Source organism: Terrabacter lapilli (assembly GCF_039531305.1).
GTDB lineage: Bacteria > Actinomycetota > Actinomycetes > Actinomycetales > Dermatophilaceae > Terrabacter > Terrabacter lapilli.
The window spans coordinates 238,857-296,527 of the sequence record NZ_BAAAPU010000001.1 but is presented as its reverse complement, the minus strand read 5'-3'; the positions used below and the strand labels follow the sequence as shown (position 1 = coordinate 296,527).

The window sequence follows — 57,671 nt, the reverse complement described above, 5'->3', positions numbered from 1 at the left end:
GCCCTGCGCGGCGCCGGGCACGTCGTCACCGCGATGGACCGCGCCGACCTCGACATCACCGACGCCTCCCAGTGCGTGGCCGGTGTCGAGGGACACGACCTCGTCGTCAACTGCGCCGCCTGGACAGCCGTCGACGCGGCCGAGGCCGACGAGGCCGGCGCCTTCGCCGTCAACGCGGTCGGCGCCGCCAACCTGGCGGCGGCTGCCCGGCGAGCCGGTGCGCGGATGGTGCAGATCTCCACCGACTACGTCTTCGACGGGGACGCCACCGAGCCGTATGCCGTCGACCACCCCATCGCGCCCCGCTCGGCCTACGGCCGGACCAAGGCGGCCGGCGAGTGGGCCGTGCGGGCCCTGTGCCCGGAGTCGTGGGTGGTCCGCACCGCGTGGCTCTACGGCGCCGGCGGCGGCAACTTCGTCGCGACCATGCTGCGCCTCGCCGCCGAGCGGGAGACGCTCACCGTCGTCGACGACCAGGTGGGCCAGCCGACCTGGACCGCCGACGTCGCCGACCTGATCGTGCGCCTGGTCGCGGCCCCACCGGCCTACGGCGTGCACCACGGCAGCGCGTCCGGACGGACGACGTGGCGCGGCCTGGCCCAGGCGATCTTCGAGGAGCGGGGCCTGGACCCCGATCGGGTGCAGGCCACCACGAGTGAGGCGCTCGGCCTTCCTGCGCCGAGACCGTCGTGGAGCGTGCTCTCGCACGAGTCGCTCGAACGCGCCGGGGTCCCGCCCATCCGCGACTGGCGTGCCGCACTCGCGGCCTACCTGTCACACAGCGACCCCGCCTGATCCGCGCCGGCCTGGTCAGCTGACCGACGTCGCGGGCCCGTCGGGTTCGGGCACGCCCGTCTGCTCCCGGACGAACCGCCAGAACCGCTCGACCTGTTCGGGCGTCTCGACCCCGACGGGCGCGTAGTGCGTCGGTCGGCGTCGCCGGTCGTGCCAGAAGCCACCGGAGCCGATGGGCTCCGCGGTGGCGGTGAGCCAGACGGCGGTGTCGGCCCCCGAGTCCGCGTCGCGCAGCAGCGGCCCGGTGAGCGCGGCGAAACGCGGTAGCGAGTCCGTGACTCCCGGGGTGTCGGCCCAGCCCGGGTGCATCGAGTGCACGGTGATCCGGTCGCGGGCCAGGTCGCGGGCCCACAGCTGCGTCAGCACGAGCTGCATGCGCTTGGTGCGGGCGTATGCCGTGACGCCGGAGTAGTCGCCGCGCGCGTACTCGGCGTCGTCCACGGCGAGGCGCTGCCCGTATGCGCCGCCGGACGTGACGACGACGACGCGACCCCCGGCGAGCACGTCACGCAGCCCGTACGTCAGCACGTGTGGGCCGAGCACGTGGGTGGCCAGGGTGAGCTCGTGGCCCTCCGGCGTCGTCGTCCGCCGCGGCGGCATGACACCGGCGTTGTGCACGACGGCGTGCAGGGCGGGGACCTCGTCGACGAAGTGCCGGGCGAAGTGCGCGGTGGCGGCGAGGTCGCTGATGTCCGCGACGTGCACCCGCACGTGCGCGAGCGGCTGCTGCTGCAGCAGCTCGGACCGCGCCCGGTCGAGCCGCCCGGCGTCACGCCCGGTGAGGTGGACGACGGCGCCGAGGCGGGTCAGGCCCCGGGCGGCAGCCAGCCCCAGGCCGCCGCTCGCACCGGTGACGAGGACGTGGCGGCCGGCCAGCGCCCCCGGCTCCGGGTCGGCGGGCCACCACCTGCGGCGAAGGGCCGGGCCGATCTTGGAGTAGCCGAGGACGAGGGACTTGTCCATCGCCCAGTCGAGGGCCGCGGCCGCCGCGGGGAGCACCATGCCGCTCACCCTAGTGAGCGGCATGGTGTCGTTCCCTGGGCGGCTCGCAGACGCTTATGGCGTCAGCCGCGCGCGCCGACCGAACGCCAGTAGGCGTTGAGCGCGCCGTTCGTCTTGACGAACCAGACGATCGGACCGATCACGATGATCGCGCCGAGCAGTGTCCACAGACCCGTCACCGCCGAGACAGGCGCCTGCTGGCCGCGCCGTTCGTAGAGGCGGGCCACCTCTCCAGGGGTGAGGAACGAAAGCACGATGCCGAAGAAGAGGGCGATGACGAGGGCCAGGCCACCGCCGAGCCCCTCACCGGTGTGACGCTTCATCTCCTCGTGAGTCTGGTAGTACCAGACAAGGGGGTAGATGCCGAGAGTGACGATCGAGAGGAGGATGCACGATCCCGTGGATCGCACCTTCCCCACCGGACCGCTCGGGACCGGGGCGAAGGGGCCCGGCTGCTGCCACTGCGTCACCGCCGACGCTGGTGCGGGTGCCGCTAAAGCGACTGGAGGCGGCATGGTCTCTGCCGTCTGGGGGTTGGTGAAGTCTTCGGTCACGATCGTTGATCTCCCTGCGCTCGACGGGGCTCCCTGCCCCGCGTCCGCCCGAAGGCTAGGGGTCACTGATCAGGCGTGTCCGACTTTTCACGATTTCCCGCTGGTCACTCCCGCGGCGGCGCCTCCTAGGGCTCAGCCGGCGGCTGGGATCCTGGACGGCGGCCGCACTCGGTTACGGCCCGCCGCCACCCGGCGTACGTGTTGGTGTCGAGGGTTGCTGTTGACATTGTCACAAGCGGCCTCATACCAGCGGGTAGGAATTTGGGTGCGGAAACCGCAGGGATAAAGTGCGCAGGTGGCCACCAACACTCTCCCAGCGACGGGAACTCCTCGACCCGCGTCGGCACGCCGCACCACCGTGTTCATGAAGCTGCTCATGGCCCTTTCGGGTGCGCTCTTCGTGCTCTACGTGCTGCTGCACATGTACGGCAACCTCAAGATCTTCGGCGGCGTCGCGGCGTTCGACGAGTACGCCCTGCACCTGCGCACCATCCTGATGCCGATCCTGCCCTTCGGCGGGTTCCTCTGGATCTTCCGCGCGGTGCTCGTCGTGTCGCTCGTCGCCCACGCGTACGCCGCCTTCTGGCTGTGGAGCCGCGCCAACGGCGCGCGCACGACCCGCTACGTGGCCAAGCAGGCCGCCAAGGCGACCCTGCGCAGCCGGATGATGCGCTGGGGCGGCATCGCGCTGCTGCTCTTCCTCGTGTGGCACCTGCTGCAGTTCACGATCCTCAAGATCAACGTCGGCAGCGAGGCCGCGGGCGACAGCGCCGGCAAGCTCGTCATCTCGAGCTTCCAGGTCTGGTGGGTCGTCGTCATCTACCTGCTCGCCCTCGTCGCCCTCGGCATGCACCTGTGGCACGGCGTCTGGAGCGCCGCCCAGACCCTCGGCTGGACGAGCAGCACCAAGGCGCGCCGCGCCGCCAGGACGACCGGGCTGGTCATCGCGCTGGTGACCGCCATCGGCTTCGCGCTCCCGCCGCTCGCCATCCTCTTCGGAATCGTCAAGGGAAGCTGATCCATGACCGACACCCACGCAGCCCCCGCCGCGACCCTCGCTCCCGAGGCCCCCGCCGCGCCCGCCGCCCCTGAGGCGCCCGGCGTCGTGCACGGCCTGTACACGGAGGGTTCGCCCCTCGTCGACGCGAAGGCCCCGAGCGGCCCGATCGAGTCGCGCTGGGACAAGCGCAAGTTCGAGGCGGCCCTCGTCAACCCGGCCAACCGTCGCAAGCTCACGGTGATCATCGTCGGCACCGGCCTGGCCGGTGGCGCGGCCGCCGCGACGCTCGGCGAGGCCGGCTACCACGTGAAGTCCTTCTGCTACCAGGACTCCCCGCGCCGCGCCCACTCGATCGCCGCGCAGGGCGGCATCAACGCCGCCAAGAACTACAAGGAGGACGGCGACTCCGTCTACCGCCTCTTCTACGACACCGTGAAGGGCGGCGACTACCGCTCGCGCGAGTCGAACGTCTACCGCCTGGCCGAGGTCAGCGCCAACATCATCGACCAGTGCGTGGCGCAGGGCGTGCCCTTCGCCCGCGAGTACGGCGGCCTGCTCGACAACCGCTCCTTCGGCGGTGTGCAGGTCTCGCGCACCTTCTACGCCCGCGGCCAGACGGGCCAGCAGCTGCTCATCGGCGCCTACCAGGCGCTCGAGCGCCAGGTCGCCGCCGGCACGGTCGAGACCTTCACGCGCCACGAGATGCTCGAGCTCATCGTCGTCGACGGCAAGGCCCGCGGCATCATCGCCCGCGACCTCGTCACCGGCGAGATCGAGACGCACCTCGCCGACGCGGTCGTGCTGGCGAGTGGCGGCTACGGCAACGTCTTCTTCCTGTCGACCAACGCGATGGGCAGCAACGTCACGGCCACCTGGCGCGCGCACCGCAAGGGCGCCTACTTCGCCAACCCGTGCTACACGCAGATCCACCCGACCTGCATCCCGGTCGCCGGCGAGCACCAGAGCAAGCTGACGCTGATGTCGGAGTCGCTGCGCAACGATGGGCGCATCTGGGTGCCCAAGAACGCCGCCGACTGCGACAAGGACCCACGCGACATCCCCGAGGAGGACCGCGACTACTACCTCGAGCGGATCTACCCCTCCTTCGGCAACCTCGTGCCCCGTGACATCGCCAGCCGCCAGGCCAAGAACGTCTGCGACGAGGGCCGCGGCGTCGGCCCGAAGGTCGGCGACTTCCGCCGCGGCGTCTACCTCGACTTCACCGACGCCCTGCAGCGCATGAGCGCCGAGGCCGTCGCCGAGAAGTACGGCAACCTGCTCGACATGTACCAGCGCATCACGGGCGAGAACCCCTACGAGGTGCCGATGCGCATCTACCCCGCCGTGCACTACACGATGGGTGGCCTGTGGGTCGACTACGACCTGCAGTCGACGATCCCGGGCCTGTTCGTGGCCGGTGAGGCGAACTTCTCCGACCACGGCGCCAACCGCCTCGGCGCGAGCGCGCTCATGCAGGGCCTCGCGGACGGCTACTTCGTCCTGCCCAACACGATCCGCGACTACCTCGCCAAGGGCCCGTTCCCGAAGATCGACGAGTCGCACGAGGCCGTCGCCGAGGCCCGCGCCTCGGTCGACGCGCGCGTGGAGAAGCTGCTGTCGATCAACGGCGACCGCTCGGTCGACTCCTTCCACCGCGAGCTCGGCAACATCATGTGGGAGTACTGCGGCATGGAGCGCTCCGAGGAGGGGCTGCTCAAGGCGATCGACCTCATCCGCGGCCTGCGCGACGAGTTCTGGCGCAACGTCCGGGTGCTCGGTGCCGCCGACACGCTCAACCAGAGCCTCGAGAAGGCCAGCCGCGTGGCGGACTTCCTCGAGCTGGGTGAGCTGATGTGCATCGACGCCCTCCACCGCCGCGAGTCCTGCGGTGGCCACTTCCGCGCCGAGTCCCAGACCGAGGACGGCGAGGCGCTGCGTCAGGACGACGAGTTCGCCTACGTCGCCGCCTGGGAGTGGAGCGGGCAGGACGGCACGCCGGTCCTGCACAAGGAAGACCTCGTCTACGAATTCGTCGAGCTGAAGCAGCGGAGCTACAAGTGAACCTAACCCTCAAGATCTGGCGCCAGGCCGGCCCCAAGGCCAAGGGCGACATGGTCACCTACTCGGTCACCGACATCTCCGAGGACATGTCGTTCCTCGAGATGCTCGACGTCCTCAACGAGCAGCTCAACGCTCGCGGTGAGGAGCCGATCGCCTTCGACTCCGACTGCCGCGAGGGCATCTGCGGCATGTGCGGCCTGATGATCTCCGGACAGGCCCACGGCCCCGAGGTGACCACGACGTGCCAGCTGCACATGCGCAGTTTCACGGACGGCGACGAGATCACCGTCGAGCCGTGGCGCGCCGACGCGTTCCCCGTGATCAAGGACCTCGTCGTCGACCGCTCGGCGTTCGATCGGATCATCCAGGCCGGCGGCTTCATCAGCGCCAACACGGGCGCGGCCCCCGAGGCGCACTCGGTGCCGGTGCCCAAGCCCAACGCCGACCGCTCCTTCATGGCAGCGGCCTGCATCGGCTGCGGCGCCTGCGTCGCCGCGTGCCCGAACGCCTCGGCGATGCTCTTCACGGGCGCGAAGCTCACGCACCTCGGCGAGCTCCCCCAGGGCCAGCCGGAGCGCGAGGCGCGCGTGGTCAGCATGCTCAACCAGCACGACCACGAGGGCTTCGGCGGCTGCACCAACGTCGGCGCCTGCTCCGAGGCATGCCCCAAGGAGATCCCGCTCGACGTGATCAGCCAGCTCAACCGGGACCTGCGCACGGCGCTCATGCACGGCGAGTGACCCTGCCGCCCGGACCGTAGAACGACGAACCCGCCCTGGTCTTCCAGGGCGGGTTCGTCGGTCCTGCAGGCCTCCCGCAGGCCTCGGCTCAGTCGCGCCCGTAGATGTCGCGCGTGTAGACCTTGTGCCGGACGCCCTCGAGCTCGTCGGCGTGCCGGTTGGCGACGATGACGTCCGAGACCGACAGGAACTCGTCGAGGTCCCGGATGACGCGCGAGTGGAAGAAGTCCTCGTCCTCCAGGGACGGCTCGAAGACGACGACGTCGATGCCCTTGGCCTTGATGCGCTTCATGATCCCCTGGATGCTCGAGGACCGGAAGTTGTCGGAGCCGGACTTCATGACGAGGCGGTACATCCCGACGACCTTCGGGTCGCGCGCGAGGATGTCGGTGGCGATGAAGTCCTTGCGCGTCGTGTTGGACTCGACGATGGCGTGGATGAGGTTCTGCGGCACCTGGTCGTAGTTCGCGAGCAGCTGGCGCGTGTCCTTCGGCAGGCAGTAGCCGCCGTAGCCGAACGACGGGTTGTTGTAGTGCGAGCCGATCCGCGGGTCGAGGCCCACGCCCTCGATGATGGAGCGCGTCTCCAGGCCGTGGGTCGCGGCGTAGGTGTCGAGCTCGTTGAAGTAGGCGACCCTCATGGCGAGGTAGGTGTTGGCGAAGAGCTTGATCGCCTCGGCCTCGGTGGGCTCGGTGAAGAGCACCGGAATGTCCTCGTCCTCGGCCCCCTCCACGAGCAGCGACGCGAACTCCTTGGCCTCCGGGCCGGTGTCGCCCACGACGATGCGGCTCGGGTGCAGGTTGTCCCACAGCGCCCTGCCCTCGCGGAGGAACTCCGGGGAGAAGATGATGCGCAGGTCGGGCTGCCGCTCTCGCATCCGCTGGGTGAAGCCGACGGGCACCGTCGACTTGATGATGACCGTCGACTGCGGCGCGTGCGCCACGACGTCGTCGATGACCTGCTCGACCGACGCGGTGTTGAAGTGCATGGTGTCGGGGTCGTAGTCGGTCGGGGTCGCGATGACGACGAACGACGTGTCTGCATACGCCTCCTGCGGGTTCGTCGTCGCCCGCAGGTCGAGGTCACCGCGCTCGAGGAACGACTCGAGGTCGGTGTCGATGATCGGCGACCGGCCGGCGTTGACGAGCTCTGCCCGGTCGGCGTCCACCTCGAGGGCGACGACCTCGTTGTGCTGGGCGAGGATGGCGGCGTTGGACAGGCCCACGTAGCCGAGGCCGACGACAGTGATCTTCACATCCTCACCCTAACGGCGCGATCCGCGCCTTTCGGACACCCGTCAGGACGGCGGGTTACCCTGTCCCCGCGATGACGCCCCCGGTTCCCTCCCGACGGCGCCCGCGGGCGACTGTGGCCGCGGGCGCTGCCAGTGCGCTCGTGCTGGCCCTCACGATGGCGTATGCCGTCTCGCCGGCCTCGGCGGCCGACGCGCACACCGCCCTGCCGCAGGTTGCACCGGTCGCCGGCCCCTCGTGCAAGCCGTGGCAGGCACCGGCGACCGTGCCCGTCGGAAAGCCGCTGCCGCCGAGGGTCTTCCCCACGAGCGCGACCCCCGCGCCGACCCCGACGGCTGCTCCCACAACCAGACCGGTCACGCCAGCACCCGGCTCCAGCGGAACCCAGCGGGCGCCGAAGCCGGGCGCGATGCATGCGGCGCCGAAGGAACGGGTCGTCTGCCTCAGCGTCGCCCCCACGCCCTTCCCCCAGCCGAGCTGGGACCCGGCTACCGTCGTGGGTGGCCCGGAGCTGGCCGCCACCGGCGTGGTCACGGACCGACCGGCCTCCGTGCCGGCTCCCCCGGCGGTCTACGACGTCTCCTACGTCATCGCCGACCTGGAGACCGGTGAGATCCTCGCTGCCAAGTCACCCCATGCGTGGCTCCGGCCGGCGAGCACCCTCAAGGCCCTCACGGCGCTGACCCTGATGCCGCGTCTGAACCCCAAGCGCGTTGTGGTCGCGGGCCAGGATGCCCAAGCAGCCGCGGGGTCGCGGGTCGGCATCCTCGCGGGCAACCGCTACCCGGTTGCGAGCCTGTTCGACGCCATGCTGATGTTCTCGGCCAACGACGCCGTCTACGCGCTCGCCGACGCTGCCGGCGGCTACGCGAAGACGGTGACGCTCATGAACGAGGAGGCGGCCCGCGTCGGCGCCCACGACACCCTGACGGTGGACCCCAGCGGCCTGGACGAGGGCGCGCAGCGCTCCAGCGCCTACGACCTCGCGCTGATCGGCCGCGACGCCATGCGCCTGCCGGCCTTCCGCGCCACCATCGTCAAGCGCGACGCGGTCTTCCCGGGCGGCAAGGACAAGCGGGGCAAGACGTGGCCGGCCTTCCACATCCTCAACATCAACGAGCTGCTGACGCACTATCCCGGCGCCATCGGGATCAAGCCCGGCCGCACCGACCGCGCCCAGCACACCTTCATCGGTGCCGCTACGAGAGGCGGCCGCACCCTCGTGGTCAGCGAGATGGGCAGCATCACCGGCTCCTGGAAACCGACGGCCGCCCTCCTCGACTGGGGATTCAAGTACGCCGCCCGCGTCCAGCCGGTGGGGCGGCTCGTCGAGCCGGGTGAGGCGGCGGCGCCCACCGCCGCAGCGCCGGCGTCGACAGAGGAACTCGACGCGGCCGGCTCTGGCCCGGCCGCGCTGGCCCAGCAACCCGGCACGGTGAGGCCTGCTCGGAGCGGGCTGGCTGCCGAGCTGGCACGCTACGGCGTCACACCGTCACTGCTCGCGCCGGCTGCGGGCCTGTCGGCCGCTGTGCTCGGTGTCGCGCTCCTGGCCGTCCGCCGGCGCCGGCGCCGCCGTCGGGCCTGACCCGGTCCCGGTCAGTCCAACCAGCGGCCGCTCAGCGGCGGCGCAGCCGATGCAGGCCCGCCACGGCCGCCACCCCAGCAGCACCCACGACCGCGCCCGCCGCGAGGCTGACGCGGTCGACCGCGCGGGTCGCCGGGCGCCGACCCGGGGCGGTGCGGTGCGCAGAGACGGGGGCTGCGGCATACGGCACGAGGGTCGTGTCGGCGGTCGCCGGCAGCGGTGCGACGAACGCGGGACGCAGGGCCCGCGCGAGCGCCGAGCGCTTCGTGTTGTCGCCGAGCCGGCGCAGGTCGACGTCGCCCACGACCCACGCCGCGGACAGCAGGATCACCTTCGACATGAGGTTGAGCCAGAAGAGGAGGCCCACTGCCACGGCGACGGCTCCGAGCAGCGGGTTGCCGCTGACGTGGCCGATGAGGAAGCCGGCGAAGAGCTTGAGCACGGTGAGGACGGTCGCCCCGAGGACGGCGCCCTGGCGCACCTCGCGCATCGGCAGCGGGGCGCCGGAGAGCATCCGGAGCAGCACGACGAGGATCAGGGTGTCGAAGACGATGCCGACGACGAGGCCCACCAGGCCGACGAGCGGGCCGTTGCCGGCCAGTCCCACCCAGCCGGCGACCCGCTGGGCCAGTCCGCCGACGACGCTCGTCAGGATCGCCGACACGGCGATGGCCAGGCCCATGGTCACGAGGACGAAGAGGTCCCGGGCCTTCGTGTGCAGCAGGTTGCCGGTGGAGGCCTCGAGGCCGAAGATGCCACGGATGCCGGTGCGAAGGGCCCCGACCCAGCCCAGCCCGGCGAGCAGCAGCGTGACGAACGAGATGATGCCGGTCAGGGTGAGCGTGAGGCTCGTCGGCGCCTGGACGCTGATGATGCCCTGCGGGTGGTCCGGGGTCTTGACCATGCCGGGCAGCGTCGTGTTGAGGTAGTCGGCGATGGTCGTGACGAGGTCCGGGCGGCCTTGGAGCACGAAGCCGAAGATCGCGAAGGCGAGGGCCAGCGCGGGGAAGATCGAGAAGAAGGCGAAGTAGCCGACGCCGGCTGCGAGGAGGTCACCGTTCGACTCGCCGTAGCGCGTCCACGCCCGGTAGGGGCGGGTCCCCTTGAGCCGCTCGAGCAGGGGCTGCAGCGAGGGCACCCGTCAGTTCCCGGCGAGCGCGAACTCGTGCACCGGACGCCAGACGCCGTCCTCGCCCTGCTCGTAGAGGTGGTACGCGTTCACCTCGAACGCCACGGAGTAGTCGGCGAGGTCTTCGAAGGCCTTGTCGAGCGCGTCCGCGGGGACGTTGTGCGCCACCGTCACGTGCGGGTGGTAGTAGAAGTCGAGGTCGCGGCGGATCGGTCCGGACCGCAGCGCCACCTCGAGCGCCTCGCAGTTGGAGACGCCCTGCGCCACTTGGATGAAGACGACGTCGGACAGCGGGCGGAAGGTGCCGGTGCCGCGGAGCACGACCCGGAACGACGTGTGGGTGGCCGCGACGTGCGCGCAGTGGGCCCGGAAGGCGGCGTACGCGTCGCCGTCCACCTCGGTGGGCGGCAGCAGCGTGATGTGCGCGGGGATCTGCCAGGCCGCCGGGTCACCGAAGTCGTCGCGGCGCTGCTGCAGGTAGTCACCGTGCGGGGCCGGGATGGGGATCGAGACGCCGATCGTGGTCGGGCGCGCAACACTCACACCCCCGACGGTACCGAACGGGCCGGGTGCCGCCCCCTCCGGGCCAGTCACGAGCTCAGGAGCGCCGGACCGAGCTGAGCAGGCCCACCTTGTCGTAGACGCGGCGGACGGTTGCCTCGGCGACGGCACGGGCGCGCTCGGCACCGTCCTGGAGGATGCGGTCGAGCTCGGCCGGGTCGTCCATGAGCTCGAGCGTGCGCGTGCGGAACGGGGTGACCGCCTCGACGACGACCTCAGCGACGTCCTTCTTGAGGTCGCCGTAGCCCTTCCCTGCGTACTGCTCCTCGAGGAGCGCGACGGGCGTGCCGGACAGCGCCGAGTGGATCGAGAGGAGGTTGGAAACGCCCGGCTTGTTGTCCTCGTCGTAGCGGATCTCGCGCTCGGTGTCGGTGACGGCCGAGCGGATCTTCTTGGCGATGCGCGACGGCTCGTCGAGCAGGCTCACCAGGCCGGCGTCGGAGGCGGCCGACTTGCTCATCTTGGCGGTCGGCTCCTGCAGGTCCTGGATCTTGGCCGTGGCCTTCATGATGTGCGGCTCGGGCACGACGAGCGTGTCGCCGAAGCGCTGGTTGAAGCGGCCGGCGAGGTCACGGGAGAGCTCGAGGTGCTGGCGCTGGTCCTCCCCCACCGGCACGACGTTGGCGTCGTAGATGAGGATGTCGGCGGCCTGCAGCACTGGGTAGGTGAAGAGGCCGACGTTGGTGTTGGTGCCCTTGGCGGACTTGTCCTTGAACTGCGTCATGCGGCTGGCCTCGCCGAAGCCGGTCAGCGTGCCGAGCACCCAGTAGAGCTCGGTGTGCTGGGCGATGTGGCTCTGCACGAAGAGCGTCGAGCGCGTCGGGTCGACGCCGCCGGCTATGTACTGGGCGGCGGTGATCCGGGTGCGCTGGCGCAGCACGTCCGGGTCGGGCGCGACGGTCAGGGCGTGCAGGTCGGCGACGAAGTAGAAGGCGTCGTGCGTCTCCTGCAGCCGCACCCACTCGACCAGCGCACCGATGTAGTTGCCGAGGTGCAGCGAGTCGCTCGTCGGCTGCATGCCGGACAGGCTCCGGGGCGCGTGGTTCGAAGGCATGGGTGCATTCTGGCCCATCGCGACCGCGCTCCCCCAACCCGGGGCATTCGTGGCCGCAGCGTCGTGCTCAGGGCGTCAGCGCCTGCTCCACGGCCGGCAGAAGGTTCTCGACCGCGTCAGCCATGACGGCAAATGCCTCGGGGCCCTGCCGGTAGGGGTCAGGGATGTCCGACTCGGACAGCGGCAAGGGCGGAACGAGGCCGCGACGGGACGCGGCGAGGGCGGCGACGCGGGCCACCCACGACGCGCCCGGGTCTGTCTCGTCGAGCTCGTCCATCTCGTCGGCACTGGCATCCGCGACGAGGTGCGCGAAGTCGGCGAGAGTGAAGCATCTGGCCATGGCGCGAGGGCTCAGCCGAACCACCTCGGCGCGGTGCGCGCGGGTTGCTGTGAGAACGAGGTCCGAGTGGGCAATCATCTCGGCCGTGAGCTGCCGGGCCTTGAATCCCTCGGTCTCGGCGTCCCGCTGCCGCAGCTGAGCGACCGAGCCAGGGTCGATCGGTGAGCCGACGAGCGCGCCGGTGCCGCCACTCGACACCTCGATACCGGTCCCATGGAGCAGCTGGGCAAGTCGACGCTCGATGTAGGGCGAGCGGCAGACGTTGCCCGTGCACACGACGAGCACCCGCCCTGCCCGGCCCCTCGCACCGCTGCTGTCAGTCACGTTCCACCTTCAGTTGTCTCGGCTGGTCGTTCCTCGCGCGCAGCATCTCACCGCGTCTTGGTGCCGCACGACGCGGGCCTGACCTTCGTGGTCTGAGGCAGCACCAGGGGCTGGACCCACGTCGTCACCGGCCCTCGAGCAGCGGGGGGCTCCTCCACGTGCAGCACCAGCGTGCGGGTGACGCCGGGCGGGAGATCCACCGTCGCGGTGAAGACCGGCCGACCGCGCTCGGTGTCGGACGACAGGAGGGTCGGCTTGCCGTCGAGGGTGGGGCTGTTGAAGTGGGCGCCCTTGGTGGCGTAGTAGCCGACCAGAAGACGGCTCGTGCCCAAGGGCTGCCCGGCCTGGGCCGGGTCTGCGGTGCCTGCGGCATACGAGCCCAGCCCGGTCGCGGGTGCGGTGTTCGTCAGCTTGATGGTGACCGTGGCTGTGGGATCAGGGCCCGGGCACGCAGATGTGTAGGTGACGTTGCGCGCCAAGTAGTAGTCGAGCTTGTTGCCGCCGGCGTTGTTGATCACCACCCCGGAGAAGAGTCCAGCGGTGTCGTCGAGCTGTCCGGCCACCGGGTATTTCGCCAGCAGACGCTGCTCCTGCGGTGCCGTGCTGTAGACCACGAGGCGGCGCTCATCGATGGCATTCCCGAGGGCCTTGATCAGACCGCTGGCGTTCGACGGTCCCCGACTCAGCACGTGGTCGCCCACGGCCTTGGACAGGTCCACCAGGAAGCGCTTGCGCTCGACTTGGTCATCGAACCGCGCGTAGGTGTCCCGCTCCGACAGTGCGACCACGTTGTCAGCGGTGACCACGGTGCCGTCCGCCATGCGGGCAGGCCCGGTCGCCTTGAGCAGCATGGCGAGCGCCGAGGGGTCGGTCGCGATGACGCCATCGAGTCGCTCCCCCGCCTTGGCCTGCCAGAAGCGGAGCAACAGCTCTGCCGCATACGGGAAGTGCGGGCTCACCGTGACGTTGCCGAAGAAGTGCCCGACATCGGAGCCCTCATAGTGCGACAGGAAGTCGGCGTCGAATCCCGTCGTCGGCACGTCCAGTCCGGCGAAGTCGCTGTCGATGCCGAAGCGCTCGAACGAGACCTTGCCGTGGTCTGCCCGCAGAATGGCGTAGCCGCCGGGCAGGCCACCGAGTCCCCTGGCCTCCGCGTTGTTCTGGAAGGCCATGAGGTAGCGCCGGGTGCCCTGAGCCCCAAGCATCGGCGGGAGCAGGTCGACCGTGTCGCGGGTCGTGCGCAGCTGCCCGGCTAGATCGGTGACCTGGGAGAGCAGGGTCGATCGAGCAGAGTCGACAGTTCCCAACCCGGTCGTCGGCAGGGCGCGCACGCTGCCAAGGATCGTGTCGGTGGCCGTCGACGCGTGCTCCAGCGGCTGTTGGGCTGCGATGAGCGGGGTGAGGTCGATGCTGCCGTGACCGGTCGCGAGCTTGTCGCCGAGGACGTCGTGGCGCACGGCGCGAAGGTCGGGCAGCACCTCGGTCGCAAGCTCGTCGACCGCACCCGCCGCCCCTCGCACGGTCACGAAGGGGGGCCCCATCCACGGGAGCCGGGCCGGCATGCCCCACACGGGGCCGTCGGTCAGGGAACGGGCCGCCGCCGACTCCCGCTGCACCGTCGCGAGATGGTCGCTCACCTGCGTGGCCGGCGCGTGCGGAGCAACGAGATCGGCCCGGAGCATGGCAACCGCCACCTGCGCGTCGCGCAGGTGGCGGTTGACCTGGTATGCCGTGTAGGCCAGGACGATGCCGTAGCCCACGACCAGTGCGGCAACGGTCACGAGCACCACGCGCCAAGGGCGGCGCGGCCGACCGTGCCTCACTGATCAGACAGCAGGGTTGACGTGCTTGCGACGCCGGGATGCGACCATGAGCGCGCCGCCGGCCAGCATCAGGGCAGCGCCGCCACCGATGATCCCGGCCACGTTGGCGCCGGTCATCGCGAGGCCGCCTCCGTCGCCGGCAGTCGTGCCGCCGGTGGTCGTGCCGCCGGTGGTCATGCTGCCGCTGCTCGCGCCGCCGCCGCCCGCGGGAGCGGGCGTGACAGTCAAGCTGGCGCTCTTCACGACGCCCGAGCTGATGCCGCTCAGGGTGAAGGTGTGATTGCCGTTGGGAAAGTTGTCCGGAATGACGAACGAGCCGCTGATCACGCCCTGTGCGTTGGCGACATAGGTGCCGGTGCGGACCGTGGTCGAGTGCAGCTCGCCTTGGGCGCTCTCGCCGGGCTTGAAACCGTCGCCCTCGAAACGGAACCTCTCGCCGCGGTGGCCCTTGTCGTGGTCGAGCTTGAGCTTGCACTCCTTCGGCGGGTAAGCGCGTCGGTCATCGTCGCGCTTGCAGTGCCCGTTGCCATTGCCGTTGCCGTTGGCGGCGGTCGCCGTCGTGGCCCCTGCGATGACGCCACCGGCGAGGACGGCCGACAGGCCGAGGACGGCGATAGATGCCTTGGTAGCGCGCATTGAAGATTCCCCTAAGTGTGATGGCCAAGTCTGGCGAGCTCGATACTAGCGGCAAATCGCAGCAATTGCCCCTTTTCACTCGGTCCGGCTCAGCTGCGCCGGATTCGGCCGCTCACGCAGCGGGCGACCAAGCCGCCAGATCAGCGGCGGAGCGCCACGTCTGGCCAGCGACGAGGAGCCAGCCGCCGGTATCGACGACACTCAACGAGATCCGTCCCTCAGCGCCCTGGAGAGGGGCCTTCACGCAAGCGACTCGCGTCATCGAACCCTCGGCCGCTTGCGACACCTCGATACCGTGACACCCGTCGGCGATGCGCGCGACATAAGTGCTGGTCGCGCCGCTGTCTTCGCGGACGGAGAGGGCCATGCCTCCCGTGGCAGTTGTGTACTGCGTCCAGCGCAAGCCACCGTCAGTCGATCGGACGATTCGGCCGTCGACGCATAACGCAACGGCTTGAACGGCGCTGACGCGTGCGAAGTCGATGATCGATGCGCTCCCACAGGGACGTGCGTCGGCGAGCTTCGGGGTAATGAGGAGCCCGGGCTGCTTCCCCCCGGGAACGCGCGACCAACCACCCTGCACGGCCACTGGAGAGCTCCAAGTCTTGGCGTCGTCCTCAGTGGCGCGTTCATGAGCCGTACAGTCGTCGCGTGCGCCGATGATGAATCCGCGCAAGCCCTCAAGCGGTTGAATCCGGCCAAGCGCGTGGGCGGGAGCGGGGCGCTCCGTCCACGTTCGGCCGCCGTCCACGGTGACGTTCAAGCGTGCACCCGGGCCGCTGCAAGTACCGACGTCGGCACGCCAAGCTCGCTCATCATCAACCGCGGTGATGACCTCCCTAACCGGCAAGACGCGCACGCGATGCGAGGATGCCAAGGTCGGCGTCGCGAGACTGGTGGCGACGACGCGGGTAGGGACATGGGCCGGTGGAGCCGCCACCGGCTGAAATGCCAGGACGACGAGAACCCCGTCTAGGAGGAAGAGAGCTATCAGCGCCCCGAGGGCAAGGCGACCCCCCGGGCCGCCTGTCGTCCACCGCATCACGAGGCCCACCTTACGGAGCGGCCCGACCCGAGCGGCGCATCTCGACCGGTCGGCATAAGGTAGCCATGTGTCGGGAATGTCCGACAGGGAGCTGCGCGATCAGGGCGCGGCCTGCCGAGAGAGACGACGACTGTGGAACTGCAGGACTACTTGAACGTCATCCGCAAGCGATGGATGATCATCGTCGCGATGACGCTCGTGACCGTTGGTCTTTCAGCCGCATACTCGGTGCTTGCACCACGAACCTACGGAGCAACCACTCAGTTCTTCGTGTCGACATCCGGCGACGACTCCGCTACTGCCTTGCAACAAGGCAACACGTTTACGCAGGCGCGAGTGAAGTCCTACTCCCAACTTCTGGACTCGCCCAAGGTGCTCGACCCCGTCATTAAGCAGGTCGGTCTCAGTACCACGGCGGATAAACTTTCGGAAGAGGTCACCGCCACAGTCCCGCTCGACACAGTGATCATCGACGTCAACGTCACGAGCGACTCAACTGTCACTGCACAGCGCATCGCCGCGGCGATTGGACTCGTCTTCCCCCAGACCATTCAGGAACTCGAGCGCAAACCCGGTCAAGCAAGTCCTGTTAAGGTCACCGTTGTTAAGGATGCCACCGCGGACCCGGTTCCAGTCAGCCCCAGGCCGCTGCGCAACCTGGCGCTCGCTCTCGCGCTTGGTCTGATGCTCGGCTTCGGGGCAGCCGTGCTGCGTGACCTTCTCGACAAGTCGATCAAGTCCCAGCGCGATCTGGAGGAGGTGACTGACGGAACCATCCTCGGCGCTATCGCCTTCGACACTGATGCGTCGGCTCACCCCCTCATCGTCCAGGTGGATCCACACTCCAAGCGTGCCGAGGCGTTCCGCTCGCTGCGAACCAATCTGCAATTCGTCGACGTCGCGAACCCCCCAAAGTCGATTGTCGTCACCTCCTCTCTCCCCGGCGAGGGCAAGTCCACAACGACGGCTAATCTCGCGCTGAGCCTCGCCGAGACGGGCCTCAAAGTGGTCGTGATCGAGGGCGACCTACGGCGTCCACGGCTTCTGGACTATCTCGGCTTCGAGGGCTCCGTCGGGCTCACGGACGTGCTCGTGGGGCGAGCCGAGGTGGACGACGTCTTGCAACAGTTCGGGCGCACGGGTCTTCGACTGCTCGGCGCTGGCCCGATCCCGCCCAATCCCAGCGAACTTCTGGGGTCGGCTAACATGGAGCAACTGGTCGCCGACCTGACCAATCGCTTCGACTATGTCCTCATCGACGCCCCGCCGCTACTGCCGGTCACAGACGCCGCCGTACTCAGCACGATTGTTGACGGCGCACTTGTGGTTGTCGGGGCTGGTATAGCCGAGCGCGAACAGGCGCGTCGCGCGCTCGAATCTTTGGAGCAGGTCAACGGTTCGCTCCTCGGCCTCATTCTCAACCGAGTCAAGGCCCAGGAGTTAGGCGCGGGCTACGGAACCTACGAGTACGATTATCGGCCCGAAAGTGAGCGGCAGCGTGCCAAGGGCCGCTCTCGGCGAAAGCGTCAGCGGCCGACGCTCGCCCCTGAGCAGCCCGTGCCCTTGAGCCCTCGTCCCCCTGCGGGAGTCAGCCCCCACGAGTCCCAGACTAGACCTGCCCACCGCCCCTCATCTGCACCTGCCGCGGCTGCACCACCGGCCCCGAAGACTAAAGACCCTGAAGCTGACTTTCCCGTAGCGGACTCGATCTTCAAGTGACACGCAGGGTGTCGACGACGGTCGAGAAAGAGGCCACCCAGACAGATTGGATCGGCGAGCTTAGTAGAGGATTGGTCAAGTCCGGATGCGTGGTGTATCACGGTGATCCGTTGGGGTTGTTCGGTTAAGCGTTGATGTCGCCGGCGATCATGTCGGTGTTCACCTCCTCAGGATCGGTGTCGGACTCGCGGTCGGTCACGACAGCGCTGGCACTCTTGAGGGCTCGGCGCCGAGGTAGCGGCGTTGCTCGGCCCACTCGTCGAGCTGCTCGGCCAGGACTGCGCCGACGAGCCCGGATGATCGCCTCGCGGTCGGGAAAGACCCACGACGTCGGTGCCGCGCCGGGTCTCACGGTTGAGGCGCTCGTTCGGTTTGTTGCTCTAGATCTGGCGCCAGATCTCCTTCGGAAACACGATGAAGCAGGATGTCCGCGCGGGCCAGCTCAACGTGCTCAGCGACCGCTGGGAACTTCTCGTACAGGCCTTCGAGGACCCGGTCGAACGGGGCCTTCACGGACTCACGTCGGGCTGGTCGTACACCGAATAAAGCAGCGCCTTGACCCAGCCCAACCCGATTTCGGGGTGACGCTCATGAGGATCGCGGAGTAGTGGGTGCGGCAGCGCTGCCACGACGCGGCGGGCAGCGTCGGTCCGATCGCCTCCACGAGGCCAGCGTGCGCATCGGAGGTCACCAGCGCCACGTCCTGGAGGCCGCGGGCGGTCAGGTCTCGGCAGAAGCCGCCAGCCAGCCGCAGATTCGTTTGTCGCGATGTGGATCCCGAGGACTTCGCGGTAGCCGTCGGCGTCGACATCGGTAGCCACCATGACAGCCACGTTCACGACCCGGCCGGGTTCGCGGACCTTCATCGTCAACACGTCCGCCGCGACGAACGTGTACGAACCTTCGTGCAGCGGTCGGGTGCGGAACCGCCGACCTGCTCGTCGAGGTCGCGGGACAACACCGAGACCCGCGAGACCGACAGACCGGTGATCCCGAGCGTCTTGACGAGCTCGTCCATCCGCGGGTGCTAACCCCAAGCAAGTCGCAGGTCGCCCCCACCGTCGTCAGCGCCGCCTCCGCGCGGCGGTGCCGTTCCAGGATCCAGTCGGGAAAAGGTCCCTCGCGCAGCTTCGGTATTGCCACATCGAGGGTGCTTGCGCGGGTGTCCAAATCGGCGCAGTGAGCTAGAGCCTTCTCGCAATTGGTGGCCTATGCAATTTCTGCAGACAGGTTATTCGCGCTGCTCTAGCGAGCGAACGACCGGTACTCGCTGGCTCCCTGAGACGGATCCGTATCCCGAGACCCGGCCATCACATTAAGGAGCGCCGCGGGCAGGAATACGACCCAAAGGGAGTCAAACTTGTCAAGATACGGGTTCGTTGCATTTGCGACCAAGAAAGCCACCCAACCTGCAAGGACCGGCGTGGCGTAAGGCGCAAGCCACGGCGCCCGACGCGTAGCAGATACCAATTTAGCGGCGGGCGCACTGAGGGCGAACAGGTACAAAGCGCCGCCTACGATACCGGTGGTGAACAACAGGTCCATGTAGGAAAGTTCGTAGGCCCATGGACGCAAGGGGTCGCGCACCTGCGCGACCGTTGCGCCGAACCCATGACCAACGAAGGGGCTGTCGGAGAAACCCTGCCAGAGCTGCCAAAACTGCTCGGCCCGCACAGTGTCATCTTCTCTGCTGGACGAGACAAACCCGCTTAGAAGACGACCCCAAACTGCGCCGGCGTCCAATCCGACCCACCACGCCACAAGCAATGCGAACACTACAGCGAAGGCAACGGGCACACCCAAGCGCCCCTTGAGTCCTCGCCTCGAAATGACGACCCCAAGAACCGCCAAGACGAGGGGCGTTAACGCAACACCAAGCAGCAGGCCCCTGCGACCCGATAGAACCGCGAGCGCCAGACCCAATAGACATGCTGATACTAGCCATCGTCTGCGCACAGGGACCTTCATTTTATGCGGCCAAGTCACCAGCAACGCAGCCGCGAAGGGAAGCAGGAACGTTAGGGTCGCAAGCGTAGTGAAGCTAGCCGTCGAAGCCCCCGGTGCTGGAGAATAGTAAATCTGCGACTGGTCTATCGTGACTACGAACAACCATCTCGGGAGCTTCCCCTGTTGAACTAAGATCCATGTGCACCCATACGCGCCTATTGCATTAGCAGCAAAAACCATGACCCGGAAAAGGTGATCGAGGTGCGAACGCTCCGAGATGCCGGAAACAAGTAGCGCAAACACCAAGGGCCAAACGATGTAGACAGATATCCCGGCAGACGCGCCCGGATTATTCCGCATCTCCCCATAAAGAGTAAATACAGTCCCTAGCGTCGCAACCAAAATAACCACCATGAGAAGGCCACGGCGCACTTTCAATACCCCGAACAACCACGCTCCTACAATCGCAAGCAGGACCACGACTAGCAGTACCAACCTGATCGACTGATATTTCGTGGGAACAAAGAGCATGCCGAAAAAGAGCGCGTATCCAGCCAATCGAGCAATCGATGGCTTGTATTGCAGGGACTGTTCCATTTCTCCCCCGCCTGAGCCCTTCATAACCGCACCATCACAACGCCGCGGTCGCCCCGATTTCCTTGAACTGCTAAAGATCGAAGCGCCCCCTGAACGCCGTTCAAAGCTCATCAAAGACACCACTCGCTTCCCGCATCGCCGCGAAAACACACGTTTACCACCGGCACACCATGCATCCCATCAACGCCTCGGCCATGCATCACCTGAGGACCGTTACGGAACCCGGCCGTCGCAACTCTTCGAACTGAAGACTCAGAGCACTACGCCGAGCTCCCTGGCCTTCACTTCTACGCGCGACGCTACGTGCCACAAACTCGATAACGGCCAAGAGTGCAAGGTAAGCATCAGTCCCCGTCTCCCCCCTCTTTCGCCAATACCGAATTCGGCTGATGCGACCAGCTACATAAGCCCTACCCGACGACGCAGACGAGCTCACTCCTCCGACATGCAGACCATAGGTCTCAGTATGTAGCGTGCAACCCCCATATTGCGAGGCGCGTTCGCAAATATCCACATCTTCATAATAGAGTTCAAACCTCTCATCAAAACCCCCGAGTCGCTTAAACACTTCGACGTTAATCACAAGGAGGGCACCCATCAGTTGACCGACGCGCCGCCAGTCGCCACGCACCCCAGCTTTCTGACGGTAGACCGCGGGACCGACGACAGCCTTGACTGCCTCGCGAATTCTTGAGGGTAGCGGTCGGCAACTGAGCCACGGGTAATTTAGCGTAGGAACTATGTCTCCGCCCACGATTCCACCATGCAGCGCGCGTTGGGCGAGCGGCCTCAAAGATTTTGAAATAAACACATCCGGATTTATGAAGGCGAGTACTGGAGCCTTCGCAGCGCCATGCCTGGCACCCAAGTTGCATCCCTTACTGAACCCCTCGTTTGAATTCGCCACATATGACACCGCGGGATTCGATCGGCCCAACTTTGAAACGATGGCCTTAGTCATCTCGTCGCTCGAGTTGTCCACAACGACAACGGCGGCCACCGCTGGGTCTGTAGCACAAGCACGGACACAGTCCTCTATGGTCTCCGCGGATTTGTATGCCACGATAACCACGGAAACAATTCCCGGACCTACCACTTTTATATCTCCGAAACTTCGACAGGCCGGGTTGGCCTCATGGTCGTGTTGGACGACTTCCATATCAGCAAAGTCAAAGCCGCCAAGAACACATAGACCAAGGACGAGACCATGGCCACGCGTGCCGACGACTGTGATGCCGCGCTCGGTATGTAGAGCGACGAGGAAACGAGGGCCACAAGACCTAGAAGCGCCGCCCAACGCTCCCCCCCCATCCTCTGCAGGGAAGCCAAGGCGACCCGTGCGGGTCCTTGCGCAATGACGCCAGGCAGCAATAGCCAAATAAGCACGACGGCTCCATTGTACGCCGGCAGGATCGCCGGCAGTGCGAACGTGACACCTATGCCGAGGACGACACCTGCAATGAGACTAACCAAAGCATTCAGTTTTATGAAGCGCCAGTCACGGTCCCGAAGGCTGTGTGCATCGCCTGTACCGTCAGACGCAAACACTCTCAAGGCGAAGGCCTCGGCAACGCTCCAGACCAGAGCCACAGCAGCTACGGCCACCGAGTACACGCCCAAGGCCGACCTACTGGCGAACACGGAAAGCAGGATAACGTCAAGCCTATACAGCGCCTGGAAGCCCACTGCGCTCACATGAGCGTAGCCGGACACTTGAAGGACAGCGCGTAGATCGCCTCGTCTCGGCGTCAGCGTCCCCATTATTCGATAAAAAGAGGGGACACCGACGACGGTGCTAAGGGCCATGGCTGCCATCCAGCATACGACAACCCAGGTCGCGGAATGAGTTATGAAGGCCACCGTAACTGATACAGCAGCGTAGCCCAACGACTGAACGATCCATGCGTTTCGAAAAACGCGGTGCTCGCCAAGTGCTTGAACGCTGCGCAGAATCAGGAGATTGATTGAGACGAGTGAGGCGCCAGCCATAACTAAAGCTACTCGAGTGAACGACGTCGCATCGACTGGACCCACCCATAGTGCCCACGCCACGCACAACAGCCCAGCGGCCACGACTAACACGCCCACTTGGATTTGGTAACCTGCGCGCAACCCGACCGCGGCCTGGATTTGGACTCTAGAAGCGCCCATGAAGAGGCTCATGCTCAATGCGATGCCGAAAAGGGTGCTGGCGCTAATAAAGGCTGCGACAGTCCCGCGGTCACTTGGCCCCAAGATAGCTGCGGTAGCGAAGGTGCCCACCGCGTTGCCGATGAGCGGCGAGGCCTGGGATACGAGAAGGTGCGCTATGGCACTGCCTCGAACCTGTTTCCATCTTTGCCATCCCACGTCAGGGCCTCAAGTCTTTCAGTGTGTGTCGGTATGGCTTGCACCACGAGTGAGCGGGCCAAGGCATAGTAGTTCACCCCCGCCCTAGGACAGCTTCCCTCCACGCAGGACCCCACGCCTCGTAACTGTAGTGTCGGCGTACTGCAGCCGACATCCGCGTGCCCAACGAACGTCGTTCACGTTGGCCCATTTCGATCAAGTCAAGTATCTGCTCAGCCCATTCGGGCGCCGGAGAAGCGGAACGTCCGCCAATATTTGAAAGTACCTGGCGATTCACTCCGACGGGGCTGCCCACACACGGCAGACCGGCCGCGGCATATTGGAGCAACTTGTAACCGCATTTCCCGCGAGTCCAGGGGTCGTCAAGCATGGGCATTATCCCCACGTCAGCCTTCACCATTTCGGCACCTACCCGCGAGAGACTCCACTCCACTCGGTCCACCATCGGCTGCAAGGGTCCAAGCTCGGCATTCCCGCTGCTCACGATTACCAAGCGCAGCCCAATGGACTTGTTAAGTTTCAGTAAAGCCGGCGCGACAGTCTGCAGATAGGGCTCGGTCCCCGGCGAACCTACCCAAATCGCTACGGGCGTTGCCCCGACGTCATATTTGGATTTGGCGCTGTAATGACTCGGCTCTATGCAACTCGGTATGACGTGCACCTTTGACTTGCTTGTCACCGCCATAGCGTGCGATGCGAGATAGTCGTTTCCCGCAATTACTACGTCGGCAGCAGCGACTGCTTTTGCCCACATCTGTGGTTTCGAGCCCAAACGCCGCAGGCCACCTGCATTCCCATGGAAAAGGGCGTCATCAAAGTCATATACTCCCCGACCCGCCTTTTCGAGCAGACGCCGCTCAATGGAACCGTTCGACAACGGAGACGCCATCTTGGACATCAGGACGGTATGACCGTGTAGTTGCCTCTCAAGGCTGCGCAGCCTCGCTTCCGCTGAAACGACTCCTAACGGTCGCCTTACAAGACGTGACGGCGAATTGAGACTCAGGCCCAAATACTGGAAGCGCGCTGCGCGCAAATCGAGAGCCTTGATCCAATCAAAAACCCTGACCCTGGAACTGGCTCCAGCTGGCCCATAGGGAGTGACAGTGACGAGGTCAGTCATCATTGCTTATTCAGACAAGGTACAGATGAACCGCCGATGAGCACAGGGTGCCGGTCAGTCGGTCTGCGAGTCACTCGCGAGCACCCACTGCCATTGCCGGTCGAGACCTTCTTCCAGGGGGATCTGCGGAGCCCAACCAAGATCCTCCGCCGTGGAGGTCGTATCGCCTCCAGTTCTGAATACGTCGCCATCCACAACCCCACTGTAATCAATTTCGACTTGCTGTCCGGTGATATCTCGCATGCACCCGATGACATCGTTCATACTGACGCTCGACCCTCCGGCAACGTTATAAACGCTGCCAGGCTGAACATCTGAGGTAGCTGCCAACACGTTGGCTCGAACAACGTCCTCGACGTAGGAGAAATCACGTATCTGGGTTCCGTTACCGTAAAGGGGAACGGGCTGCTCGGCAAGAATGGCTCGGAAGAAGCGTGTGAACGCCATATCGGGACGTTGCCTGGGCCCGAACACAGTAAAGTACCGCAGTGACACGGTGGGCACCGAGAAATTCGAGGCGTACACTCCGCAAAGATGCTCGGCAGCCAGCTTGGTGACGCCATATGGACTCTTGGGCTTTGGTAGCGCACTGACCTGCGTCGGGAAAACGTCCGCGTTGCCGTATACAGACGAGGACGAGGAGTAAACGAACCTTTGGATGTCGCTAGACCTGGCGGCCTCCAGCAAGCGCTGTGTTGCGTCTACGTTGTTGGACGTGTACTCGCGGAAGTTGTCTCCCCAAGAACTGCGGACGCCCGGTTGTCCTGCGAGATGAAACGCGCTGTCTATGCCATCAAAGAGACCGTCTGGCAGATTCTTCGCCAAATCTGTTTCCACGAAACTGAAGTTCGGATGGTCGACTGATGCACGCAAGTTGGCGCGCTTGAGGCCCTCTCCGTAGTAGTCGGTGAAGCAATCGACTCCAATCACGGTGTGCCCTGCATCAAGCAAGTGCTCTGCAAGGTGGCTGCCGATAAAGCCAGCAACGCCGGTGACCAAAGCTCTCATGAGAGGACCTTGCTTTCCGCCCCCGCGGGGCTGCTTTCGTAGAGACTCAACGTCTGCGCGAGCACTATTTCTTCGGCGAATTCGGACTCGACAAGAGCTCTGCTCTCCGCTCCCATCCTCAATCGCATCGACCGGTCGGCGATTAGTTTCTTGAGCGATGAATCGAGAGAATCGGCATCGTCCACATTTACGGTGTATCCGTTGAGGCCGTGCCGTACGATGTCACGGCAGCCAGGCGTATTCGTGGCCACAAGGGGCAGGCCGCAGCTGGCCGCGTCGATGAGGCTCTTCGGGATTCCTTCTCGGTAGCGAGTGGGCAGGCAGACAATATCTGCGGAGGCAAATACCGTGGGCATGTCGTTCCGCCAGCCCCAAATCTCCACGGAACCCTCGGCATCCCAACCAGCAATCTGGTCCGCAGTGACCGAGTTGCGATTGTTGGGGTCGGGGGTGCCAACCAAAACGAAACGTGCCACCACGCCCTGAGCGAGCAGACGTCTGGCCGAGTCAACGAAATCCTCGACACCTTTGGAGCGCAGGAGCCTAGAAGGCAGGACGACCACCGGTACCCGGTCGGGCCGAGTCGTCGGATGAAATGCCTCGGTGTCGACGCCTGAGCCGCGAATCAATGAGGCGTTCCTGGGTGCCACGACCTTTCCCTTGACGAGCTCCTCCAGATCATCCTCGTTCTGAACCACAACATGGCTGCCTGAAGCAGAGACTGCTACGCGCAGAAGGCCCAGGATGGCGAGTCTCAAAGCGTGCGCGCTTCTGCCTTGCTTAGCGAAGCCCGAACCTAGACCTGCGATGAGGTTGATGACGCGAGGGCGTCCTCCGAAAATCGAGGCGATGGACCCATACACGACTGGCTTCAGGGCCACATTGTGGATAATGGTCGGCCGCACCTGTCGAATGACCCTTGCGACGCTCAAGATCACGCGCAGTTCACTTAGGGGATTAAGACTAGCCCGGTCGACCTTGAGGGTGTGGACCTTGAATCCCGCATTCTCAATTTCTTGGATGTACCTCCCATTGCTTGTCAGCACGTGGACCTCATACCCACGTTCTTTCGCTCTCAAGGCCAACGTTAGGCGGTGGGAAACGAAGTACGAGTCAAGGGCAACGAAGTACAGAAGTCGATCTTTAGGCTTAGGCGCCATCGTGTTCGGGCACTACCTCTCGATTGGGGAACTGGCAGCGTCTGCTGATGTTTGCCGCTCGCTCAGTCGCGAAATTGATAACCTTCAAACTTTCAATGCGAAGTAGCGCTCACCTCGTGGCCTAGGTCAACCCACGCCTGTGACCCATGGGGGGGCACCCAGCCGCCTTCTGTCAGCCAGCTTGGCGCTTGCCCCTGGCCGAACCACAGCATCTCGACTCGTCGTGCGTCCGGAGCTAGTCGCGGTACCAGCGCGCCGGCCAGACTCAACAGCCGCACAGCGACGCGTGCCAGCTTTTCCGGCACCATGTAAGGCCGGCTTCCGCCCAACGACTCCATAAGCGACATCGTCGTCACACCCTCCCAAGGGTGTATCACGACGGCAGGAGGGGTTCCTGGGCACGTGGCTAGGAACGCGATGGCTGCCGCCACGTTGTCGAGCAAGGCCTGAGGCGACGGGCGTCCGACAGGTCCCGCTACCGAACGCAAGGGCGATCGAGCGATCCTCGAGATGGTTCGGGTTACTCTCCGGTCCGCAGCGTGGACGCTCGGGGGACGATAGATGACTAGACCCTCGTGAAGCTCTGCGAGCGCGAGCCGTTCTCCTTCGGCCTTGGAGGCGGCATATGCCGAAAAGGCGTCGGTCTGCATTGACTCATCGAGCACGGGCATCCTTCCCTGCACGACTGCACTGCTGACGTGGACCAGGCGGGGGGCGGGCCTCAGTCGACTGACGGCTCGCGCCAACACAGCCGGCACGACCGCGTTGGCCCCAAACAGCAGCGCCGCATCCTGAGACGATGCGTCGGGCACACCGGCGCAATTGATGACAGCCGCATGCCCATTGAGCCCTGCGCTCAGCTCGTCGACGACGGCCTCGTGGTCTTGCGGCGCGTACTGTGTCGTTTTCAGCCGCGGTGCAGGCACAGCGACGACATCGTGACCTTGAGCGCCGAGCGCCTTCAGGACTGCCGAGCCCACAAATCCGCTGGCGCCAACAACTGCGATCCTCACTCGGCTACTCCAGTTCGGGCTTCGACAAAGCGGGCACTCGTTGGTTCACATTCTTGATGACACGAGCCTCTTCGTGACGGGCGGGAGCAGTACATAAGTTGAGATGGCTGCCGCCGTGCACGCTGACGCGCTGCCCGCTGGCAGGAAGACCCAACAGGCGGTGATCACGCACGACAGCAGGAGCACGATGGCAGAGACTTGCATGTGCTCAAGACCGCGGGAGACGAGTCGCTGGTAGATGTGATCGCGGTGAGCTGTTGTCAGCGACTCGCGTGCTCGCAGTCTGCGGGCCAAAGTCCAGAATACGTCGACGAGGTAGAGTCCGAGCGGCGCGACGAGCGGGGCGACGGGAACGCCTCTAGCGATACCCAGCAGAATGCCGGCCGCGCACAGGGAGCCAAACAGGTAGCTGCCAACGTCCCCCAGGAACAGGCGGGCGTATGGTGCGTTGAACGGCAGGAATCCCAGTGCGGCCCCCGCCGTGACCAGGCCGATAAGGCGTAAGTCATGAGCACCGGCGCGCTGCCCCAGGAATGCCGCCGTGGTGCCCCACGCGAACGTGACCATTCCGGTTATGCCGTTGATGCCGTCCATGAAATTGATCGCATTCACGACGACGGGGAACAGCACCGCTCCGACAAGTCCTAGAAGGGGCATCCCGGTGGCCCAGCCGGCCAGGACGCCAAGCGACATCTGAGCCAGAAGGCGGGGTGTGACGGACAATGTGAAGCGGTCGTCGAGGAATCCCACGAGCGCCACCAGAAGGCATGCCGCCAGCACGAAAAGGGGTACGTGAAGGCCTCTGACGGCGGCTCCCAAGGTGCCGCCGAGAACACCGACGAGACACGCGATGCCTCCGCCGCGGGGCGTGGGCACCGTGTGCGAGGAACGATGGTTGGGGATATCGACCCGACCTGAGCGCAAGAGTGCGGTCCTGACGAATGGCGCCGATGCCGCGGTCAAAGCGGCACTCGCCACGACTGGAACCCAAACCGCATTCACGATGCGACGGCTTCGGCAACGGGGGACTGGACGGTAGCGCCGCGGCGCATCCACTCCGCAGCGCGATGGTGCGATTCGAAACCCAGGGCGCGCACGGCGCTTGCGTCGAGCAGGGGCACGTCAACGCTGTCTACCAGCGGATGGCCCGTCGATCTGCGGCCTTCGTTGACCGAGAAGAGCTCTTCTCCTAGTTTCTCTCCAGGCCGCAGACCGGTGAAGACCACGTCGATGTCACGGCGCCCGCTTATTCGAATCAGCGTCTGTGCCACCTCCAAAATCTTGACCTGCTCTCCCATCTCGAGCACCATCACCTCTCCATCAGTGCCGATGGATGCCGCCTCGAGAACGAGCTGGCAGGCTTCAGGAATGAGCATGAAGTAGCGCCGGACGTCAGGGTGAGTGACCGTGATGGGTCCACCCATCTCGATTTGCGCCGTGAAAGCGTGAACCACAGATCCGCGAGAGCCCAGGACATTCCCGAATCGCACGGACACGTAGCGGCCCTGGGCTCTCCGGGCGAAGTCGGCGGTGAGGCGCTCCGCGAGCCGCTTGCTGTAGCCCAGCACGCAGGTTGGGTTCGCAGCCTTGTCCGTGGAGATATTGACGAAGGTGGAAACCCCGACCGCCTCGGCGGCCGTCAGGACGTTGAGGGTGCCTATGACGTTGCTCTTCCAAGCCTCGAGCGGGTGTGATTCGAGGAGGGGCAGGTGCTTGAGCGCAGCGGCGTGGAAGACCACCTCAGGGCGTGCCTTCTCGAACGCTGCCGCAAGCGCCTCGGTGTCGCGGATGTCCGCGAGGATGATGTCATCCGAGTCCAAGAGGCCATGTCCGGAGAGGCTCATCTCGGTGGCCTGCAACCCAGACTCATCGCGGTCGAGCATGAAGAGGCGTGACGGGCCGAACCGCGCGATCTGACGACACAACTCGGAGCCGATCGAGCCGCCGGCGCCGGTCACAAGGACACGGCGTCCCGAGATCTGTTCGGCGATGGCGGTCGTATCGAGCTCAACCGGGCGCCGCCCGAGCAGGTCGGCGACATCGAGGTCGCGCAGGTCCTGGGGGGTCGGTCGCCCGCCCATGATCTCCTTGAGCGGGGGCAGGCTGACAACCTCCAGACCCGCGTCGGCGGCTCGCGCGGCGAGATCGCGCAGTGTCGCTGCTTCTGCATTCGGCATCGCCACGACCAGCGTGTCCGCCTGGAACTTCTCGGCCATCTTGCCGATGGCCGAGCGTGTGCCTCGTACGCGTAGTCCCTCAAGCCGCAGGCGCTGCTTGGACGGGTCATCGTCAAGGAGGGCGACAGGCACGAACGACCCTGCCCCGTCGTACTTCATGCTGCGCAGCAGACGACGCCCAGCCTCGCCCGCCCCAAGAATGATGGCCCGACGCTCACCCGCGGTCTGCATAGCGCGGTGGGAGCGCACCGTGCGCACGACGAAGCGCAACGCGAACATGCTGGACAGAGCGAGCGCTGCGGCCGTCAGTGGCACCCCGCGCGGCAGGAGCGCCGGTGAGGCGATCAGGCCCCAGAGGAAGAGTCCGGCCCCCACCACCGCGGTGGTCGTGGTTAGCTCCACGATCTCCTCGAACGACGCCAGCTGGTGACCGATCGAGTAGGGACCGACGACGTAGCCCACCAGGAGCTGCCCAGCCATTGCCGCCAGGCAGAAGTACGCCGTGCCTCGCAGCCACGACTCATCGATTGCGAAGTCAAGCCGGATCCAAAGGGCGGCAAAGAGCATGCCGACCCAGATGACGGCATCGACGGCCGCCCACCCAAGTCGCGTCCACCGAGCCCTGCGAGCCTGTGCTGTCACTTTGTCATCCCCGTGTCCCTGACTGCCCCGAGTGCGCGGTGCCGTTAGGAGGACAACTGTGACGACCTGCCCCCTATGGATTCGGAACTTGGTACGAATCGCTCGGTCAAACTGCGCGAAACCCAGCATAACGGGGTAGGGGGAATGTTCCGGACATCCTCGAAACGATGGACAGTCCTTGACCGACGCCCAGCGGTTTCTTGACCGGCGAGCAACGGCCGCACCAGTAAATGGCCGTCGGGCGCCTGCCAGATCGGCGGCTCTGAAGGATGGGCCTTCACCGGTCGGGGCTAAAGATATGGTCTTCACATGCATAATGTGAAGATTGATGCTTCACCAGTGGCGCTCATCGGTGACATCGTCGAGTCCCGGCGCCACCGCGACCGACAGCGCCTGCACGACGCCTTCCAGGCTGCCGTCGCCAGGGCCAATGCCGACGTGCCCGTCGACGAACCCGCCGTCATCACGGTCGGCGACGAGTTCCAGGGCGTCTACCCAAGCCTAGGCGCTGCCCTGCGGGCCAGCTTCGTCGTCAGAGCGGAGCTCCATCCGCTCGCCGACATCCGCTTCGGCCTCGGCCGGGGCGAGGTCGCCACGCTCGACGCCGCCCGCGGCATCCACGACGGCCCGGCCTACTGGGCTGCCCGCGAGGCGATCGAGACGGCCGAGGCACGCGCCCAGCGAGCGCAGACGCGGACGTCGCGGACGGCATACGTGGCCCCCGACGAGCCGGCCCCCACCGTGGCAACGGTGCGCGCGGCCCTGGACTGTCTGGACTTCATGGTTGGCTCCATGTCGACCACCTCACGCCAGATCCTGGGAGGACTGATGCACGGCCTGACCCAGCAGGACGTCGCCGACCGCCTCGGCATCAGCCCGTCCGCGGTCTCCCAGCGGGTGCGGCGCGACGGCATCGGCGTCGCGCTCGAGGCCATGGCCACCCTGGGGGACCTGCCGTGACGTGGCTCGCCATCGCCCTCATCGGCATCGGCATCGGCGACCTCGTCCGGTCGACCGGCAGGCCGCCGAGCCGGCTCGCGGGCCACGTGGTGACGCCGGTCGTGATCGTGGTCCTGGGGCTGCTGGCGGGCATGCGGACCTGGGCCGACTGGATCGCCCTCGTCCTCGCCGCAGCAGCGGGCGCCGGATGGGCGGAGCTGTCCCGCAAGACGCAGATGACCGGGCGCCGAGCCCTCGCCCCGCTCGGCGTCTTCGCCGTGCTCGTCCTCGGGCTCCTCGGCTTCTCCGGCGCAGCCTCCCGTCCCGACGGGCCCCTCGCCACCTGGCTGCGCTGGGCCGACCTGCCGGGCCACGGCCCCCTCTCGCCCACCCGCGTGCTGCTCCTCACCGGCCTGGCGCTCTTCAACCTCGCCACGGCCAACGTCATCGTCCGGCTCGTCCTGCTCACCATCGGCGCCCTGCGCCCCTCCGACCTCACCAACGCCAACGCGGCCGCTGCAGCTGCCGCCGCGAGCGCCGGCCGGCCCGCTCCCCCGACCACCCGCCAGCCGGCCGACCGGCTCAAGGGCGGACGCCTCCTCGGTCCCATGGAGCGCCTCGTCATCCTCGGCCTCGGCCTCGCCGGCGAGTTCGGCGCCGCTGGCCTCGTCATCGCCGCCAAGGGCCTGCTCCGCTTCCCCGAGATCCAGGCCGCCGCCCGCAGCGCCGACCCCGCGGCCGGCGGAACCGCGGCAGCCGGCGGCACCTACAACGGCGGCCCCGCCGGCATCGACGACGTCACCGAGTACTTCCTCGTCGGCAGCTTCGTCAGCTGGCTCATCGCCCTCGGCTCGCTCGTGCTGACCATCGGCAGCTGAGCCCCGAGCGCCCCCGGGGACGCCCGGAGCCCGTCCGCCCGCCCCGGAACCACGCTGGTAGCGTCGGAGCATCCCGCGACCCACCGATGTGAAGGGCTTTCCTGTGAGCACAACCCCCGTCAAGGTCGCCGTCACCGGCGCCGCCGGCCAGATCGGCTACAGCCTCCTGTTCCGCATCGCGAGCGGTGCCCTGCTCGGGCCGGACACCCCGGTGGAGCTGCGCCTGCTCGAGATCACCCCCGCGCTCAAGGCGCTCGAGGGTGTCGTCATGGAGCTCGACGACTGCGCCTTCCCGACCCTCGCCGGCGTGCAGATCGGCGACGACGCCACCAAGGTCTTCGACGGCGTCAACCTCGCCTTGCTCGTCGGCGCCCGGCCCCGCGGCCCGGGCATGGAGCGCGGCGACCTGCTCGAGGCCAACGGCGGCATCTTCGCCCCGCAGGGCAAGGCCCTCAACGAGGTCGCGGCCGACGACATCAAGGTCACCGTCACCGGCAACCCGGCCAACACCAACGCCCTCATCGCCATGAGCAACGCCCCCGACATCCCGGCCGAGCGCTTCTCGGCCCTGACGCGCCTGGACCACAACCGCGCGATCAGCCAGCTCGCCGCCAAGCTCGGCGTCCCGGTCACCGAGATCAAGAAGATGACCATCTGGGGCAACCACTCCGCCACCCAGTACCCCGACCTCTTCCACGCCGAGGTCGGCGGCCGCAACGCCGCCGAGGCCGTCGGCGACCAGGACTGGCTCGAGAACACCTTCATCCCGACCGTCGCCAAGCGCGGCGCCGCCATCATCGAGGCCCGCGGCGCGAGCTCCGCAGCGTCGGCCGCCTCCGCCACCATCGACCACGCCCGCACCTGGGTGCAGGGCACGGCCGAGGGCGACTGGGTCTCCATGGCCGTCCGCTCCGACGGCTCCTACGGCGTCGAGGAGGGGCTCATCTCCTCCTTCCCCGTCACCGTCAAGGACGGTCAGTGGAGCATCGTCCAGGGCCTCGACATCGACGACTTCTCCCGCGGCAAGATCGACAAGTCGGTCGCCGAGCTCGCCGAGGAGCGCGACGCCGTCAAGGGCCTGGGCCTCATCTGAGTCGCCCCACGCACGCCGAAGGGCGCCGTCCACCTCTTGGTGGGCGGCGCCCTTCACGTATGCCGGGTGGACGCGTATGCCGTGTGCCACCCTCCGCGACCTCCCGCGGGTCGCCAGCGGCTCGTCAGCGGCTCGTCAGCGGCTCGCCGTCCGGCCCGGCGGCAGGCGGCCCGGGTCGTCGGGGTTCAGGTTGACCGTGGCCGAGGCGACCAGCGCCCCGATCCCGAAGAGCACCAGGACCAGCACGTCGAAGGCCCGGGAGCGGACGTTGAGACCGCCGGCGCGCCGCGACGGACGCGCCACGAGCCGGATCACGGCGCCGATGAGGAACGCGAGGGCCACGAGCCGCCCGCCCCACCGGACGTCCAGGAAACCCATGACGAGCACGCCGATGGCGGCCAGGCCGGCGACGAGGTACCACCAGCTCAGGACGACGAAGCCGCTACCCCGCCACTGCATCAGGACAGCTCAGGCGTGCGCCGCGAGCGACGCCTCGGCCGCCGCCACGATGTTCGACAGCAGCAGGGCCCGCGTCATCGGACCCACACCGCCCGGGTTGGGGCTGATCCAGCCGGCGACCTCGGCCACGTCGAGCGCGACGTCGCCGGCGATCTTGCCGTCGACGCGGCTCACGCCCACGTCGAGGACGGCCGCGCCGGGCTTGACCATGTCCTTGGTGACGATGCTCGGCACGCCCGCCGCGGCGATGACGATGTCGGCCTGGCGCACCTCTGCCGCAAGGTCCTTCGTGCCGGTGTGGCACAGCGTGACGGTCGCGTTCTCGCTCTTGCGGGTCAGGATGAGGCCGAGCGGCCGCCCGACGGTGAGGCCGCGGCCGATGACGACGACCTTCGCGCCGGCGATCTGCACGCCGTGACGGCGCAGCAGCTCGATGCAGCCCATCGGCGTGCACGGCAGCGGCGCCGGCTTGCCGAGAGCGAGCCAGCCGAGATTCATCGGGTGCAGGCCGTCGACGTCCTTGGTCGGGTCGACCCGCGACAGCAGCGCCATCTCGTCGAGGCCGGTCGGCTGCTGCACGAGGAAGCCGGTGCAGGCCGGGTCGGCGTTGAGCTCGTCGATGACCGCCTCGACCTCGGCCTGCGTGGCCGTGGCCGGCAGGTCGCGCCGGAGACTCGTGATGCCGATCTCGGCGCAGTCCTTGTGCTTGGCGTTGACGTACCAGTGACTGCCCGGGTCATCACCCACGAGCACCGTCCCGAGTCCGGGGACGACCCCCTGCTCCCGCAGCCGGGCGACCCGCTCGGTCAGCTCCGCCTTGATCGCCGTGAGAGTGGCCTTGCCGTCGAGGATCTGTGCCGTCACGGCGCCCATCCTGCCACGCACCACGCCGCGCCTTCATCCGCGAGGAGGCGGACGGCATACGTAGGTCTGCGTATTTCCCGGCCTGCACCCCGTCAGGAGACTGTGACTGGTCCCGTCCACCGACGGGACCGCCGGACGGGGCCGGCCAGGAACGACAGGGAGAGACGCATGGGAGCACTTCGCACCTTCCTGCGCCGCGGCGGCACCGTCGCCGCAGCCGCAGCCGCCATCACCGTCGCCAGCTCCTCGCTGGCGTCGGCGCACCACTGCTACCGGGACTACTGGCAGCCCGCGGCCTACCAGCAGCACCTCGCCGGCAACACGCCGTGGATGCCGCTCAGTGACATGGGCGTGCAGTACCTCATCGGCCCGACGTATGCCGCGCAGTGCGGCCACGTCGCCGACGACGCCGTCGCGGCGTTCATGGCCGCGCACGGCCTGACCCAGGAGCCGCTCATCCAGAGCCGAGCCACCGTCGGCAGCGGGGCCGCCTACCGGGGCATGGAGCCCAAGCCGTTCAGCTACCTCAGCGACGCGGACTTCGGTGAGCTCACGGCATACGTCATCGCCGGCATGGCGACCTGCGCGCCCGACTGGCAGCCGCCGCAGGGAGGCTGAGCGCAGCAGGACGCGGTCCGGGCCGACCAGGGGGAGCCGCACAGGGGGCTGTGCGGCGGCGGTCCGGGCCGAACCGAAAGGGACGGGGCGCGTGGTCGGTGGGCCGGCGCGCCCCGTCCCTGCACATGGGGGCGGCGACACTGAGCCGCCGGGCGGGTCAGTGTCTCAGGCCTGTCCTGGAGCTCTCTAGGAGCCGCTCGCCGGAACCGGGAGCAGCCCGAGCCGCTGCGCCGCCAGCACCGCCGAGAGACGGTCCGAGGCGCGGAGCTTGCGGTAGAGGTGCTCCTGGTGCTTGTGCACCGTGCGAGGAGAGATGGCCAGCCTGGCGGCGATGGCCTCGGCGGTCGAGCCCCTCGCCATGAGGCGCAGGACGACGCACTCACGGGGCGTCAGCGTCACCGCATCGGCAGCGGGCGCGTCGCGCAGCGCGGCGACCTCGGTGAACATGGCGACGTGCCGGTCCAGGCCCACGAGCAGCGGCTGCAGCGCGGTGAGAGTCGAGAGGTCGTCGTCGGTGAACCCGTGCTCGTCGAGCACGACCCAGCCGTCGAAGTCGCTGCCCTTGGGCCGGCACGGCAGGGTCATCTGGTGCTCGGTGATGCCGAGCGCCTCCATCGCGGCGTGGTCCTCCTCGCCCAGGCCCCAGCCCGCCGCCACGAGGTCGGTCAGCCGCACGGGTGCGCGGTCGGTCGTCGTGCCGTAGTACTGCGACAGCGGGTGGGCCCGCGCCTGGGCCGCCACCGGCCAGTGCTCTCGCGGCGGCACCTCCTCGCGGGCCTCGACGCGGATGCGGAGCGCGTCCGGGTCCTGCGGCGTCAGCCCGATCCGGGTCGCCACGTCGGCGTGCGTCTGGCGCATGAGCCCCTCGACGAGGAGCTCATGGGCGATCGAGGGTAGCGGCGCGTTGAGGATCTCCGCCGCGAGACGAATCCACCTGGCCTGCTCGTCCACCCGTCTCAGGGTAGGGAGCCGTCCGCGGCGACGGAGCAAAACCGTCCGAGTCGGGCGTCAGCCGGTGGACTTCCCCAGGTCTCCGAGCGGCACGTCCGGGTCGCCCAGGCGGGCCGGGTCGACGACGGCGTGGTCGCGCACGAGGCGTTGGACGTCGTCGATCGTGTCCCAGACGTTGACATGCATCCCAGCGAGGACGCGTACGCCCTCGCCCTCGGGCACGACCCAGAACGCCATGAACTCGTTGCTCGACGGCTCACCGCGCAGGACGACCTCGGCGTCGGTGCCGCGCGGGACGTAGCCGGCGTACTCGAGGCCGATGTCGTACTGGTCGGAGAAGAAGAAGGGGATGGGGTCGTAGGTGACGTCCTGCCCGGCCATGGACCGGCCGGCCGCGAGGCCGCCGTCCTGGGCGTTGGCCCAGTGCTCGACGCGCACGTGGGTGTCGAGCGTCGTGCTGCGCCAGTTTGCGACATCGCCCGCGGCCCAGACCCCCTCGGCGGAGGTGCGCAGCCCCGGGTCGGTGACGATGCCGTTGTCGGTCTCGATGCCGGCGCCCTCGGCGAGGCCGGTGTTGGGTGTGATGCCGACGCCGACGACCACGATGTCGGCCGGCACGGTGTCGCCCGACGTGGTGACGACGCCAGTCACCGAGCCCTCGCCCTCGATGCGCTCGACGCCCTCGCCGAGACGGAGCTCGACCCCGTGCCCGCGGTGCAGCTCCGCGAAGTAGCCACCGACCTGCTCCCCCATCACGCCGAGCAGCGGCGCGGCCTGCGGCTCGATGATCGTGACGGTGCAGCCGTGGTGGCGCGCCGCGGCGGCCACCTCGAGGCCGATCCAGCCGGCCCCGACGAGCACGACACGGGCCCCCTCGGTGAGGCGGGCCTTGAGCGCCTCGGACTCCTGCAGCTCGCGCAGGTAGAGCACGCCGTCGAGGTCCGCACCGGGGACGTCGAGCGCCCGGGGCGTGGATCCCGTTGCGATCAGGAGCTTCTCGTAGGCGACCACGCCGCCGCCCGCCAGGGTGAGCGCGTGCTTCTCGGCGTCGAGGGCCGTCGCCGCCGTGCCGAGCCGCAGCTCGACGTGCTGCTCGTCGTACCAGTCGCGGTCGTGGGTGAACGCCGAGTCCGGCTCGTCGTCGCCCTTGAGCACGCCCTTCGACAGTGGGGGCCGCTCGTAGGGCAGCCGGTCCTCCTGCGCGACGAGGAGGATCGAGCCGGTGGAGTCGCTCTCGCGGATCCCCTCGACCGCCTTCGCCGCGGCCAGCCCTCCCCCGACGATGACGTATGCCGTCCGCTCCCCGGGTGCCTGCGCGTCGGTGCCTTGGCTGCTCTCGGTGCTGTCGTTGCTCATGAGCACACGATCACACGCGAGCCCGCCCCCGTCGAGACCCGCTCGGCGGGAACCTCCTCGGTCACCAGGTGACGTCGCGACCGAGCTCGCGCATCGTCGCCAGCATGGAGTCGTACCGGCGTGCCCCGACCTCGCGTCGCAGCCGGTCCTCGGCCTCGGCGATGACGGCCAGGCTCCGCCTGACGAGTGCGTCGCCGGCCGGCGTCCGCGTCACCCACCGGACCCGGCGGTCCGAGCTGCTCGGGGCGCTGTGCACCAGGCCGAGCTCCTCGAGGGTGTCGACGAGCTGGCCGATGGCCTGCTTCGTGACACCGGCCCGGTGGGCGAGGTCCGTCACCCGCATCCCCCCGGCGGGGACCAGCTGCAGCAGGCGGGCGCGACGCCCACCGATGGCCGTCAGCTCGGCTGGCGCGAGGGCCCGCATCTCCCGGGAGAGTCGCTGGGCCACGGCGTCCGACCAGCGGAAGAGGTGGTCCGGCAGGTCGTCCGCCGCGGTGACGGCGTCCGCCGCAGCCGCCGCCCCGGCGGTCTTGCCACGTGCCATGGCACGAGCCTAACCTGATTTTGGTCAAGGCGCTTTACTTGTTAGGGGTCACCATGACCATCGACATCGCGCAGGTCACGAGCCGGCTCGCGGCCACCCCGGCGGGGGCGGTCACCCTGACACCGATCGCCTACGAGTGGGGCTCCCCGGCCACGGCCGGGCTGTGGCGCGCCGTCGCCGCCCGCCCTGACGGCTCCGACGCGACCTACTTCGTCAAGCTGCTGCGACACCCGCGGTTGTGGCCGGGCCTGGTCCAGGTCCCGGAAGGAGAGCTCCGCGACTTCTTCCTCAACAGCTTCCCGTGGCGCTTCGAGCTGGACATGGCGGTCTCCGGGATCGCAGACGTGCTGCCGCCCGGCATGCGGACCCCCACGCTGCACCACCACGAGGAGCTCGACGACGACCACGTCGGCCTCTGGTGGGAGTTCGTCCACGAACGGCCCGGACGGTGGAGCCTCGACGAGCTCGCCCGCGCCGCACGGCTGCTCGGCCGGCTGGCCGCCCGCCGTCGCGCCGGGGCAGAGGTCAACGAGCGGCTCCCCGACATCTGCCGCCTCCCCGCCGGGGCCGCGCTGAGGTACCTGGTCGAAGGTCGGGTGCTGCACGGCGCGGGCGCCGACCTGGCCGACGACGAGCTGTGGGCGCAACCCGTTCTCGTCGAGGCGCTGCGGGCCACCGGCGACCTCCACCTGAGGGACGACCTGCGGGCCCACTTCTCCCTCGTGCTCGATGTCCTCACGGAGCTGGACCGCCTGCCACAGACCTACGCCCACGGCGACGCGAGCATCCAGAACATCCTCGTCTGCGAGGGCAAGGAGGACTTCGTGGTCATCGACTGGGGGTTCGCGTCCCCGCTCGCGGTCGGCTTCGACCTGGGCCAGCTGCTCGTCGGCCCGATGCACGCCGGGTCGTGCCTGCCGCCGACCTCGCGCTCATCGACCCCGTCATCTTCGAGGGCTACCTTCAGGGGCTCGCCGACGAGGACTACGCCGTCGACCCCGATGACGTCCGCTTCGGCTACCTCGGGTCCCTCTTCGCCCGCTCGGCCTTCACCGCGCTCCCGACGGTCGAGCTGCGCGACGGCGCTGCTGAGTCCCTGCACCGGACCGTCGTCGAGCGCGTCGCCCTGACGCGGGCCATGCTCGAGCTGACCGGTCCCGCAGTGCGCCGGCGACTTGCCCGCGTCGACGCCTGAGCCGAGGTGCGCCCGGCTCGGTGGAGGTGTGCCGTCGCGCCGGGCCGCGAGCGATCACCTCGACCCGGAGCGCGCCGGAGCGGGTGGAGGTATGCCGTCGCGTCGGGACGCGACGTCATACCTCCTCGGTCTACCTCCTCGCGCGCGGAGGTCAGGAGGTCCAGGCACGCCAGAGGGCGGCATACTCCCCGTCACGGGCGACGAGCTCGTCGTGGCTGCCGAGCTCGGCGATCCGGCCGTCGATGACCACCGCGATGCGGTCGGCGTCGTGCGCCGTGTGCAGGCGGTGCGCGATGGCCACGACCGTGCGACCGGTCAGCAGCGCGTTCATCGAGCCCTCGAGGTGGCGCGCGGTGCGGGGGTCGATGAGCGAGGTCGCCTCGTCGAGCACGATCGTGTGCGGGTCGGCGAGGATGAGCCGGGCGAGCGCGATCTGCTGCGCGCGTCCCGGGGTCAGCTCGTGGTGGCCCGACCCGAGCTTCGTGTCGAGGCCCTCGGGCAGCCGCTCGACCCAGTCCAGGGCGTCGACGGCTCGCAGCGCAGCGCGGACCTGCTCGTCACTCGACCCCTCGCGCGCCAGCACGACGTTGTCGCGCACCGAGCCGATGAAGACGTGGTGCTCCTGCGTGACCAGGGCGACCTCGGTGCGCAGCGTGTCGAGCGGCAGCGCCGTGAGCTCCACCCCGCCGACGGTGACCGAGCCGGTACGCGGCCCGTGGATGCCCGACAGCAGCCGCCCGAGCGTCGACTTGCCCGAGCCGCTCGGGCCCACGATCGCGAGGCGCTCACCGGTGGCGAGGTCGAGGTCGATGCCGTGCAGCACGTCGTGGTCGGCGCGGTAGGCGTAGCGCAGGTCGGTGCCGACGAGCTCGGACCCCACCGGCAGGTCGTCGCCGGCCTGGCGGTCCGGCGGCACCGTCGCGATCCCGAGCAGGCGCGTCGTCGAGGCGATGCCGACCTGCACGCGGTCGACGGTGGACACGAGCATGTCGAACGGGCCCCAGAGTGCCTCGGTGTAGAGGATCGCGGTCGTGATCTGCCCGATCGTCGCCCAGCCCTCGGCGTACCCGATGGACCCGAACAGCAGGACGAGGACGCGCGGCGTGCTGAACGCGACGTCCATGACGGCGAAGAGCAGGTTGCGCAGCGTCATCGTGTAGCGCTCGGCCTGCGCGGAGACCGCGATGTCGTCGTCGCCGCGCCGCAGGCGGTGCCCGGCGAGCCCGAGCGCCTCGACGGTGCGGGCGCCCTCGACCGTCTCGGTCAGCGTCGTGTTGATGCGCGAGTAGGTGCCGCCCTCGGTGAGGTAGCCCTTCGAGGCGCGCTGGAGGTAGCGGCGCACCTGCACGAGCGCGACCGCCATGAGCACGATCGAGGGCAGCGACAGTACGACGGAGTTGCTGACCATGGCCACGAGCGTGAGCGCCACGGTGATGCTCGCGACGATGGCCTCGGGGAGGGCCCAGCGCACGCTCTCGCTCATCGTGCCGACGTCGCGGGTCACGCGGGTCACGAGGTCACCCGAGCCGGCGCTCTCGACGCGCGAGAGCGGCAGGCGCAGGATCGCGCGCACGACGTACTCGCGGGCGTCGGCGAGCACGCCCTGGCCGAGCACCGCCGAGGTCGTCTTGGCGGCGAGGGTGAAGGCGCTCTGGAGCACGACGAGCCCGGCCACGAGGAGCGCGGCCGTGTTGGCGCCGGCGAGCGCCGCGTCGACCCGGCCGGCCTGCACGTCGGCCACGGTCGAGTCGACGAGCTGGCCGAGCAGGCGCGGCACGAGCAGGCCCGCCGTCGCGGCCAGGGCGTTGGCGGCAACCACAGCGATGACGAGCAGCCGCTGCTGTGACAGCAGGCTGCCGATGAAGCGGACGACGCTGCGGTTGTCGGCGATGGGCAGGCCCTTGCGGGAGTTCATCGTGTCGGCGACGAACTCCTGGGCGCGGCGCTCGCGCAGCAGGTGCCGACGGCGCAGCGCGTGCAGGCGCTGGGCGACCGAGGCGTGCTGCGGCGGCCGCAGCTCCTCCGGCACCGGCGGCACGTGGCTGACGGCGTCCCACGTGCGCGCCGACTCCGCCGCGAGCGCGACGGGCAGCGGCGAGGCCGTCGCGTCGACGCGCCCGGCGTCGCGGGCGGCGTCGCGCGCGGCGCCGGCCGTCGCGAGCGTGCTGTCGGCGGTGCTCATCGGGGCTCCTCGGCGAGGTGGGAGAGGACGGACGGGTCGGCGTCGGCCCCGCGCACGACCACCGAGCGGTATGCCGGTGACTCGGCGAGCAGGTCGGCGTGCCGTCCGTGGGCGGTGGCGACACCACCCTCGAGCAGGATGACCTCGTCGGCGTGGTGCAGCAGCAGGGGCGAGGCCGTCATGACGACGGTCGTGCGGCCCTGGCGGTGCTCGCCGAGCCGGGCCGCGATGCGGGCCTCGGTGTGGGCGTCCACCGCCGAGGTCGGCTCGACGAGGACGAGGACGTCGGGGTCGGCCGCGAGGGCCCGCATGAGCACGAGCCGCTGCCGCTGGCCACCGGAGAGCCCACGGCCGCGCTCCTCGAGCTCGCCCTGCCAGCCGCCGGGCAGCGCATCGAACACGTCGTCGGCGGCTGCGGTGTAGAGCGCCCGCTCCGCCTCGGCGCGGCTGAGCGTCCCGAGCGGGTCGACCGCCGAGCGCAGCGTCCCGGCGAAGACCTGGGGGGCGTTGTCGCTCACGAGGATGCGACGGCGTACCTCGTCGAGCTCCACCCTCGAGAGGTCGACCCCGCCGACGGTGACGCCCCACGCCTGGCGAGCGCGCTCGTCGTCACGGCGCGCCTGCTCCTCACGGGCCCGGGCGCGGGCGGCACGCTCGCGCCGGGCAGCCCGGCCCTTGAGGCCCTCGGGGATCTCGTCGCTGACGAGCGTGCCGTCGCCGCTCGGCAGGTAGCGGCCGATGCGGTCGGCGAGCGCGGCCGAGTCGTCGGGCACCGCCGAGACGACCATGGTGAGACGGCCGGGCCGGATCGTCGCACCGGACTGCTCGTCGACGATCTCGGCGGTCGTGTCGAGCGTCGCCGGGTGCTCGGGGTGGACCCACGGCGGGCGCTGCTCGAGCACGGCAATCGCCTTGCGCGCCGAGACGACCGAGCGGGTCCACTTCTGAGCGAACTCGACGAAGGTGCGCATCGGCTGGATGAGGAACAGGCCGTAGCCGAGGAAGCTGACGAGCTGCCCGACCGTCAGGCGGCCCTGCGCGACCTCCCGCGTGCCCAACCACATCAGGGCGACGACGAAGCTGCCGGAGAGCAGCACGCCCACCGACTCGACGGCGGCGAGCCAGCGACCGCCGGCGACACCGGACTGGCGCACCAGCTGGGACTGCGCGGCGTAGTTGCCGCCGAAGGTGTCCTCGCCGCCGATGCCGCGCAGGATGCGCAGGCCACCGACGATGTCGGTCGCCATCGAGGTCAGCTCGGAGTTGCGCGAGCGCTCGACCCCCTGCCAGCGCTGCATCGGCCGCAGCAGCGGCGCGCCGAGGACGACGAGCAGCGGCGCGGAGACGAGCACGAGCAGGCCCATGCGCACCGACGTCGTCAGCACGATCCCCGCCACCACGAGGTAGGCGACGAGCTGGGAGATGGTGCGCGTCGTGATCTCCATCAGCGCGCCGAACTGGTCGCCGTCGCTCCCCGAGACGGAGAGCACCTCGCCCGTGGGGGTGCGCCGGGTCAGGACGTGCCCGAGCTGGAGCGCCTTGCGGGTGACGAGCATGGTCGTGCCGTAGAGCGCGATGAGCCACTCGCGGACGATGACGGTGTGGAAGAGGATCCCGCTGACCGCGCCGAAGACCGTGACGACGGCGATGGCGAGGAGCCAGCGCGTGGTCGTCGCCGAGTCGCCGGTGACGATGCCGGTGTCGATGGCGCGGCCGACCATCCACGGCCCGAGCGTCTGCGGCACCATCCAGATGAGCGCGACGAGCAGACCGGCCCAGAACAGGCTGCCGTTCTGCCGCACCATCCACAGCAGGAAGGCCCGCGGCGAGCGGGTGTCGGGCGTCTCGGCGCCGCGGTCGGTGAAGGCCCGGACAGCGGGCGGGAAGTCTCGCATGGCTCGTCCAACCCTAGGCGGGCGCGGCGGCGGACCCCACCCATTTTCTCCCATTCGGGCAGGGCCACCGAGCAGCCCGCGAACGCCCGGTGCTCAGCCGGTGAACGCCGGGATGCAGCCTGCCGCCCTGCCGACGAGACGCAGGCCGGTGAGGTCGCCCGCGCCCCAGTTGGCGGGCATGCGCTGGGCCACGGGATACATGATCTGCGTCGTGCCGCGGGCGTGGTCCAGCCCGACGGCGTGGGCCAGCTCGTGCATGTCCAGCATCCCCCGGGTCCCCAGCCAGCCGTACCTGTTCCCCCACCCGAAACCGCCCGCGAGGCTCGGGAAGCTGGTGGACAGAAGCACGTACGCCTTGTCGATCGTCGCGTACGGCTTCCCGTTCGACGCGTAACCGGTGGTGGCGTACCCGCCGGCCATGCCCATCAGGCCGTAGCGGCCACGCGGGGCCCTGGGAATGAGCGCGGTGGAGCCGTCCGGAGCCCAGGCGACGATGATGTAGCCGTCGGTGTCCGCGGCGTCGTAGGCCGCGGTCCCGGGCACCAGGGTCGTCGTGCCCCTGTAGACGAACGCGAGCCCCGTCGCGGCGTGGAGGCGGCTGAAGGCGCCCTGCAGATCCGCGAGGGCGCCCTCGGGAGCCCATCGCGGGTTGACCCGCCAGTAGATGGGCTTGCACGGGTTCCATCGCGCGTAGGGCGCCCCGGTCTGGGCCGGGAAGAGCAGGGAGTAGTCCCGGCTGGAGCCGAGCGCTCCGAACGCGGCCATCGGGGCCGCTGTGGCCGACGAGCCGTAGGCCGCGTCCCTGAACTCGTGCCGGGAGATGCGCGGCGGGGTGTGCGCCACCGGTGCGGGTGGAGGGGTCAACCCCAGCAGCACCAGCGCGGAGGCAACGACCACAGCCGCCGTCCTGAACCGAGCCATGTGGATCTCCCTCGTCGTCTCCTCGACCCCACGACGAGGCTAACCACGCTGGTCGGACCATGTTCGCGAAACGGACAAATAGGTCGTGGTCGCGCCGTCCTCGGCGCGGGTGAGACGGGGGGCGGTCACGCCTCTCGGGCTGCGGCGGGGAGGGCGGCGAGGGCGGCGAGGGCGGTCAGGGCCTGGGTGAAGCACTCCTCCGGCGGGGTGACGAGCCCGGCCCCGACCTGGCCGGTGCCGGCGACGCGCCCGGCCATGCCGGTGTTGATCTGCGGCAGGATGCCGGTGCGCGCCACCGCGGCGACGTCGATGCCGGTCGGCGTCCCGCGGAACTCGAGGATCGGGACCTGGTATGCCGTGTGCTCCCCGACCGTGACCTCGTACATCCTCTGCGTGGTCCGGAGCGCGAAGGGCACGTCGCCGCCGACGAACTTGACGATGGCCGGCGCGGCCGCCATGGCGAACCCGCCGATGCCGGCGGTCTCGGTGATCGCCGAGTCGCCGATGTCGGGGTTGGCGTCGTCCGGCCCGTAGGAGCCGAGGAAGAGGCCCTCGGGGGTGTTGGCGGGGCCGGTGAACCAGGTGTCGCCGGTGCCGGACACGCGGATGCCGAAGTCGGTGCCGTTGCGCGCCATGGTGGTCACGACGCTCGAGCCCGCGATGCCCTCTGCCGCAAGAATGCTCAGCTTGCACGCGGGCATGCCGAGGTTGAGGAAGAAGTGCTCGTTGGCACCGGAGAACCGCACGGCCTCGGCGATGTCGGTCGAAGACGCGTCGGCGGTGATCATCGTCGGCAGCAGCTCGCGCAGCAGCATGAGCGAGCCGGCGCGGTTGCGGTTGTGGCCCTCGTCGCCCATCTGGAGCATCTGCGCGATGATCGCCTTGATGTCGATCGGCCCCTGTTGCTCGGCCCGGGCACGGACGGCCTGCTGGAGGATCGGGCCGAGCACGGTGTTCATCCACCGGAGCCGGTCGATGACCTCGGGGCCGTACGCGCCGTAGCGCAGCACCTTGCCGAGCCCCTCGTTGAGGGAGCACCAGGACGTGTTGTCGTGCACCTCGTCGCGCAGCTCGTATACCCACATCGACGGGCTGACCACCCCCGCCATCGGCCCGACGGCGTCGCGGTGGTGGCACGGCTCGAGGGTGATGCCGTCGCCCTTCTCGAGCCTCGCCTCGGCCTCCTCCGCCGTGTCGGCGAGACCCTCGAGGAGCATCGCGCCGATGAGCGCGCCCCTGAGCGGCCCTGACGCGCGGGCGAACTCGATCGGAGGGCCGGCGTGCAGGAAGGTGCCGCGCTCGAGGCCGAGCGCCTCGCTCGCCGGGCGCACGTCGACGAGGTCGGCGCCGGCCGCGGTCATCCGCCGCAGCGCCTCCGCGTTGGCGGCGTCCCGTCGGGGGTCGGCGAGCACGCGGGCCAGGTCGGTCGACGTGCCCGGCATCGGCGGCTGCCACGCGGCCTCCGTCACCGAGACGGCCTGTGCGCGAAGCGAGTCGGCGAAGAGCCCGGCCCCCGCGGTCGCGACCGTGAGCTCGCCGCCCAGCAGCCCGTGGAGTGAGCCGTCGGGAGCTCCCGGGCCTGTCCCACGGGAGCTGTCGGGTGGCGTCTCGCTTGCGTATGCCGTGTGGCTCGGTCGCGCCGAGTCCCTCGGTGCCGTGTCGGCGGGCTGCGTCCGTCGGCCGAGGAGGTGGAAGGCGTGCCTCGTGGCGTTGGCATTGGACAGCAGCACGGTGGCGCCGGCGTCGGCGAGGAGCTCGGCGCTGCGCTCGAGGCCCTGCGGGTCACCGGTGGTGCCGGTCAGCGACACGACGACGGGCAGGTCACGGCGGTCGGCGGCGGCGGTCTCGCGCGCCGCCCGGATCGCCTCGGCGAGCTCCGGCGCCGGGTCGGGGTGCGCGCCGTGGCCGAGGACGAGGTCCAGCAGCAGCACACCGCACGTGGGGTCTGCGGCCTCGACGGCGATGCGCTCGAGCCGCAGCGACGGGTCGATCATCGGGTGGGCCCGGCCACGGGTCAGCGAGTCGTCGCCGAAGTCGATGACGACGTGGCCGGCGTCGCGCAGGTCCGGGCCGAGCGCCAGGTCCGGGCGCAGCGGGATGTTGGAGCGGACGTCGCCGAGGGTGTCGGCAGCGATGAGCATCGCCTCGTCGGCCAGCGTGCCGCCGCAGAAGAGCCCGCGCAGCGACCCGCGGCCCAGCTCGTCGCTGGAGGCGCCGGCCCAGTCGGGCCACACCAGTTCCGGCGCCCCATGGGAGCCCCCATCGGTCCCGCCACCCACCGACGCCACCACGGCCTCGACCGCCGCGGTCAGGTCGGGACGCCCCGCCCCGAGCGTCGCCCAGTGGACCGGCTTGCCCAGCCCGGCGGCATACGCCTCCACGTCGGCGAGGACCTCGGGAGCGGGCGGCTTGGACACGACGACGACGGCCTCGGTCGCCGGGTCGGCGGCGAGCGCGGTGAGCGCCTGCATCGTCGAACGGCCGGCCACCGCGGCGGACAGGTCGCGGCCGCCGACGCCGAGGCAGTGGCTGATGCCGACACCCGCCGCGTCGAGCAGGCACATGACCTGCTGGGCGCCCGTGCCCGAGGCCGCGACGAGACCCACCGAGCCGGGCCGCACGACGTTGGCGAAGCCGAGCGCCACTCCCCCGACGACGGCGGTGCCGCAGTCGGGCCCCATGACGAGGACGCCCGCCTCGGCTGCCGCGTCCTTGAGGCGCACCTCGTCCTCGACCGGGACGTTGTCGGAGAAGACCATGACCGAGATGCCGGCGCGCACCGCGTCGAGGGCCTCGGTCACCGCGTGCTCGCCGGGCACGGAGACGAGGGCGAGGTCGGCCCCGGAGAGCCGGATCGCGCCACCGAGCGTCCGCGGCGGGGGCGCCTCGCCCATGGCACCGGACCCGCCCGCGGCTGAGCGGCTCCCGGCCAGGGCGGCCTCGAGCGCGGCCTGACCGGCGGCGATGCCCGCCTCATCCCCGCGGAGGGCGACGACGAGGTCGTCGGGCGCCGACGGCGGCACCTCGAAGCCCATGCCGCGCAGCACGTCGAGGTTGAGCTCGGTCGCCATCGCCACCTGGGCCGCCTCGACACCGGGCGTAGCGGCGACGGCACGCGAGACCTGCATCAGCGTCACGGAGTCGTAGTACGCGCCGGTTCTCAGCTCGACGTGGTCAGCCACAGCGGGCTCCTTCCTGGGTGGTGGATGCGTGGGCGTCGACCGCACGCAGCGCGCCGAAGACCCCGGCCAGCAGGTCGCGGCCGGAGGTGTGCCCGATGGCGAGCACGCGGTCGACGAGGCCATTGATCTCAGTGGGCACGGTGAGCTCGGTGGGCACGGCGCGCTCGGTGGGGACGGTGAGCTCGCCGGACGGTCGGATCGGCCGGACCGAAACCGCCGAACCGGGCTCCGGACCTGGTTCGGGCCCTTCGATCCGGCCGTTCGACCCGGCCGCGACGACGAGGGTGACGAGGCGCGCGACGTCCGGGACGGCATACCCGTCGCCGGCGGCCACGAGGAGCGCCGCGGACAGGCTGGTCGTCCAGGGCAGGACGCTGCGCACCGCCGCCCGGACGGCCACCAGCGCGCGGCGCGCGGCGGGCGCGTCGACCGCCGACAGCGTCAGCAGGACACCGCAGAGGGCGTCGTCGCCGCTCGGCGTGAGGCCCCGACCGGCGCCCACGAGCCCGCGGACCCCCGAGTCGGCCGACCCTCCGGCGAGCGCCGAAGCGGTCAGGGCGTACGCGAGGTCACCGAGCGCGCCCGGCTCCGGCAGGGCGACGCCCGGACCACCGCCCGGATCACCGCCTCGCGGGGTCGGTTGGACGCGACCCGGCCGCAGCGGGCGGGCGGCGACGACGTCGGCCCGCGGCAGGCGTACGCGTCCCTCCCCCACGACGACGTGGTCCCCCGGCTGGAGCGCCCAGTGCACCTGTGCCGACGGGAGCGCGAGCCGCACCCCGATGGGCAGCGCCACGGCGTCGGCGGCGAGCACGGCGAGGACCCGCTCGTGCGCGCCCAGCTCGACGTAGAGGCACGTCGGGAAGGCCGCGAGCACCCGACGGCGGCGGGCCGCACCGGAGAGATCCGCGGCGACGAGAGGCGAGACCGCGGCAGGCAGCAGCGCCAGGCCCAGTCGGTCGACCGTCTCCACCCGCACCTCCCGTGGCCCAGGGCGCTCCCACACCCCAGGGCCCCGCTCGTCGCGAACCGCCCGGCGCGGACGCTGCCGCGACGCTACCGACCGTGAGTAGTGTGCGCTCATGGTAGAAGTTGCCAACGATCTGGCCCCGCGCCGCGGTGACTTGACAGCCGAGGCACAGGCGCCCGGCCCCACGCGGCCCGAGGGCTCCGGCATCTCCCTGCGGCTCATCGCCGGACTGGCCGCCCTCGCCCACGGCGTGGTCCACGCCGACAGCCCACGGCTCGACGCCGGCGTGGACAGCACCATCCCGCTGCGGTCGGCGCTGCGCGGTGCGGCGGCCGGCGAGAGTCTGACCCACCGCCTCGTCCTCGCCGACGCCGCGGCGCTCGCCGAGCAGAGCCAGGTCGCCGGCTGGGGTGCGGACGTCGTGACGGCGCTCGACCGGGCCGGCGCCGCCGGACTCGTCGTCTCGGGCCTGAGCCGCGAGGCCCTGCGCGAGCTGGTGAAGGTCGCCGCCCCGGCCGGACTACCAGTCATCGACATCCCGCTCGACCACATCGCCACCTTCACCACCGAGGTGCTCAGCGCCATCCTCGAGCACCAGACCGCCGTGCTGCGCCGGCTCGAGGACGCCGACCGGGCCCTCGTGCAGATCGTGCTCGCCGGCGGCTCCCTCGACGACCTGTGCGAGCAGGTCGTCGGCTTCCTCGACGGCGCCGTGATGGTGACGACCACCGACGGACGCGTCATCGCCCGCGCCGGGTCGCAGCGCGAGCTGGACCACGCCACCGCCCTGGACTGCTTCGACCGCACCGGCCGGCTGCTCACCGAGGCCGAGCCGATGGGGCCGCGGCCCGAGGGGCCGGCCGCCGGACGCGCGGCCGTGCGGATCGTGGCCGGGCACCTGGACCACGGCGTGCTCATCGCCTTCTGCAGCCACCGCCCCCTCACGGTCGACGACGTGCGCCTGCTCGAGCGGGCCGCCACCGTGGCCGCCCTCGCCATCACCAAGGACCAGGCGGTCTCGGCCGTCGAGAGCAAGTACCGCGCCGAGTTCCTGCGCGACGCCCTCGCCGGCCGGGCCGGCACTCCCGTCGACGCGGTCGCCCACGCGAGCTCGCTCGGGTGGGACATCGCCCGGCCCATGGTCGTGGTCGTCGCCGAGACCGACGAGGACGACGACCGCTCGACCCGCGACGCCGACGAGGTGCGCTTCCTCCAGCAGCGGTTCGCGCGCGCCTGGACGCATGCCGTCGCCGTGCGCGACCCGCGCTCGCCCGTCATGGGGTTCAGCCGAGAGGTCGTCGCGCTCATCGGCGTCCCTGCCGAGGCCGAGACCGAGCACGTCATGCGGATCGTCGGCGACTACGTCCGAGTCGTGCGCGGCGACGGCGGCGGCGGGCGGCGCTCGTTCTCGGCGGGGGTGTCGCGCACCATCACGTCCGCGGCCGACCTGCCCGCCGCGTACGACCAGGCGCTCTCGGCGGTGACGGTCGGTCGGCAGATGTACGGCGACGGCGCCCTCACGCACGTCGACGGCCTGGGGATCTACCGCCTCCTCGCGCTCATCCCAGACGGAGCCGACCTGCGCCGCTTCGTCCACGAGTCGCTGCGCGAGCTGGCCACCGACGAGTCGCCGGAGTACGCCGGCCTGCGCCACACGCTGAGCATCCTGCTCGAGACCAACCTCAACGTCGCCGAGACCGCTCGCCTGCTCTTCTTCCACTACAACACGCTGCGCTACCGCATCGGCAAGCTCGAGAAGATCCTCGGCCCCTTCACGACCGACCCCGACCTGCGCCTGACGCTCGCCCTCGCGCTCAAGATCCACCAGATGCGCGGCATCTGACCCGAGCGCCACGGCCCGAGGGCGTATGCCGTGTGGCTACGGGACCGGCGCACCCTGGCCACGGGCCGCTGGACCGGGCGACCGGGTCGCTGCGGCCCGGCCTGCTCGATCGATCTGGGCGGAATGTGGAACATCGCACCCCCGTGACGGGGTGCGAGGTTCCACGTCGACCAGCCGCCCGGCCGGCGGGACGTGCGTGGCGGCATACGGCAGCATCTGCCAGACGGCCCGCCTCGGCGTGTATCAGCGTTTGACGAACGCAGTCCCCTTTCGGGGGAGTAGTTTTCGGCCAACCCCGACTGGGGCGTGACCCACATCACCGGGTGTGGCAACCATAGGAGTCGCAATGGCTTTGGGCTTGGGCTGGAAACTGCACGGGGACGGAAAGACGATGGGCCCCGACGACGTCGTCGCCCCGGACGAGCGGCTGTCGTGGGGCAAGACGGTGGGCCTCGGCGCGCAGCACGTCGTCGCCATGTTCGGCGCCACGTTCGTCTTCCCCCTCCTCATGGGCCTCAACGCCCAGCTCGCGATCATGATGAGCGGCGTCGCGACCATCTGCTTCCTGCTCATCGTGGGCGGCAAGGTCCCGAGCTACCTCGGCACGTCGGCGAGCTTCGTCGGCGCGGTCATCGCCATCCGGGCACAAGGCGGCACGTCGGCGACGGTCACCGGCGCCATCCTCGTCGCCGGCGCCGTCCTCGCACTCGTCGGCGTCATCATCCACTTCCTCGGGTCGGGCGTGCTGCACAAGCTGCTGCCGCCGGTCGTCACCGGCGCGGTCGTCATGCTCATCGGCTTCAACCTCGCGCCGGTCGTGGCCAGCGTCTACTGGCCGCAGGACCAGTGGGTCGCGGTGCTCGTCATGCTCTTCGTCGTCGTCTGCGCGGTTGCCTTCAAGGGCTTCATCTCGCGCATCGCCGTCTTCCTCGCACTGATCTTCGGCTACGTCATCTCGTGGCTCTTCGACAAGGTCTTCGGCCAGATCACCGCATACGACGCCGGCGCCGGCAAGATCACCACGCACTTCCGCACGAACTTCGACAAGGTCGCCTCCGAGTCGTGGTTCGGCCTCCCGCCGACGTCCACCACCGGCGCCGACGGCAAGGAGATCGTGGGCATCCACGCTCCGTCCTTCTCCGTCGCCGCCATCCTGCTCGTGCTCCCAGCCGTCATCGCGCTCATCGCCGAGAACACCGGCCACGTCAAGGCCGTCGCGGAGATGACGAGGGCCGACCTCGACCCGTACATGGGGCGCGCCATCGCCGCCGACGGCATCGGCACCGTCATCGCCTCCTCCGTCGGTGGCTCCCCCACCACGACGTACGCCGAGAACATCGGCGTCATGGCTGCCACCCGCGTCTACTCGACCGCCGCCTACTACGTCGCAGCCATCGTGGCGATCATCTTCGGCCTCTCGCCGAAGTTCGGCGCCCTCGTGGCCTCGGTCCCCGGCGGCGTGCTCGGCGGCATCACCGTCGTGCTCTACGGCATGATCGGCCTGCTCGGCGCGAAGATCTGGAAGGAGAACGGGGTCGACTTCGGCAACCCGATCAACCTCGTCCCCGTCGCCGCCGGCATCGTCATCGGCATCGGCAACGTGTCGCTCAAGTTCACCGACAACTTCACGCTCGGTGGCATCGCCCTCGGCACCATCGTCGCCATCGGCGCCTACCACCTGGCCCGCGTCCTGGCGCCCGAGGATCTGCGCCGCCGGGCCGACGCGGCCGGCGGCACCATGATCTCGCTCGGCGAGCGTGAGGGCGACTACGGCGACGCCGACGGCGTCGACGACCTCTACCAGGACCGGCCGGGCGGCCCGGACCTTCGCCGCCGCTGAGGCCTGCTCCACCACCCGCACGCAGCCCGTGGGCCTCCGATGCAGATCGGGGGCCCACGGCCGTTCCCGGCAGAAGTTGCCAAAAGCCCGGCCTCAGCGATGCACGCAAGTCACTGGTTCCACACCCGTTCGGAAGGCAGGATCAGTTCGGTGAAGCCCGCTCCCTTCGTGCACCACGCACCCGGCACCGTCGAAGAGGCCGTCGCCGTGCTCGCCGAGGTCGGCCACGACGGCAAGGTGCTCGCCGGCGGGCAGAGCCTCATCCCGCTGCTCAACATGCGCCTCGCCTCCCCGGCCCACCTCGTCGACATCAACCGGGTCGCCGGGCTCGACGCCGTGGAGGTCACCCCCCAGCACGTACGCGTGGGCGCCCTCGTGCGCCACGCAGCCCTCGAGCGCTCCGAGGAGGCGTATGCCGCCCTCCCGATCCTGCGCCAGGCCGTGGCCAACGTGGCCCACCCGTCGATCCGCAACCGCGGCACCACCGTCGGCTCCATCGCGCACGCCGACGCGGCCGGCGAGATGCCGGCGGTCCTCGCCCTGACCGAGGGGGTCGTCGAGGTGGTCGGACCGGACGGCGCGCACGAGATCCCCTGCGCCGACTTCTTCCTCGGCCCGCTGGAGACGTGCCTCGCCCCCGAGGAGCTGGTCGTCGGAGTGCGGTTCGGCCGGCTCCCCGCGGGAACGGGCACGGCGTTCACCGAGTCCGCGCGCCGGCACGGCGACTACGCCGTCGCCGGTGTCGGCGTCGCCCTGACCGTCAGCGACGGGATCGTGTCCGACGCCCGCGCCTCCTTCGTCTCCGTCACCGCCGTGCCGTCGGTCCTCGACCTGGGCGCCGCGCTCCGCGGCGTCGAGCCGGGCTCGGAGGCCTGGCGGCGCGGACTGGACGCGGCCGCGGAGGTCGTGCACGCATACGTCGACCCCGAGGACGACATCCACGCGAGCGCCGAGTACCGCCGCATGCTCGCGGCAGAGCTGACCCGTCGCGTCCTGCCCCTGGCCGTCCAGGTGGGTGAGCACTCGACGGCGGCGACCACCACGTCGAGTGGGCACTTCCCCTCGACTTCTCCACACGCCGAAACGTCGAGTGGGCACTTGGGTGCGACTGGTCCACAGGGTGACGGTGCACAACTGAAGCAAAGTGCCCACTCGACGGGAGGGGATGGGTCGGAGAGGGAGAGGGAGAGGGAGAGGGAGGGGCAGGTTGCGGGGGAGGTGACGGTCACCGTCAACGGCATACGGCACACGGCGTCGGTGCCGGCGCGGCGGCTGCTGTCGGACTTCCTGCGCCACGACCTCCAGCTCACGGGCACCCACGTCGGGTGCGAGCACGGCGTCTGCGGCGCCTGCACCGTCCTCGTCGACGGGCGCCCGATGCGCTCCTGCCTCATGTTCGCCGTCACCGCACAGGGCCACGAGATCACGACCGTCGAGGGCCTCTGCTCGGCGCCCGACGCCCGCGTGGCGCCGACGGGCGAGTCGATGAACCCCGTGCAGCAGGCCTTCGCCGAGTGCCACGGCCTGCAGTGCGGCTTCTGCACGCCGGGCTTCCTCACCACCATCACCGCCTACCTCGACGAGAACCCGCAGCCGACGAGCGCGCAGGCGCGAGAGGCGATCTCGGGCAACCTCTGCCGCTGCACGGGCTACCAGAACATCGTCAAGAGCGTCCTGCGCGCCGCCGAGCTCAGGACCGAACGCGCTGCCGAGCGCGCGGCGGAACCAGCGCCCGCGACGACCGGGGAGAGCGCATGACCACCCAGATGTTCGGCGCGCCGATTCGGCGCAAGGAGGACCCGCGCCTCGTCACCGGCGGCGGCCGCTACCTCGACGACCTCGGCCACGACGCCCTCGCGGCCGCCTTCGTCCGCAGCCCGCACGCCCACGCCCGCATCGTCGACATCGACGCCTCCGACGCCGTCGAGATCGAGGGCGTACTCGGCATCTACGCCCACGAGGACCTGCCCGGACGGGTCGGCGAGCCCCTGCCCCTGCTCATCCCCCACCCGACGCTCACCCACGGCCGCACCGGCTACGCCCTGGCCAAGGACGAGGTCAACCACGTCGGCGAGCCCGTCGTCATGGTCGTGGCCACCGACCGCTACCTCGCCGAGGACGCCTGCCAGCGCATCCGCGTCACCTACGAGCAGCTGCCCGTCGTCGTCGGCATCGAGGCCGCCCGCGACGGCGAGCTCCTCGTCCACGACGACGTCCCCGGCAACGTCGCGGCCCACATGCTGCAGGAGGTCAGCGACGTCGAATCCGCTTTGGCCGCAGCGCCGCACACGCTGACCCTCGACCTCGACATCGAGCGCAGCGCGTGCACCCCGATGGAGGGCAAGGGCGTCTACGCGCGGTGGGACACCGAGCGCGGCGAGCTGCGGATGTACTCCTCGACGCAGACCTCCACCGGCGTGCGCGCCGCCGTGGCGGCCAAGCTCGACCTGCCGCTCGCGAAGGTCGAGTGCATCGCCCCCGACGTCGGTGGCGGCTTCGGCGTCAAGATCGTGCACCCGTGGCCCGAGGAGGTGCTCGTCCCGTGGGCGGCCCGCCTGCTGAACCGGCCGGTGAAGTGGACCGAGGACCGCCGCGAGCACTTCGTCGGCGCCGCCCACGAGCGCGGGCAGCTGCAGCAGGTCACTGTCGGCTTCGACGACGAGGGCCACCTCCTCGCGCTCGACGTGAGGTTCTGGCACGACAACGGCGCCTACACCCCCTACGGGATCATCGTCCCGATCATCACCTCGACCCAGCTGCTCGGCCCCTACAAGCCCGGCGCGTACCGCTGCGAGTTCTGGTCGCTCTACACGAACACCGTTCTCGTGACGCCGTATCGGGGCGCGGGCCGTCCCCAGGGGTGCTTCGCGATGGAGCGCACGATGGACGCCATCGCCGACGAGCTGGGCCTCGACCGCGCCGAGGTGCGCGCGCGCAACTTCATCCTCCCGAGCGAGATGCCCTGGGACCACGGCCTGCTCTTCCAGGACGGCCGCCCGCTCAAGTACGACTCCGGCGACTTCCCCGCGAGCCTCGCCAAGCTCAAGGCGCTGGTGGGCTGGGACGACTTCTCCGAGCACCGCCGCGTGGCCGAGGCCGAGGGGCGCAGGATCGGGCTCGGGATCGGCTGCTACGTCGAGGGAACCGGGGTCGGCCCCTACGAGGGTGGCCACATCCAGATCGAGACGAGCGGCCGCGTCAACGTCTCGACCGGCCTGACCTCGCAAGGCCAGGGCCACGAGACCGTCTTCGCCCAGATCGTCGCCCAGGAGCTCGGCGTCCCCCTCGAGGACGTCCACGTCACCACCGGCGACACCCGCAAGATGGCGTATGCCGTGGGCACCTTCGCGTCGCGCGCCGCGGTCATGAGCGGCAGCGCCATCGCCCTCGCCGCGCGCAACGTCCGGGCCAAGGCGCTGCGCATCGCCTCCGACGCGCTCGAGGTCTCGCCGGACGACCTCGAGATCGTCGACGGGACCGTGCGCGTCAAGGGTGCCCCGAACACGTCGATGAGCCTCGGCACGGTCTCGGTCCTGTCCAACCCGCTGCGCTACGCGTTCGACGAGGCGGCCCAGGCCGCAACGCAGTTCGCCGGCACCTTCGACCCCGACAAGCCGCCGGTCGCCGAGGACGACGAACCGGGCCTCGAGGGCAAGGACTTCTACTCCCCCACCCAGGCGACCTTCGCCAACGGCATGCACGCCGCGATCGTCGAGACCGACCCGGTCACCGCCGAGATCAGGATCCTGCGCTACTGCGTCATCCACGACTGCGGCACGATGATCAACCCGATGATCGTCGAGGGGCAGGTCCACGGCGGCGTCGCGCAGGGGGTCGGCGGCGCGCTCTACGAGCGGATGGCCTACGACGAGACGGGCCAACTGCTAAATGCCTCCTTCATGGACTTCCTCATGCCCTACGCCTCCGAGGTGCCGACCATCGAGACGGACCACCTCGAGACCCCGTCACCGCTGAACCCGTTGGGGATCAAGGGCGCCGGTGAGGCCGGCTGCATCCCGGTGTCCGCAGTCATCGCCTCCGCCATCGAGGACGCCGAGGGCTTCCCCATCCGGCGCATGCCCATCTCGCCCTACGAGCTCTGGGAGCTGCGCCGCCGCCACGCCGTCGGCGAGGTCCCCTCCCTGCATCGCACCTCCCCCACGCCGAAGGAGCCCACCGCATGAAGATCACCGGAGCCGTGTCCCTGGCCTCACAAGCCGAACAGGTGTGGCAGGCCATCCACGACCCGGCCGTCCTCGCGCGCACCCTCCCGGGGTGCGAGTCGCTCGTCGAGAAGGGTGACAACGCATACGGCATGCGCGTGACGATGGGCGTGGCCGCGGTCCGTGGGACGTACGACGGCACCATCCACCTCGAGGACCTCGAGGTGCCGGCCCGCCTGCGGCTCAAGGCTTCCGGTGCCGGTGCTCCTGGCACGGTGGAGGCGGACGTCGACGTGAGGGTCGAGGCGTGCGAGGACGGCGGCACCCGGGTGACCTACGACGCGGACGCCCAGGTCGGTGGCCCGATCGGCGGCGTGGGCCAGCGCATGCTCTCCGGCGTGACCAAGCGGATGGCCGGGCAGTTCTTCGCCGCGCTCGACGCCGAGATCCAGGGGGTGCCGCCCGAGCTGCGTGCCGTCGCGCCGCTGCCCGCCGCCGCCGGGGCCCCGGCGCCGACATCCCCGGCAGCCGGCCCGACGGCCGCACCCGGCGCTGCCCCGACGTATGCCGGCCGGGCGGCCCATGCGGGGCCCTTCCGCGGGCGCGAGTACGCCCTCGGCGTGGTCACCGGTGGCGCCGTCGCACTGGTCGGCGTGATCGTCGGCTGGACCATCGGGAGGCGGTGAGGGTGCGCGCCTTCACGGCGGCGGCCGTCCAGGTCGCCCCGGTCGCCGCCCCGCTGAGCGCCGAGACGATCCGCGCCAACCTCGTCACGTGCGTCGAGATGACGCGCCGGTGCGTCGCGGCGACGGGCGCCGAGCTCGTCGTCCTGCCGGAGACCGCGACGACCGGCTTCACGCCCGGCTGCTCCAAGGAGGAGCTGTGGGACCTCGTCACCGAGCTCCCCGGCGCGATGGCCGAGCCGGTCCAGGCCGTCGCTCGTGAGCTTGGCGTGCACGTGTGCTTCGGCACCTACGAGCGCGGGCCCGAACGCGGTGTCGTCTTCAACTCCGCGGTGCTCGTGGGTCCATCGGGTGACCTGCTCGGCGTCTACCGCAAGACGCACCCGTTCTGCTCCGAGATCGTGTCCGGCGGCGGCTGGGTGACGCCCGGCGACACCGTGACCGTCTGCGACACCGACCTCGGCCGCATCGGCATGATCATCTGCTTCGACGGCGACTACCCGGAGCTCTCGCGCATCCAGGCCGTGCAGGGCGCCGAGGTGATCTGCCGCCCGTCCGCGCTGCTGCGCTCGGCGGACCTCTGGGACCTCACGTCACGGGCGCGGGCCTACGACAACCACGTCTACGTCATCGGCGCCAACGCGACCGGTACCGACCCCGCCGGGGTGCACTACTTCGGCAACTCGCACATCGTGACCCCGATCGGGCACGTCGTGGCCAAGGCCGCGAGCCAGCCCGGCTGGGTCACCGCCAGGCTCGACCCCGCCGACGCCCTGGCGTCGCTGACTCCGGGCTCGAGCAGCGGCCAGGTCTTCGACCACCTGCGCGACCGCAACCTCGCCCTCATCCGCAACCACCGCGCGGACCTCGAGCGGCCGGCGTCCACGTCCTTCCCCCACGGGTGACACGCCGGCACCGGGCGACGCACCCCTCGCAGTCACCCGGTGTCGGCGCCGAGCCGCCGGACGGCTCCCACCAGCCGAACGGCGGTCACCCGGCCGGAAGGCCCGCATCCACCTTCCGGTGCGCCATCGCCCACACCGCCACGAGGAGCAGCGCGACGACGATGGCGGTCACGAGCACCACGAGGCCCGTCGGGTTGCTCCAGATCACGAGGACGAGGGTGCCCACGGCCACCACGACACCGGCCGCGACGGGCGTGTGCCGGCGGACGGTCTCCCCGACCGACCCCTCGTCCAGGGCGTCCCAGGCGTTGCGGGAGGTGCGGCTCACCCAGCGCCCGCCACGGGCGAGCGCGTCGCGCCGGCCCAGCAGGATCGCCAGCCCGGCGACCACCAGCGAGATGATGAACACGAGGCGTATGCCGTCGACGAGGTAGCGGGTCACCGTGTCGAAGAGGTACGACGCCGTCTGCTGCGACATGTTCGTCGACTGCATCCGGGTCAGGTAGATCTCACGCCCGAAGACCAGGCCGATGCGCAGCACGAGCAGCCCGAT

Annotated in this window: 47 protein-coding genes and 1 pseudogene (1 of these 48 only partly in view); 17 read left to right on the top strand and 31 right to left on the bottom strand. The window is 69.3% G+C overall.

The window, feature by feature from the left end; translation table 11 throughout:
* Nucleotides 1-795 carry the 3' portion of a dTDP-4-dehydrorhamnose reductase gene (gene rfbD, locus ABD241_RS01240; RefSeq protein ID WP_344057660.1) on the top strand. The gene continues 72 nt to the left of window position 1, outside the view, so only the last 795 of its 867 coding nucleotides appear in the window; its start codon lies beyond the left edge, outside the window; the stop codon is at nt 793-795.
* 15 nt (nt 796-810) lie between these two features.
* On the opposite strand, the gene ABD241_RS01235 is transcribed toward rfbD, so the two are convergent.
* Together ABD241_RS01235 and ABD241_RS01230 are read right to left on the bottom strand one after the other, a co-directional pair.
* Nucleotides 811-1,797: an SDR family NAD(P)-dependent oxidoreductase gene (locus tag ABD241_RS01235; RefSeq protein WP_344057604.1), complete on the bottom strand. Its 987-nt coding sequence runs from the start codon at nt 1,795-1,797 to the stop codon at nt 811-813.
* Between the two features lie 62 nt (nt 1,798-1,859).
* On the bottom strand, nt 1,860-2,351 hold the full coding sequence (locus tag ABD241_RS01230) for a DUF4234 domain-containing protein (protein WP_344057602.1): 492 nt from the start codon (nt 2,349-2,351) through the stop codon (nt 1,860-1,862).
* 295 nt (nt 2,352-2,646) lie between these two features.
* Between ABD241_RS01230 and ABD241_RS01225 the strand changes: the two genes are divergently transcribed.
* The 3 genes from ABD241_RS01225 to ABD241_RS01215 are packed head-to-tail and all read left to right on the top strand — an operon-like array spanning nt 2,647 to nt 6,152.
* The gene (locus tag ABD241_RS01225) at nt 2,647-3,369 is read left to right on the top strand and encodes a succinate dehydrogenase cytochrome b subunit (protein WP_344057600.1); all 723 of its coding nucleotides are present in this window, start codon (nt 2,647-2,649) and stop codon (nt 3,367-3,369) included.
* 3 nt (nt 3,370-3,372) lie between these two features.
* On the top strand, nt 3,373-5,412 hold the full coding sequence (locus ABD241_RS01220; protein WP_344057598.1) for a fumarate reductase/succinate dehydrogenase flavoprotein subunit: 2,040 nt from the start codon (nt 3,373-3,375) through the stop codon (nt 5,410-5,412).
* Nucleotides 5,409-6,152 carry a succinate dehydrogenase/fumarate reductase iron-sulfur subunit gene (locus ABD241_RS01215; protein ID WP_344057596.1) on the top strand — a complete coding sequence of 248 codons (744 nt, stop codon included), beginning with the start codon at nt 5,409-5,411 and terminating at the stop codon, nt 6,150-6,152. The genes ABD241_RS01220 and ABD241_RS01215 overlap by 4 nt, the downstream gene beginning before the upstream one ends.
* Before the next feature lie 88 nt (nt 6,153-6,240).
* Here the strand turns inward: ABD241_RS01215 and ABD241_RS01210 are convergent, their stop codons facing one another.
* Nucleotides 6,241-7,407: a nucleotide sugar dehydrogenase gene (locus ABD241_RS01210; protein WP_344057594.1), complete on the bottom strand. Its 1,167-nt coding sequence runs from the start codon at nt 7,405-7,407 to the stop codon at nt 6,241-6,243.
* Between the two features lie 71 nt (nt 7,408-7,478).
* Between ABD241_RS01210 and ABD241_RS01205 the strand changes: the two genes are divergently transcribed.
* The gene (locus tag ABD241_RS01205) at nt 7,479-8,990 is read left to right on the top strand and encodes a D-alanyl-D-alanine carboxypeptidase family protein (RefSeq protein WP_344057592.1); all 1,512 of its coding nucleotides are present in this window, start codon (nt 7,479-7,481) and stop codon (nt 8,988-8,990) included.
* 31 nt (nt 8,991-9,021) lie between these two features.
* On the opposite strand, the gene ABD241_RS01200 is transcribed toward ABD241_RS01205, so the two are convergent.
* The 7 genes from ABD241_RS01200 to ABD241_RS01170 form a co-directional block, all read right to left on the bottom strand.
* Nucleotides 9,022-10,128 carry a YihY/virulence factor BrkB family protein gene (locus ABD241_RS01200; protein WP_344057590.1) on the bottom strand — a complete coding sequence of 369 codons (1,107 nt, stop codon included), beginning with the start codon at nt 10,126-10,128 and terminating at the stop codon, nt 9,022-9,024.
* 3 nt (nt 10,129-10,131) lie between these two features.
* Nucleotides 10,132-10,662, bottom strand: coding sequence for a 2'-5' RNA ligase family protein (locus ABD241_RS01195; RefSeq protein ID WP_344057588.1), 531 nt, complete (start codon nt 10,660-10,662; stop codon nt 10,132-10,134).
* A gap of 55 nt (nt 10,663-10,717) precedes the next feature.
* On the bottom strand, nt 10,718-11,752 hold the full coding sequence (gene trpS, locus ABD241_RS01190; RefSeq protein WP_344057586.1) for a tryptophan--tRNA ligase: 1,035 nt from the start codon (nt 11,750-11,752) through the stop codon (nt 10,718-10,720).
* A 49-nt stretch (nt 11,753-11,801) separates the two neighbouring features.
* On the bottom strand, nt 11,802-12,398 hold the full coding sequence (locus ABD241_RS01185; protein ID WP_344057584.1) for an arsenate reductase/protein-tyrosine-phosphatase family protein: 597 nt from the start codon (nt 12,396-12,398) through the stop codon (nt 11,802-11,804).
* 47 nt (nt 12,399-12,445) lie between these two features.
* Nucleotides 12,446-14,179 carry a DUF4012 domain-containing protein gene (locus ABD241_RS01180; protein ID WP_344057582.1) on the bottom strand — a complete coding sequence of 578 codons (1,734 nt, stop codon included), beginning with the start codon at nt 14,177-14,179 and terminating at the stop codon, nt 12,446-12,448.
* A gap of 45 nt (nt 14,180-14,224) precedes the next feature.
* The gene (locus ABD241_RS01175) at nt 14,225-14,857 is read right to left on the bottom strand and encodes a hypothetical protein (protein WP_344057580.1); all 633 of its coding nucleotides are present in this window, start codon (nt 14,855-14,857) and stop codon (nt 14,225-14,227) included.
* A gap of 112 nt (nt 14,858-14,969) precedes the next feature.
* Nucleotides 14,970-15,620, bottom strand: coding sequence for a hypothetical protein (locus ABD241_RS01170; protein WP_344057578.1), 651 nt, complete (start codon nt 15,618-15,620; stop codon nt 14,970-14,972).
* Between the two features lie 414 nt (nt 15,621-16,034).
* Between ABD241_RS01170 and ABD241_RS01165 the strand changes: the two genes are divergently transcribed.
* The gene (locus tag ABD241_RS01165; protein ID WP_344057576.1) at nt 16,035-17,621 is read left to right on the top strand and encodes a tyrosine-protein kinase domain-containing protein; all 1,587 of its coding nucleotides are present in this window, start codon (nt 16,035-16,037) and stop codon (nt 17,619-17,621) included.
* A 124-nt stretch (nt 17,622-17,745) separates the two neighbouring features.
* Here the strand turns inward: ABD241_RS01165 and ABD241_RS01160 are convergent.
* The 10 genes and pseudogenes from ABD241_RS01160 to ABD241_RS01130 all read right to left on the bottom strand — a co-directional run.
* Nucleotides 17,746-18,794 (bottom strand): annotated as a pseudogene (locus ABD241_RS01160) (IS256 family transposase); the annotation flags it as partial.
* A 72-nt stretch (nt 18,795-18,866) separates the two neighbouring features.
* On the bottom strand, nt 18,867-20,189 hold the full coding sequence (locus ABD241_RS01155) for an O-antigen ligase family protein (protein WP_344057574.1): 1,323 nt from the start codon (nt 20,187-20,189) through the stop codon (nt 18,867-18,869).
* A gap of 175 nt (nt 20,190-20,364) precedes the next feature.
* Nucleotides 20,365-21,324, bottom strand: coding sequence for a glycosyltransferase (locus ABD241_RS20640; RefSeq protein WP_425580639.1), 960 nt, complete (start codon nt 21,322-21,324; stop codon nt 20,365-20,367).
* Entirely contained in the window at nt 21,264-21,980 is a 717-nt protein-coding gene (locus ABD241_RS01150) for a polysaccharide biosynthesis protein (RefSeq protein ID WP_344057572.1), read from the bottom strand. The genes ABD241_RS20640 and ABD241_RS01150 overlap by 61 nt, the downstream gene beginning before the upstream one ends.
* 607 nt (nt 21,981-22,587) lie before the next feature.
* Nucleotides 22,588-23,199 carry a glycosyltransferase gene (locus ABD241_RS20635; protein ID WP_425580646.1) on the bottom strand — a complete coding sequence of 204 codons (612 nt, stop codon included), beginning with the start codon at nt 23,197-23,199 and terminating at the stop codon, nt 22,588-22,590.
* A gap of 492 nt (nt 23,200-23,691) precedes the next feature.
* Nucleotides 23,692-24,645: an NAD-dependent epimerase/dehydratase family protein gene (locus ABD241_RS01145; protein WP_344057570.1), complete on the bottom strand. Its 954-nt coding sequence runs from the start codon at nt 24,643-24,645 to the stop codon at nt 23,692-23,694.
* Complete coding sequence (locus tag ABD241_RS01140; protein ID WP_344057568.1) at nt 24,642-25,805, bottom strand: glycosyltransferase family 4 protein; 1,164 nt, start codon at nt 25,803-25,805, stop codon at nt 24,642-24,644. Before ABD241_RS01140 ends, ABD241_RS01145 begins: the two co-directional genes overlap by 4 nt.
* 92 nt (nt 25,806-25,897) lie before the next feature.
* Complete coding sequence (locus ABD241_RS20630) at nt 25,898-26,818, bottom strand: NAD-dependent epimerase/dehydratase family protein (protein ID WP_425580638.1); 921 nt, start codon at nt 26,816-26,818, stop codon at nt 25,898-25,900.
* Nucleotides 26,819-26,863: 45 nt separating this feature from the next.
* The gene (locus tag ABD241_RS01135) at nt 26,864-27,598 is read right to left on the bottom strand and encodes an MraY family glycosyltransferase (protein WP_344057658.1); all 735 of its coding nucleotides are present in this window, start codon (nt 27,596-27,598) and stop codon (nt 26,864-26,866) included.
* A 218-nt stretch (nt 27,599-27,816) separates the two neighbouring features.
* Nucleotides 27,817-29,562 (bottom strand): polysaccharide biosynthesis protein, encoded by a 1,746-nt coding sequence (locus tag ABD241_RS01130; RefSeq protein ID WP_344057566.1) that lies wholly within the window; start codon nt 29,560-29,562, stop codon nt 27,817-27,819.
* A gap of 414 nt (nt 29,563-29,976) precedes the next feature.
* Between ABD241_RS01130 and ABD241_RS01125 the strand changes: the two genes are divergently transcribed.
* The 3 genes from ABD241_RS01125 (at nt 29,977) to ABD241_RS01115 (ending at nt 32,547) form a co-directional block, all read left to right on the top strand.
* The gene (locus ABD241_RS01125; protein WP_344057564.1) at nt 29,977-30,597 is read left to right on the top strand and encodes a SatD family protein; all 621 of its coding nucleotides are present in this window, start codon (nt 29,977-29,979) and stop codon (nt 30,595-30,597) included.
* Entirely contained in the window at nt 30,594-31,454 is an 861-nt protein-coding gene (locus ABD241_RS01120) for a hypothetical protein (protein ID WP_344057562.1), read from the top strand. Before ABD241_RS01125 ends, ABD241_RS01120 begins: the two co-directional genes overlap by 4 nt.
* A 103-nt stretch (nt 31,455-31,557) precedes the next feature.
* A complete protein-coding gene (locus tag ABD241_RS01115; RefSeq protein ID WP_142220303.1) occupies nt 31,558-32,547 on the top strand; it encodes a malate dehydrogenase in 990 nt (329 codons plus the stop codon).
* Between the two features lie 135 nt (nt 32,548-32,682).
* Here ABD241_RS01115 and ABD241_RS01110 read toward each other — a convergent pair whose 3' ends face one another.
* Both ABD241_RS01110 and ABD241_RS01105 read right to left on the bottom strand, forming a co-directional pair.
* Nucleotides 32,683-33,006 carry a DUF3017 domain-containing protein gene (locus tag ABD241_RS01110; RefSeq protein ID WP_344057559.1) on the bottom strand — a complete coding sequence of 108 codons (324 nt, stop codon included), beginning with the start codon at nt 33,004-33,006 and terminating at the stop codon, nt 32,683-32,685.
* Between the two features lie 9 nt (nt 33,007-33,015).
* Entirely contained in the window at nt 33,016-33,870 is an 855-nt protein-coding gene (locus ABD241_RS01105) for a bifunctional methylenetetrahydrofolate dehydrogenase/methenyltetrahydrofolate cyclohydrolase (protein WP_344057557.1), read from the bottom strand.
* Between the two features lie 168 nt (nt 33,871-34,038).
* On the opposite strand from ABD241_RS01105, the gene ABD241_RS01100 reads away from it, so the two are divergent.
* The gene (locus ABD241_RS01100; protein WP_344057555.1) at nt 34,039-34,488 is read left to right on the top strand and encodes a hypothetical protein; all 450 of its coding nucleotides are present in this window, start codon (nt 34,039-34,041) and stop codon (nt 34,486-34,488) included.
* Between the two features lie 186 nt (nt 34,489-34,674).
* Here ABD241_RS01100 and ABD241_RS01095 read toward each other — a convergent pair whose 3' ends face one another.
* The 3 genes from ABD241_RS01095 to ABD241_RS01085 form a co-directional block, all read right to left on the bottom strand.
* Nucleotides 34,675-35,439, bottom strand: coding sequence for a response regulator transcription factor (locus ABD241_RS01095; protein ID WP_344057553.1), 765 nt, complete (start codon nt 35,437-35,439; stop codon nt 34,675-34,677).
* Between the two features lie 57 nt (nt 35,440-35,496).
* Entirely contained in the window at nt 35,497-36,795 is a 1,299-nt protein-coding gene (locus ABD241_RS01090; RefSeq protein WP_344057551.1) for an NAD(P)/FAD-dependent oxidoreductase, read from the bottom strand.
* Nucleotides 36,796-36,856: 61 nt separating this feature from the next.
* Complete coding sequence (locus ABD241_RS01085; RefSeq protein ID WP_344057549.1) at nt 36,857-37,339, bottom strand: MarR family winged helix-turn-helix transcriptional regulator; 483 nt, start codon at nt 37,337-37,339, stop codon at nt 36,857-36,859.
* 53 nt (nt 37,340-37,392) lie between these two features.
* Here ABD241_RS01085 and ABD241_RS01080 point away from each other — a divergent pair, with 53 nt between their 5' ends.
* The gene (locus ABD241_RS01080; protein ID WP_344057547.1) at nt 37,393-38,469 is read left to right on the top strand and encodes a phosphotransferase; all 1,077 of its coding nucleotides are present in this window, start codon (nt 37,393-37,395) and stop codon (nt 38,467-38,469) included.
* A 216-nt stretch (nt 38,470-38,685) separates the two neighbouring features.
* On the opposite strand, the gene ABD241_RS01075 is transcribed toward ABD241_RS01080, so the two are convergent.
* The 5 genes from ABD241_RS01075 to ABD241_RS01055 all read right to left on the bottom strand — a co-directional run bounded on the left by ABD241_RS01075 (nt 38,686) and on the right by ABD241_RS01055 (nt 47,687).
* The gene (locus ABD241_RS01075) at nt 38,686-40,716 is read right to left on the bottom strand and encodes an ABC transporter ATP-binding protein (RefSeq protein WP_344057545.1); all 2,031 of its coding nucleotides are present in this window, start codon (nt 40,714-40,716) and stop codon (nt 38,686-38,688) included.
* Nucleotides 40,713-42,611, bottom strand: a complete 1,899-nt coding sequence (locus ABD241_RS01070) for an ABC transporter ATP-binding protein (protein ID WP_344057543.1) — start codon at nt 42,609-42,611, stop codon at nt 40,713-40,715. The genes ABD241_RS01075 and ABD241_RS01070 overlap by 4 nt, the downstream gene beginning before the upstream one ends.
* A gap of 93 nt (nt 42,612-42,704) precedes the next feature.
* A complete protein-coding gene (locus ABD241_RS01065; RefSeq protein WP_344057541.1) occupies nt 42,705-43,532 on the bottom strand; it encodes a hypothetical protein in 828 nt (275 codons plus the stop codon).
* 125 nt (nt 43,533-43,657) lie between these two features.
* Nucleotides 43,658-46,714, bottom strand: a complete 3,057-nt coding sequence (locus ABD241_RS01060; RefSeq protein ID WP_344057539.1) for a bifunctional FdrA/YlbE family protein — start codon at nt 46,712-46,714, stop codon at nt 43,658-43,660.
* On the bottom strand, nt 46,707-47,687 hold the full coding sequence (locus ABD241_RS01055; RefSeq protein ID WP_344057537.1) for an oxamate carbamoyltransferase subunit AllH family protein: 981 nt from the start codon (nt 47,685-47,687) through the stop codon (nt 46,707-46,709). Before ABD241_RS01055 ends, ABD241_RS01060 begins: the two co-directional genes overlap by 8 nt.
* 151 nt (nt 47,688-47,838) lie before the next feature.
* On the opposite strand from ABD241_RS01055, the gene ABD241_RS01050 reads away from it, so the two are divergent.
* From ABD241_RS01050 to ABD241_RS01025, 6 genes are all read left to right on the top strand, one after another.
* On the top strand, nt 47,839-49,527 hold the full coding sequence (locus ABD241_RS01050) for a helix-turn-helix domain-containing protein (protein WP_344057535.1): 1,689 nt from the start codon (nt 47,839-47,841) through the stop codon (nt 49,525-49,527).
* A gap of 391 nt (nt 49,528-49,918) precedes the next feature.
* The gene (locus tag ABD241_RS01045) at nt 49,919-51,367 is read left to right on the top strand and encodes a uracil-xanthine permease family protein (protein WP_344057532.1); all 1,449 of its coding nucleotides are present in this window, start codon (nt 49,919-49,921) and stop codon (nt 51,365-51,367) included.
* 150 nt (nt 51,368-51,517) lie between these two features.
* Nucleotides 51,518-53,125 (top strand): FAD binding domain-containing protein, encoded by a 1,608-nt coding sequence (locus tag ABD241_RS01040; RefSeq protein WP_344057530.1) that lies wholly within the window; start codon nt 51,518-51,520, stop codon nt 53,123-53,125.
* Nucleotides 53,122-55,551, top strand: a complete 2,430-nt coding sequence (cutA, locus tag ABD241_RS01035; RefSeq protein WP_344057528.1) for an aerobic carbon-monoxide dehydrogenase large subunit — start codon at nt 53,122-53,124, stop codon at nt 55,549-55,551. The genes ABD241_RS01040 and cutA overlap by 4 nt, the downstream gene beginning before the upstream one ends.
* Complete coding sequence (locus ABD241_RS01030; RefSeq protein ID WP_344057526.1) at nt 55,548-56,216, top strand: SRPBCC family protein; 669 nt, start codon at nt 55,548-55,550, stop codon at nt 56,214-56,216. The genes cutA and ABD241_RS01030 overlap by 4 nt, the downstream gene beginning before the upstream one ends.
* Before the next feature lie 2 nt (nt 56,217-56,218).
* Nucleotides 56,219-57,118: a carbon-nitrogen hydrolase family protein gene (locus ABD241_RS01025; protein WP_344057524.1), complete on the top strand. Its 900-nt coding sequence runs from the start codon at nt 56,219-56,221 to the stop codon at nt 57,116-57,118.
* Nucleotides 57,119-57,203: 85 nt separating this feature from the next.
* On the opposite strand, the gene ABD241_RS01020 is transcribed toward ABD241_RS01025, so the two are convergent.
* On the bottom strand, nt 57,204-57,671 hold a 468-nt coding region (locus ABD241_RS01020), incomplete at its 5' end, for a hypothetical protein (protein ID WP_344057522.1).

What these genes read in the sequence shown, in the direction of transcription:
- ABD241_RS01220 (WP_344057598.1), top strand. Translation starts at nt 3,373, where the DNA reads ATGACCGACACCCACGCAGCCCCCGCCGCGACCCTCGCTCCCGAGGCC.
- ABD241_RS01145 (WP_344057570.1), bottom strand. Translation starts at nt 24,645, where the DNA reads ATGAGAGCTTTGGTCACCGGCGTTGCTGGCTTTATCGGCAGCCACCTT.
- ABD241_RS01090 (WP_344057551.1), bottom strand. Translation starts at nt 36,795, where the DNA reads ATGAGCAACGACAGCACCGAGAGCAGCCAAGGCACCGACGCGCAGGCA.
- ABD241_RS01075 (WP_344057545.1), bottom strand. Translation starts at nt 40,716, where the DNA reads ATGAGCACCGCCGACAGCACGCTCGCGACGGCCGGCGCCGCGCGCGAC.
- trpS (WP_344057586.1), bottom strand. Translation starts at nt 11,752, where the DNA reads ATGGGCCAGAATGCACCCATGCCTTCGAACCACGCGCCCCGGAGCCTG.
- ABD241_RS01140 (WP_344057568.1), bottom strand. Translation starts at nt 25,805, where the DNA reads ATGGCGCCTAAGCCTAAAGATCGACTTCTGTACTTCGTTGCCCTTGAC.
- ABD241_RS01045 (WP_344057532.1), top strand. Translation starts at nt 49,919, where the DNA reads ATGGGCCCCGACGACGTCGTCGCCCCGGACGAGCGGCTGTCGTGGGGC.
- ABD241_RS01175 (WP_344057580.1), bottom strand. Translation starts at nt 14,857, where the DNA reads ATGCGCGCTACCAAGGCATCTATCGCCGTCCTCGGCCTGTCGGCCGTC.
- ABD241_RS01205 (WP_344057592.1), top strand. Translation starts at nt 7,479, where the DNA reads ATGACGCCCCCGGTTCCCTCCCGACGGCGCCCGCGGGCGACTGTGGCC.
- ABD241_RS20640 (WP_425580639.1), bottom strand. Translation starts at nt 21,324, where the DNA reads ATGGAAGTCGTCCAACACGACCATGAGGCCAACCCGGCCTGTCGAAGT.
- ABD241_RS01030 (WP_344057526.1), top strand. Translation starts at nt 55,548, where the DNA reads ATGAAGATCACCGGAGCCGTGTCCCTGGCCTCACAAGCCGAACAGGTG.
- ABD241_RS01085 (WP_344057549.1), bottom strand. Translation starts at nt 37,339, where the DNA reads ATGGCACGTGGCAAGACCGCCGGGGCGGCGGCTGCGGCGGACGCCGTC.
- ABD241_RS01155 (WP_344057574.1), bottom strand. Translation starts at nt 20,189, where the DNA reads ATGAAGGGCTCAGGCGGGGGAGAAATGGAACAGTCCCTGCAATACAAG.
- ABD241_RS01110 (WP_344057559.1), bottom strand. Translation starts at nt 33,006, where the DNA reads ATGCAGTGGCGGGGTAGCGGCTTCGTCGTCCTGAGCTGGTGGTACCTC.
- ABD241_RS01070 (WP_344057543.1), bottom strand. Translation starts at nt 42,611, where the DNA reads ATGCGAGACTTCCCGCCCGCTGTCCGGGCCTTCACCGACCGCGGCGCC.
- ABD241_RS01150 (WP_344057572.1), bottom strand. Translation starts at nt 21,980, where the DNA reads ATGGCAGCCATGGCCCTTAGCACCGTCGTCGGTGTCCCCTCTTTTTAT.
- ABD241_RS01080 (WP_344057547.1), top strand. Translation starts at nt 37,393, where the DNA reads ATGACCATCGACATCGCGCAGGTCACGAGCCGGCTCGCGGCCACCCCG.
- cutA (WP_344057528.1), top strand. Translation starts at nt 53,122, where the DNA reads ATGACCACCCAGATGTTCGGCGCGCCGATTCGGCGCAAGGAGGACCCG.
- ABD241_RS20635 (WP_425580646.1), bottom strand. Translation starts at nt 23,199, where the DNA reads ATGGCGGTGACAAGCAAGTCAAAGGTGCACGTCATACCGAGTTGCATA.
- ABD241_RS01100 (WP_344057555.1), top strand. Translation starts at nt 34,039, where the DNA reads ATGGGAGCACTTCGCACCTTCCTGCGCCGCGGCGGCACCGTCGCCGCA.
- ABD241_RS01130 (WP_344057566.1), bottom strand. Translation starts at nt 29,562, where the DNA reads ATGCTCTTTGCCGCCCTTTGGATCCGGCTTGACTTCGCAATCGATGAG.
- ABD241_RS01235 (WP_344057604.1), bottom strand. Translation starts at nt 1,797, where the DNA reads ATGGTGCTCCCCGCGGCGGCCGCGGCCCTCGACTGGGCGATGGACAAG.
- ABD241_RS01065 (WP_344057541.1), bottom strand. Translation starts at nt 43,532, where the DNA reads ATGGCTCGGTTCAGGACGGCGGCTGTGGTCGTTGCCTCCGCGCTGGTG.